Genomic DNA, 56,371 nt, shown 5'->3' on the forward strand with positions numbered 1-56,371 from the left:
GTCCATGCCGACCTTGGTGGCGAGAATGATGCGGTCGCGGTTGCCGCGCGTCTTCATCCACTTGCCGATGATTGTCTCGGACTCGCCGCCGTGATGGCCCGGCACCCAGCGCGAATAGACGTCGGCCGTATCCAGGAACGTCAGCCCCTGATCGAGCACGGTGTCGAGCAGGCGAAAGGATGAAGCCTCATCCACCGTCCAGCCGAACACGTTGCAGCCGAAGCAAAGAGGAGGGACGGTGAGGCCGGAGCGGCCGAGCGGACGATGCTTCATGAGTGTTCTTTCGCTTGTTCTTGGTGATAGGCCCAGGAGACTGAGGCAGTTCGGCCTTGTTTGCAAGGCGCTGTGCCGGTTGAACGACCTGAGGTGAAGTCAGCAGGGATCAGTTGGAAGACATCGGGCGTGCGTCAGGTCAACCTCGCTGCCCCTCAGTCCGCGTCATCGAATGATTTCGTCGCAGCACCTGAACGCGATTTCATTTGTCGTGCACTTGATGTAGATTGTGCGGCGAGCTGCCACCGGTTACGCCGAACTCCGGAGAATGCGCGGCAGCGCCCATGGCCATCGGCAGGCCCTTTCTTCTTCATTTCAGTACGAAATCCTCTTCTGCCTGGGCGACGCCCGAGTGAACGCCTTTTTCATTCCCAGCCAAATGGAGCAATTGCCATGCATTTCTGCTTCTCAGGGGAATACACGCCGCGTGCGATCAACAACATCATGGAGAACCCGGCGACCAATCGATACGAGGCCGCCAAGAAGCTGATCGAGGCGGGCGGAGGCAAGTTGATTTCGATGTACAGCACGTCGGTCGATGGTCCCGGCGTGATGGTGATCTTCGACGTGCCGGATCCGACCGTCGCGCCTGCCATCAGCGGCGTGGTGGTGGCGGCCGGCGCCATGCAGAACGTGAAGCTGGTCCGGCTGTTTACCCCGGACGAGATCAAGGTGGTGCGTCAGCACGCAAGCAAGCTCAAGGCAGTCTACTCGCCGCCGGGCAGCTGACGGCGACGACCGACCAAACGCGGCGCAGATCGATCTGATGGCCGATGTCACTCTCGCGCGGCGGCGCTTCACGGCGCCCCGCGCGGAGACGGGGGCCGTTGCGCGCCGCTGATCCGGGGCGCGTCAACGGATGGGCATTAGCTCAGGCGGACGTCGCGCGCGCATGCTGGCTCGCATAGCCCCGGCCGGTTGTGCCGTCGCATGACGTCCGCCTCCTCGCTCGCCGCGCGTCACCGATTCACGACGATGCCGTAGCGCACGCATCGGCTGCGGTGTATGTACAGAAATTACCGACGTGCGGTTGGCGCGGCGACGTCGGGCGGAATTGGGGTCTGAAGGTGCATCACTCGGTTTTGATTTCAGGCCGCACGGCATTGGCGGCGCGCGCGCAACTGCCTGCCCGCATGATCCGGCTGGCCTGCAGTATCGTGATCGGTTGTACGCTCACCGGCTTGGCGCCGCGCGAGGCCGCGGCGCAGGTGCCATTCTCCCTGTTTCAACCGGCGCGACAGATGGAGGCGGCGAAGCCGCTGGCCCGTGACGTCACCGCTCCGCCGACGGTCAGCCAGCGGCTCGACGGCACCGCGTTCTTTGTCGACGATCTCGGGCACATGCTGACCGCGCGTCATGCGGTCGCGGACTGCGCCCGCATCGTGGTCAGCAAGGAGGGCCGCGCGGTCGCGGCGCGCGTGGTGGCGCTGGCTACCACCGACATCGCGTTGATCAAGGTCCCGCGCACGCTGGGCCTTGCGGCGGTATTCCCGCGTGCAACTGCGTCGGTGGCCAACGATATGGTCTTTGCCGAAGCCTATGATCGCCTGAAGCCGATGCTTGCGCATGGCGGCGCGCTCGGCAATGCGTTCGTCGACAGCACCCAGCACGATCCCGCGCATCTCGTGCTGCGCTCCAATGTCACCTTCGGCACCAGCGGTGCGCCGGTGCTGGATTCCCGTGGCCTAGTGGAGGGTGTGGTCAGCCGGCGGACCACGATCGATCGTGTGCTGGCGGTCGATGCGGCGCACGCCAAATCCTTTCTTTCCGCGCATGGCATCCGCGTCCAGGAAGACGACCGGCCGCAGATGAGCGGCACCGCCTCGCGGGCGCATCGCGCCGCCAGCATCTCGGCGCGCGTCACATGCCTGCAACAATGACCGACTAGTTGCTCCCGGATCGATGCTTGCGCGTCGTCCTGTCAGCCTGCTGCCTGCGGTCAACCCTTGTCCAGAACCATGCTCATCTTGCGGGGCACGCTTGTGCTCTCGTTCGGCCTGCTGATCCTTTCCCCAGCGCCGAGCCGTGCCCAGAACCTCGACTTTCGCAATCCCGAACAGGCGCCGCCGTCCTGGGCGCAATTTGCCAAGCTGGTCAAATACCGGTTCGAAGAGTGGGTCGCGGCCGACGAGACGGTCGCCAATCGCTTCCGCAACTGGGTCATCGAGAATTCCGGCAAAGAGAACGGACCGCCGCCAACGCTCGTGGTCCGTGCCTGGCTCAACCCGGACGGCACCGTCGAGCGCGTCACCTTTCCCGCGTTCAATGACGCCGGCGCGACCGAGGACCTGCGTACCATCCTGAAGCGCGGCAATGTCGGCGAGGCACCACCGCCCGAAATGCTGCAGCCGCTCAACCTGCGCTTCTCGCTCAATCTGAAGAAACCCTGAGCGGCTTCGACCACGCGTCCATCCTCTCGTCATTCCGGGGCGTGCGAAGCACGAGCCCGGAATCCATTTACCCACAATCCCTTGGGGCTCGATGGATTCCGGGTTCTCGCTTCGCGAGCCCCGGAAATGACGGGAAGGGGTGAAACAAGTTGCGCCGACGGGCAACTCAGCAAGGCCTGTCAATCAATGCTGATGTGTGTCTCACCGACTGCGCGACAAATTCGGTGTCGTTCCGGCCTGGTGCGCAATTGCGCAGGGGACCCATAACCACCAATGCTACTTGTTGTGCGATGTTGGAATCACGAGTCTCGCCTACAATGTCAGTCACGGAGTATGGGTCCCGGCCTTCGCCGGAACGACGCATGGGGTGAACACCATGGCCAAACAGCAACGCGGACCTTCGCGCCGCACTTTCGTTCGCGCTGCCATCGCGGTACTTCCCGCCGCGCTCCTGCTGCGAACCGCTTCCGCCTCCGACAGGATGACAAAACTGCAGGCCGAATATCAGGACACGCCGAACGGCATCTACTCCTGTGGCTCGTGCACGCTGTTCGTCGCGCCCGACGGCTGTAAGGTGGTCGAGGGTGCGATCAGCAAGGACGGCTGGTGCAAGGCCTTTGCCGCAGTGGATTGAACCACCCTCCCTCTCCAGGGGAGGATAAGAAGGCGAGACTACAACTCCCGCGCATTCGAGAATGCGAACGACGACACCCGCCGCGTGGTCTCATCCAGGATCAGGGTGCGCGTGATCGGCGGTTCGGCGCGCTGGCTGCAATTCTCGCGTTCGCAGAGCCGGCAGTTGACGCCGATCGGGGTGCCCTCGATCTTTTCCAGATCCATGCCGGTCGCATAGACGAGCTTTGCCGCATGACGGATTTCGCAGCCGAGCCCGATCGCAAAGCGCGGCTGCGGCTGCGGATACGGCGCCACCGGCCGTCGCACCGTCTGCGCGATCGAGAAGTAGCGCGTGCCGTCGGGCAGTTCGATCACCTGGCTGAGCAGGCGGTCCGGCATGTCGAAGGTCGAGTGCACGTTCCACAGCGGGCAGGTGCCGCCGAATTTGGAGAACGGGAAGGTGCCCGAGGAAAACCGCTTCGACACGTTGCCGGCATTGTCGACGCGCAGCAGGAAGAACGGCACGCCGCGCGCGTTCGGCCGTTGCAGCGTGGTGAGGCGGTGGCAGACCTGTTCGAAGCCGGCGTTGAAGCGCTGCGCCAGTACGTGGACATCGTAGCTCAGGGCTTCGGCTGCGGAATGAAATGCCTGATAGGGCATCATCGCGGCGGCAGCGAAATAGTTGGCGAGCGTGATGCGATAGAGCCTGCGCGCGGTGTCGTCGAGCGCGCCGGCGCGGCTGACGATCGCATCGATCGCAGCGCCACATTCGACGAAGCCGATCTGCAGCGCGAGCTGGAAATTGCGGCCGGAACTGTCGACCAGTTCGGAGATCAGGAGTTGCCGGCGGTGGCGATCGAAGCGGCGCAGCGTCTCGCGCATCACATCGACCGGCATCACGCGGCAGACGATCGAATGCTTTTCGCGCAGGCGCGCAGCGAGGGCCGTGAACAGGCCTTCGGTCGGCACGTTGAGCTCGTCGCGCAGATTCTCCGCCGTGGTCTCGAGCTCCGGAAAATAGTTGCGGTTGGCCTCGATCAGGTCGCGCACCCGCTCGATCGGGTTGGCGTCGAACTGCGAGCCCTCGCGGTCGGCCATCTGCGCCGCCACCAGCGTCTCGCCGCGGCGTGCCTCGGTATAGGCGGCGTAGAGCCGTTGCAAGGCGTGGGTCACGCCCGGGCAGAGCTCGGCGAGGTCGCGCAGCTCCTGCTTCGGCAGGTCGATCTGGCGGAACAACGGATCGGAGAAGATCTCGTTGAGTTCCGCGAAGAAGCGGTCCTCGTCAGCGGTGGCGAGGTCGCGCAGATCGAGATCATAGGTCTCGGCGAGACGAAGCAGGATCTGCGCCGTCACCGGCCGCTGGTTGCGCTCGATCAGGTTGATGTAGGAGGGCGAGATGCCGAGACCCTCGGCGATCTGGGTCTGCGACAGCCCTAATTGCTGGCGGATCCGCCGGAACCGAGGCCCGACGAACAGCTTCTTTCCGGACTCGCCGGGCATGGCAGTCTTCCTGACCTAATTTTGTGACAGATTTTACAAATCAACATTTATTACAAGTTCATATGTTACATGACATCACCAATAGAAAACAAGGCATCTATACGAACTTCGCCTTTTCGCGTTTATCTCCTGACACGCGCTTCGCGATGCTCTGTCAAGAATGTCGGTACGACGGGCAGGTCGCGGGGATCAGACTTCAGGCGGCTGGGCAAGGCAGCAGGATTTTTTAGAGGAGACTGACGATGAGCAAAGGCAGCAATTTCTGGGTGATCGGCGGCGAGTTCGGGTCGATGAACTTCCACAAGCTCGTCGAAGGCTCCGCCCAGGTCCGTGGTCCGTTCAAGACCCGCAAGGAAGCCGAGGAGTGCTGGAAGGAAGTCTCGGAAGAGAGCCGCCACAAGGCCGGCGTTCGCTTCTCGATCGTCGAGGAGCCGTCGCGGGTTTCGGCTTAAGCGCCAGAATTATCAGAGCTAAGAAAACGTCCAAGGACGGCGGCCCCATCCGGTTTATCCGGGTGGGGTCGACCGCTTTTGGGACACCGCCTGGGTTTTTTCGATCTGGGGATAAGTGACGGCCTAAGTGCTTGGGAACCAACGTCCTTTGCGGACGTCATGGTTGCTGATAGGTTAACGGTAAGCAAACCCGTCACGACGAGACCGCAAGGCATGTCCGATCCGCAGAACACCGGCAGCGAGGCGCGCGAAATGCGGCCGACGTTGCGAGAAGCGCTGCGGCGGGCGCGGATCGAGGCGGCCGATCGCACCGGCGTCGTCGTCGAGTTGCGCGATGCCGAGGTGGCGCGGCTGGAGATCCTCAACGACGCGCTCGATCCGCTGTTCGCGCAGGTGCCCGAGAAGGTCGATCTGTTCGACCGCGGCATCAGCCAGGGCGAGACGCCGCGGCTGTGGATCGACGTCGTCGCCCATGTGCTGATGGGCCGCGACAAGCGCATCTACCGCTTCGTGCAGGACACGCGGTTCGGCCGCATTGTGCTCGCCGAATCGCACGACGTGGCGGTGATCGTCGATGCCGTCACCGATTATGTAGCGCGGCGCATGATCGAGCGCGAGCACGCGATGGTGGCAACGCCGCTACCGGTTGCCGAATCGCCGGCACCGCCACCTGTATCGGTGGTGGCGCCGAAGCGCCGCGGCGGGATCGGCATGTTCGTGCTCGGCTTCATCCTGGGCGCGCTGGCATTGTTCGGTCTCGCGCTGCTTGCGAGCGTGCAGAATCTCTAAAGCATGATCCGGAATGGTGTGAAACGGTCTTCCCTCGCGACAAACGCGGAACGCGTTTGCGCGGAGATCATGCGCAATTGACGCAAGGGGCGGGGGCATCGTGGTCATAACACCCGCCTCGGTATTCTTCGGCATCCTGGCGGCGGCCGCGGTGGTCGGCAGCGCCGTGCTGTTCGGCAAATGGCAGACGCTGCGGCGCGCCGAATATATCCGCACCTTCAAATGGCCGGCGGGGCTATTGGCCCGGCTCGAGAAGCATCACCCCGGATTCACCCGCAAGGACAGCGCGCTGGTCTCGCGCGGCCTGCGGCAGTTCTTCCTCGCCTATCTGATGAGCGGCAGGCGCTACGTCTCGATGCCATCGCAGGCCGCCGACGACCTCTGGCACGAATTCATCCTCTACACCCGCGAATACGACGCGTTCTGCCGCCGCGCTTTCGGCGGCTTCCTGCATCACAGGCCGGCCGTCGTGCTGGTGAAGGAGCAGCGCCGCAGCAATGAGGGGCTGCGGCGGGTCTGGTGGTACTGCTGCAAATACGAGAACATCGATCCGGTCAGGCCGACACGGCTGCCTTTGCTGTTCGCGCTCGATGCCAAGCTCAACATCGCGAACGGCTTCATCTATCACACCGACTGCGAGGCGCTGCGCCGCAGCGGCATTGCCGGCAGCAGTCCCTATTGCGGCGGCGATTTTGCCGACTCCTCGATCGACGGATCGTCAGCGGGTTTTGGCGATGCCGGCAGCGACGGAAGCCATGGCGGCGACGGGGGCAGCCATGGCGGCGGTGACGGAGGTGGCGGCGACGGGGGTGGTGGCGGCGACAGCGGGGGCGGCTGTGGTGGCGGTTGCGGCGGCGGCGGAGGAGACTAAAGCGCGATGATATTTGGTTGAATCGTCATCGCGCTTTAGCTCTTTGTTTGAGCATGATCTTTTCGGAAAACCGCTTCGCACTTTTCCGGACCATGCTTTAGGAGAGCCGCACCTGCTTGAGCTCGCGGATGCCGTCGTGATCGCCGAGGCCGCGCACGATCTGCTCGCAGCGCCAGGCATTGCCGTCACGTTCGATCGAGAACAGATTGTAGGCCGCCGCCGGATAGTGCTTGCGCGCCAGCGCCGATGCCGACGGCACGCCGATCGCCGGGATCTTCCGCTCGGGGCCGTCGAACCACATCGTGGAATGGATGTGGTCGTGGCCGTGCAGCACCAGCTCGACGCCGTGCCGCTTGAGCAGCGCGAGCAACTGATGCGAATCGGTCAGCCGCTTGGCGCGCCCGTCGGAGTGCAGCGGGTGATGCACCAAAAGGACGCGGAAGGCATCCTCCCGCGACAGCTGCCCGAGGATCGTATCCAGCGCGTTGAGCTGGGCATGGCCGAGCCAGCCGGTCGCCATCAGCGGCGGTGTCGGAACCGCAGAGGAGACGCCGATCAGCGCCACCGGCCCGCGCCGGCGCACGAACGGAAAGTGGCTCGCCGCGCCATCTGCGTCGCCGCGCAGATAGTCGCCGAAGTGACTGACGAAGCGATGCCGGGTGGCACGCACATAGGCGTCGTGATTGCCGGGGACCACCGTCACATCTGCGGGATCGCCGACGCCCTCCAGCCATTGCCGCGCCGGATTGAACTCGGCATCCAGCGCCAGGTTGACGAGGTCGCCCGTGACGGCGACATGGTCCGGCTGCTGCGCCTGCATGTCCGATACCAGCGCGTCGAGCACGTCGCGGCGGTGATATTTGTGACGGTTGCGCGTCCAGTTCAAATAGCCGAAGGCGCGCTTGCCGGCGAGATCGCGCAGCCGCGCCGCCGGCAGCGGCGGCAGATGCGGATCCGACAGATGTGCGAGGCGGAACGCCGCCATCACGCGATTCCCTCCGGATTGTCGGTGAAAACTGGCCGGTAGCCGGTCATGTCGTGCTATCCCGAACGTCCTGCCCTGTATTGGCAAGAGCTGTGCAGGCGCGCAAGGATCAAAGCACGGATCAAACACCATGATGTCGAGGGTTCAGTGACGATCCTTGAGGATTTACGCAAGCGCTTCGAGCCGCAGATCAGGTGGGTGTTCCATTTCTACTGGCGGTTGGCCCGCAGCATGACGCTCGGGGTCCGCGCGGTGGTGCTCGACGCCGACAACAGGGTGTTCCTGGTCAAGCACAGCTACGTCCATGGCTGGTATCTGCCCGGCGGCGGAGTCGAGGTCGGCGAAAGTTTTATCGAGTCGCTGCGGCGCGAATTGGAGGAGGAGGGCCGGATCGAGCTTACGAGCGAGCCGGTTCTGCACGGCATCTTCCACAACAGCCACGTCTCGCCGCGCGATCATGTCGCGGTCTACGTCGTCAGGAACTACCGGCAGGACCGGCTGCCGGAGCCGAATCGCGAGATCGTGGCCTGCGGCTTCTTCGATCCGGCCGCGCTGCCGGAGGAGACCACTCCCGGCACGCGGCTGCGGATATCAGAGGTGCTCGAGGGCAGGCCGCCGCCGGCGACATGGCGGTGATGGACCGCGCCCCCGCCAGATGCTATCCCGCGCCCCACAATGACCGAACTCTCTCTGACCATCCTGCCCGAGACCCCGAAAGACGCCCAGGCGATCGAGCGCCTGCACGAGCGCACCTTCGGGCCCGGCCGCTTCGCGCTCAGCGCCTACCGGCTGCGCGAGCATGTCGATCATCTGCTCGATGTCTCCTTCACCGCGCGGATCGGCACCTTGCTGGTCGGCTCGGTGCGCCAGCTTCCCGTCTGCATCGGCGAGACGCCGGCGCTGATGCTCGGGCCGTTGACGGTCGAGCCGCCGTTCCGCAGCCGCGGCGTCGGCCACGCGCTGCTCGAGCGCGCGATCAATGACGCCCGCGCCAAGGGGCACCGGCTGATCGTGCTGGTCGGTGACGAGCCGTATTATGCGCGGGTCGGCTTCAAGCCGGTGGCGAAGGGACGGATGACGATGCCCGGCCCGGTCGACTACAGTCGCCTGCTTGTCTTGGAACTGGTCGACGGCGCGTTCGAGGGCGTGTCCGGGCCGATCCAGCCGGACTGGAGCAAGGCGATCTGACATAAGCGCGAGCCATCGCGGGAACGGTTGCGCCCTCCGACAATCTGACGCACAGTTGAGGCAAGCGCCGGGACAAGACCGGCGCATGCCATATCAACAGGGAGAGTGCGCGCCATGATCAAGGTCAGTGTGATGTATCCGAACAATCCAGGCGCACGCTTTGATCACGACTATTATCGCGACAAGCACATGCCCCTGGTGAAGGCGCGGCTGGGCGACGCCTGCAAATACTACACCGTCGACAAGGGCCTCGCCGGCGGCGCCCCGGGGACTCCCGCAACCTATGTCGGCATGTGCCACATCTTCTGCGACTCGGTTGAAGCCTTCGGGGCCGCCATGGGCAAGCACGCCCAGGAGATCATGGGTGACATCCCGAACTATACTGATCTGCAGCCGGTGATTCAGATCAGCGAAGTCGTCGTCGGGCATTGAACGGCGCGGATGTTAGATTGTGATCCCCCTGCCGCAAGCGGCAGAGGGATCCGTTGTGTCAGAACTTCAGATTGGCGAACGCCCGCACGCCGAGGCCCGGCATCAGCACCTCATCCTTGGTGTAGGACACTGAGTTGCGGATGTTCTGGTTGAGCAGATTGTTGCCGACCAGACCAAGCGTCATCTCGCGCGCGCCGATCCATGACTGATTGAGCTTGGTGTTGTAGGTGATCTCCGCGTTCAGCAGATTGTAGCCCGCGGTCGGGGTCTCGCCGATCACTGCGATGTCGTTCTGCGCGAACGCGTGCACCAGATTGACGCGCGTGAACCAGTTGCTGTCGCGCCAGTAGACGCCGCCGCCGAGCCGCACCGGCGGAATCCGCGGCACGTTGCTGCCGTCGGTGAAGGTGGCGCGCACCACGTCGAACTGGTTCTCGATGCCCCAGATGCCGCCATTGAACGCGCCGATATCGAGCTGGCTCTGGAATTCGGCGCCGCGGAAGGTTGCATCGCGCTGCGAATACACCGCCTGACGTCCTTCGTTACCGGGATCGCCATTGCCGCAGGAATCGAAATCGCCGCCGCACATCACCCCGGTCAGACGGCGATAGATGAAATTGCTGAAGCGCGTGTAGTAGGCGGTGGCCTCGAACCGGAACGGCCCGGTCGCCTTGCGCAAGCCGATCTCGACCGATTTCGCGGTCTCGATCGTCAGGTTCGGATTGCCGATATCGAAGGTCGCGGTCGCATCATGTGCGCCGCGCGAGAACAGCTCCGCGGGCTTCGGCGCGCGCTCGACATATTGCGCCGTGATGCTGCCGACGAGGTCGCCGGGCAGGTTCTGGATCAACCCGACGCTGCCGCTGACCGGCGTGTAGGACGGATTGCGCGACACCGAGCTCTGCGGCGCGCCGTCGGGCAGGAAGTCCGCCGGGAAATCCGGCGTCGATCCGTGCAGCTCGACATGCTCGATGCGGCCTGCGATTTGCGCCTTGGTCTGGTCCGTGAACTTGAACTCGTTGAAGACGTAACCCGCGACGCGGTTGTTGTTGTTCGGGCTCCACAGGCCGTTGAACAGCGCGCCCGGATCGTCCGGGCTCGGCGCGGTCAACTCCTGATGCCCGCCCTGCAGGCCGAACGCGGTCGTCACGGTGGCGAAGCGCGCATCGAACGGCATCATCTGCACCTCGACGCGGGCCTCCTGCTCCTTGCTGGTGAAGGTCTGGCGCACGCCGTCGCTGGACAGGTTGGTTGGGTCGGCAAGGCCGAGCTCGTTGTGGCGATAGTCGGTCGCGCCGACCCAGAACCGCACGGCGTCGATCGCCGCAGCATCGGGCCGATACTCACCCTTGACCGCGATCTTGGTCTGGTGCGCATCGATCCGGGTCTTGTGGTCGGAGCCGTCAATGCCGGGGATGTGATAGAGCGAGTCGTTCTGGGTGATCGACGCGCCGATATAGCCGCCCTGGAAGAAATACGACGCGCCGACCGAAGCGCCGTCCGACTGCGTCGCGGAGTTCGGCTGGCGGCCGTTCACAGGGCGGGTTTGGTCGAACAGATATGGATAGCTCGGAATGCCGTAGTCGCTTGTGGTGCGGCCATAGACGTCGGCATGCACGGCGACATTGTTGCCGCCGGCGTCCAGCAGCATGCCGCCTTCGACGCCGCGATTGACCGAACTGACCGACGTGCGGGTCTCGACATTGAGGCAACCCGGGCCGCCGGCGTCGGCCAGCGGCGCCTTCACCGGCAGCCCATAGCTCTGGAACGGTGCCGCCGCGCAGGTCGGCATCGCGTCGGGAATGCGGTTATTGGACGCGCTCACCACGCCGCCGATCGCGGTCGAGCCGTAGCGCAGGGCGGCAGGCCCGCGCACCACTTCGACCTGATTGGTCGAGAACGGATCGATTGGCACGAAATGATCTTCGCCGAGATCGGAGACGCCGCCGCCGCCGAGACCATTCTCGACGATGCCGACGCGATTGACATCGAGGCCGCGGATGATGGGACGGCTCGATGCGCCGGGCGCGAAGCTCGAGCCGGTGATGCCGGGTTTGGAAAACAGGAGATCGCCAAGCGTGGCGCCGCCGGAGCGTCGCAGTTCCTCGCTCGGCACCACGGTGACGGTCGCGAACTGGTCGGTGACCACGGGCAACACACCCTGCTGCGGCGCCGGCGCCGTGGGTACCGGTTGCGCGGCCGCAACGCGTTCGCTGTTGCGGCTCGGTGCAGCCCGGACAGCGCGGGTCGGCGTGCGCGTCGGCACAGTCCGATGCCGCTGGATCGGGCTTGGCGCCGTTACGGTAACGTCAGGGAGTTGCGTCGGTGTGTCGTCGGCCAGCGCGCCGACATGCATTGCTCCAAGCAATAGCCAGCTCGCGCCTCCGATGTGGAGGGCTCGTTTCTTCTGAAATGTCATTGTCCTGATCCAGGTCCCGTCGAACTGACGGATCGATCCCGATTTGCCCTGCGGGAAGCCGCAACTGTGACGCGGCCGTCCGCTCAGGGCGTGCAGCAATCAGTCGATGTCAGGACAGAGGAGGTGCGCGGGAGCGGAAGGCCGCGGGCGCCGACTTCAGATGGAGGAATTCGGCATTGGTGGTGCGGAACAGTAGCTCGACGGCTTCCGGCAGCAACAGCACCGGCGGGGCCGTGAACAGCATGCTGCCCGCGAGCGAGACGACGGCGCAGATCGCGCAATTGTCGGCTGGATGCCGGTCGCGGTCCTGTTCGCTGGGCGGCTGCGTCCCGGTGACCTGGACCGCGAGGTCCGGCGTAGCCGAGGTCCCGATATAGGCGAGATCGGCTAGCGTGAGACCGTTTTGGATCGCGGGTGCGGCTTGCGCGGTCGCGATCGGATGGAAGTGCCCGAACGACAGCACAAACTGGACGGCGAGCGCGAACAGCGCCAGCCGCGAGCCAGTCTTGATGTGTCTCCGGAACCAGTCCATGCCGATTGAGCCCCACCCGTCAGGACAGCGCTCATTCCCCGGCTGCCTGATGTTATATTATAACATCGGAGGGCGACCGCGATGTCAACGGTGGTTCAGACCCACCATGTCGATCCGTTGCTGGTGTGTGATTGCAGCAACGCAGCGTGTTGGGACGCTAAGCGCCGGGTCTCAGCGTCCTTCGCGCAGCCAGGTTGCCGCGAACGCGCCGAGCAGCAGCAGCAGGCCGACCAGGCCGGCGAACATCGGCAGCACGCCGACGCCCTTGACCACGCTGGCGTCGCGCATCTTGACGCCGAGCCAGCCGTCGCCGCGGAAGATCGAGGATGCGCGCACCGGCACGATGCGCGGCATGTCGAGGCTCGATCCGTCGACGATGCGCCGTGCGTCGCCGCCGGTCGCCTGCGCCAGCGGCTTCAGCATGTCGGTGGTCGAGGTGACTTCCGAGAATTCCTTCGGGTTGGTCGGGCCGACATTGATCAGCGCCTTCAGCGTGCCGTCGGTGGCCTGCCACAGGCCGAGCTCGCTCGCGGGCAAGGTCGTGCGCCACTCGCCGGGATCGCCGGCCGTCAAGGTCAATTCGCGCGTGGCGCCGCCCGGCGACGTCACGGTGACCGGCGCTACGGTGTCGGCCATGGTCTGCCGCACCACCATCAGGTCCTTGCCCTGCACCTGCATCCGCAGCGCCTCTTCGTCGAGGTCGGGCTGCTTCATCAGCCAGTGCGACACCCGCCGCAGCAGATCGAGATGCGGGCCGCCGCCTTCATAGCCGCGCGCCCACAGCCAGATCTGGTCGGACAGCAGCAATGCGACGCGGCCTTCGCCGAACCGCGACAGCAGCAGCAGCGGCTTGCCGTCGGCGCCGGTCATGACCGGCGGGTTGATCGCGTTGCGGGTGTCGACGGTGCGGAAGAACCGGCTCCAATGCGGCGGCTCGGCGTTCGAGCCTTCCAGCCCGCGCGTCACCGGGTGGCGTTTCCCGGCGTCGCTCAAATGCGCATAGAACGGCTTCTCGGTCACGCCGACCGGTTCGGCCGGCAGCACCGAATCCAGTGGCGTGCGCCAGATGCTGGTGGTCGAGGCGTAATCGGGACCGGCCGACACCAGCACCGCGCCGCCGGAGCGGACATAGCGCGCGATGTTGTCGAAATAGGCGATCGGCAGTACGCCCTGACGGGCGTAGCGATCGAAGATGATCAGCTGGAATTCGTTGATCTTCTGCTGGAACAGCTCACGGGTCGGAAACGCGATCAGCGACAGCTCGTTGATCGGCGTGCCGTCCTGCTTCTCCGGCGGACGCAGGATGGTGAAGTGCACGAGATCGACGCTTGGGTCGGACTTCAACAGGTTGCGCCAGGTGCGCTCACCCGCATGGGGCTCACCGGAAACCAGCAGCACGCGCAGCTTGTCGCGCACGCCGTCGATCGCGACCACGGCGCGGTTGTTGACCGGGGTCAGCTCGTTCTCGAGCGGCGAGGCCTCGATCTCGACGATGTTGGGGCCGGCGTGCTTGATGTCGATGTCGACGCTCGAGGTCTGGCCTGAGGTCAGCGTGCGCTCGTTGATCACCTCGCCGTCGCGGCGGATCGTGACCTTGGCCCGTTCGCCGGTGACGCCCTGGTCGTCGAGCCGGAACGTGATGGTCTGGGTCTGGCCGACGATGCCGAAGCGCGGTGCGGCCGTGATCGCGATGCGGCGGTCGCGCTCGTCCTTGCGGCCGGTGATGAGGGCGTGCACCGGCGCCTGGAAGCCGAGGGCCTGGGCGTTGGCCGGAATATCGTGCACCCGGCCGTCGGTGATCATGAACGCGCCGGCGACGCGCTCGACCGGAACGTCCGACAGCGCCGACGTCAGCGTGCCGAACAATTTGGTACCGTCGGTTTCACCGTCGGCCTGGCCGGCCTCGACGACGCGGACCTCGAGGCCCTTGATCTGCTTCAGGCTGTCGATCAGCGCCTGCCGCGCCTTGTCGGTCTCCTGGTTGCGCGTGCCGAAATTCTGGCTCGGGCTCTTGTCGATCACCACGGCCGCGACCGAGGAGAGCGGCTCACGGTCCTCGCGGGTGAAGGACGGGTTGGCCAGCGCCAGCAGGATCAGCGCCAGCGCGGCGACACGCACCGCGGCGCCGCGGGCGCGCGACAACAGCAGCAGTGCCGCGATGACGACGATCGCGCCGAGCGCGATCCACAGCACGAGCGAGGGAACCAGCGGTGTGAACGCGATACCGTAGTTCATATTATTGTCCCAGCCGCTCGATCAGGGCGGGTGCATGCACCTGGTCGGCCTTGTAGTTACCCGTCAGCGTGTACATCACGATGTTGACGCCGGCGCGGAAGGCGAATTCGCGCTGGCGCGGCTCGCCCGGCGTCAACGGCAGCATCGGCTGGCCGTCGGGACGGATCGCCCAGGCGCCGGCGAGATCGTTGGAGGTGATGATGATCGGTGAGACGCCGTCGCCGCCGCGCGCCGGCCGCTGCGCGGCTTCTTCGTCGTCTTCGCGCGGCAGCGCCTCGACCCAGGTCTGTCCGGTGTTGAAGCGGCCGGGGAAGTCGCGCAGCAGATAGAACGTCTTGGTCAGCACGTGCTCGCGCGGCACCGGCTCGAGCTCGGGCACGTCGAGGGTCGACAGCAATTCGCGCAGCGTCTGCATGCCTGGCGTCTGCGACTCGCCGTTGTCGCCCGGCGGCGCCTCGACGGCATCGCGGGTGTCGAAGATCACAGTGCCGCCCTGCTTCATGTAGGCGTCGATCTTGTTGATGGCATCCTGCGGCGGCTTCGGCGCGCCCGGCACGATCGGCCAGTAGATCAGCGGGAAGAACGCCAGCTCGTCGCGCGCGGGATCGATGCCGACGGGATCGCCGGCTTCCAGCGCGGTGCGCTGGCCGAGGAACAGCGTCAGTCCGGACATCCCGGCCTTGACGATGGAATCGACGTCGGCGTTGCCGGTCACGACATAGGCGAGCCGCGTCTGCGAAACGGCCTTGATCGCAAAGTCGTCGCTGCTGCTGTTCTGCGCGCGCGTCTGCGATGGCACCATCATCGTCGCAAGGACGAAGGCGAGCGCAAGCACCGCCGGCGCGGCGCGCCTCCGGATCAGTGCGGCGAGGCCGCCGCCGAGCATCGCCACCACGATGGCATCGAGCAGGAACAGTGCCAGCGCGGTCGACAGCATGATGCCGCGCAGGTCTCGCGGCTCGGCGTTGGTATACGTCGCATGCTTGGCGCGCAGGCCGGAGGTGTCGAGCGGCGCGATGCGGTCGGCAGAGGCCAGCGTGTTGACCGCGATCGGGCTCTCGACGGTGCCGTAGAAGCCGGGCGGATGGTCCGCGGTGCCGCGGTCGCGATAGTCCGCCGACATCGGCTTGGCGGTCGAGGGTGGCGGGCCGAAGGCGCCGAAACCATCGAGCGTGCGCAGCGGCGCAACCGTTTCGGCATTGGGATCGCTGGCAACGCCCGGTCCGGGCTTCGAGGTGTAGCCGGACATATCGATCAGCCGGCGCAGCATCTCGACGAAGGTGCCGGACATCGGCAGGTCCGACCAGCGCATATCGGCGCCGACATGGAACAGGCTGACCACGCCCTTGCCGCGATGCTCGCCGGTGACGAGCGGCGTGCCGTCCTCCAGCGAGGCCCAGCTCTTGGTTGCGAGCACGGCGTCGGGCTCGGCCAGCACCTGGCGGTTGACGGTGATATCCTTCGGCACAATGAGACCCGCGAACGGACCATCGGCGGCGAACGAGGCCATGTGTTGCGGCTTCTCCCAGGTCAGGCTGCCGCCGAGCGTGCGTCCGCCGCGGCGCAGCTTGACGGGAACGAGGTCGTCATCGGCCTGCGCGAGCCGGGGCCCGGCGAAACGCACCAGCACGCCGCCTTGCTCGATCCAGGCGTTGAGCCGGTCGCGGATTTCCGGCGACAGCGTGCCGACATCGGCCATCACGATCATCGGCAGCCGCTGATCGAGGAACTGCCCGATCACCTGCTGCGGCGCGCCGCGATCGCCGAGCCTGACGTCGGCGAATGGCGACAGCGCGCGGGAGAGATAGAAGGTCGACGCCAGCAGCGGCTGCGCGGTGTCGCTGCTCGCGCCCGACACGACGCCGATGGCGCGGCGGCGCCAGCGCCGGTCGAGCAGCTGCACGGCGCCGGCCGAGTGCTCGCCGGCGATTTCGAGCCGCGCGATGTCGTTGCGCAACTCGACCGGAAGATCGAAGGCGGCTTCGGTCTCGCGCTCCTGCGGGCCGAATGCGTAGCGGGCCTCGCCGATCGGCGAACCCTTGGCGTCGACCGCGCGCACCGTCCCCGCAGCAATGCCGCTCTCGGTGCGCAGCACCTTCACCGTCATCTTGGCGGCGGCGTTCTCGGCTGCGACCAGTGCCTGCGCAGATTGTGCGCCGCCGGCGTAGATCGTCAGACTGCGGTTCTCGATCACCTTGCCGAGACCTTCGGTGAACTCGCTGCCGCGGCCGGTGTCGACGCCGTCGGACAGCCAGGCGATGTCGCAGTCGCCGGTGGATTTGAGGAAACGTTCCAGCGTCGCCAGGGTTTCAACGCGATCGATCGAGTAGGGCTTCGGCGCAAGCTGGCGCAACGCGACGCGTGCGGCGCCGGCCGGCATCAGCGTGATGTCGCGCGCAGGCTCGGACAGCGGCACCAGCGCAACGCCGCGGCGGTCGCTGTCGGCATTGGTGATGAGCTCGTCGGCAGCCTTGATCCGCGCATCCCAGCTCGAGGCCGCGCTCCAGCCGTCGTCGAGCAGGATCACCAGCGGCTGCTTGCCGGCGGCAACGCCGGTCTGCGGATTCCATATCGGCCCGGCGGCGGCGAGGATGACCAGTGCCGCCGCGGCGAGCCGCAGCAAGGTCAGCCACCACGGCGTGCGCGACGGCGTCTCTTCCTTCGGCGCGATGTCGAACAATAGCCGCGTGGGCGGGAATTCGACGCGGCGCGGCCGCGGCGGCATCACGCGCAGCAGCCACCACAGCACCGGCAGGCTGACCAGCCCCAGCAGCAGCAGCGGTTCGGCGAAGGAGAGGGGGAGGCCTGCGATCATGCGCTGCGTCCCGCCTTGACGGTTGAGCGGCCGCCGCCCTTGCTCACCATCATGCCGGCGTGCAGGAACAGCAGCAGCTCGGCCGCGGAGCGGCTGGTGGTGTGGGTCGAGAACAGCCAGTCGAGCCGGCCGGTCTCGGCACGGATCTGCTCGCGATGCAGCGCGACGCGCGCGACATAGTCGCTCGCCCAGCTCTCGGCCCGGCCCGCGGTGATGACACTGCCGGCCTCGGGCTCGACGAATTCGACACGGCCGGAATAGGGGAAGGTCTCTTCGGCGGGATCGACGACCTGGATCAGCGTGCCGTGCGCGCCGGAGGAGGAAAGCCCGGCAAGCATCGTCGTGATCTCAGCTATCGGCGACCAGAAATCCGACAGCACGACGACTTCGGCCAGCGACGACGGCACGAAGGACGGCGGCAGGCTCGCGCGCGTCGTCTCGTCGTGCAAGATCGCTTCCGCCATCTTGTCGATCACGTTGAGGCTTGCGGTCGGGGTCATCAGGCCGGGAATGCCGACGCGCTCTCCGCCGGCCACGAGCAACTCGGCCAGTGCGAAGGCGACGATCAGTCCGCGCTCCAGCTTGCTGTCGCGCGCATCGCGTGAGGCAAACGCCATCGAGGGCGACCGGTCAGCCCAGATCCACACAGTGTGCGCGGCCTCCCATTCCTGCTCGCGCACATAGAGATGGTCGTCGCGTGCCGAGCGGCGCCAATCGACGCGCTGCGACGGCTCGCCGGAGACGAAGCGGCGGTATTGCCAGAAATTCTCGCCCGAGCCGGCGCGGCGGCGGCCGTGCAGGCCATGGATGACGTTGGCCGCAACACGGCGGGCCTCAAGCACCAGGCGCGGCAGCGACGCGGCGAGCGATCGGCTTTCGCCATCTGCACGTCGGACCGCCAGGATCTCCTCGTTCTGGTGCCTGTTGTCAGCCGCCATCAACCGATCCGCGTCTTCAATTGCTTGATCACGTCCGGAATGGTGCGGCCCTCGGCGCGCGCCGAGAAGGTCAGCGCCATGCGGTGCTTGAGCACGGGCTCGGCGAGATCGAGCACGTCGTCGATCGACGGCGCGAGCCTGCCGTCGAGCAGCGCGCGGGCGCGAACCGCCAGCATCAACGCCTGGCTGGCGCGGGGACCGGGTCCCCACGCGATCAGCTTGCCGGCCTCGCCGCCCTCGGTGCCGGGGCGCGCGGCGCGCACCAGCGTCAGGATCGCTTCGACGACGGAATCGCCGACCGGCAGGCGCCGCACCAGTCGTTGTGCCGTGAGCAGCGTCTCCGCATCCATCGACGGCTTGGCATGCGCCTCTTCGGCGCCGGTGGTTTCGAACAGGATGCGCCGCTCGGCGTCGCGATCGGGATAGTCGACGTCGATTTCCATCAGGAAGCGGTCGAGCTGCGCTTCGGGCAGCGGATAGGTGCCTTCCTGCTCGAGCGGGTTCTGCGTCGCGAGTACGTGGAACGGCTTCGGCAGATCATGCCGCGCGCCGGCAATGGTGATGTGCTGCTCCTGCATGGCTTGCAGCAGCGCCGACTGGGTGCGCGGGCTAGCGCGGTTGATCTCGTCGGCCATCAAGAGCTGCGCGAACACCGGGCCGGAGATGAAGCGGAACGAACGCTTGCCGGTGGAGCTCTCGTCGAGCACCTCGGCGCCGAGGATGTCCGACGGCATCAGGTCGGGCGTGAACTGGATGCGCTTGGCGTCGAGCCCGAGCGTGACGCCGAGCGTCTCGACCAGCTTGGTCTTGGCGAGGCCGGGCACGCCGATCAGGAGCGCGTGGCCGCCGGACAAGATCGTCACCAGCGTGTTCTCGATCACCTGGTCCTGGCCGAAAATGACCGTGGATACCGCTTCCTTGGCGGCCTTGATCTGGCCTGCGACCTGCTCGGCCGAACGGACGATCACGTCCTCCAGTTTCTCGACGCTATCTGCACCAGCCATCCGATCCGCTCCTTCTCGGCGATGCGCGCATTGCCGCGCCGGCATCTGTCGTCATCTCTTGGTCGTCATCGCTTGGCCCGCATGCTAAACCTATGCGAAGGCCATGTATTCGTTGAATTAAACTATCCCCACCTTATCGGCATTTCAGGGTATGAACGGCATCACGATGTGGCGAGAATGACATCCCGACCACATCTCAGGATACGTGCACCAAATGTGCCAGATTGAGGGTAGGAAACTTTAAGGCAAACAATGGCGAAGCAAGGGCAGGGCGATTCCGGCAGTGAAACTACGGGCATCGGAGGCAAGGGCCTCGAAGGCCTCACCACTGCTGCCAACCGAGCTGCGACATCGGGGCCGGCCGGACGCAAGGGCCTGCCGCCGGTTCATCTGTGGAATCCGCCGTTCTGCGGCGATCTCGACATGCGAATCGCGCCTGACGGCACCTGGTTCTACATGGGAACGCCGATCGGGCGTCCCGCGCTGGTGCGGCTGTTCTCCACGATTCTGAAACGCGAGGACGGCAAGCACTTTCTCGTGACGCCGGTGGAGAAGGTCGGCATCCGCGTCGACGACGCACCGTTCCTCGCGGTGGAAATGCAGACCGAGCAAGACGCGCGCGGCCGGTTGCTCAGGTTCCGGACCAATGTCGATGACTGGGTCGATTGCGAGAAAGGCCACGGCCTCAGATTCGAAGCTGCCGAGGATGGCGGATTGACGCCCTATCTGCACGTCCGCGCCGACCTGTGGGCGAAGGTCACCCGCGCGCTCTACTACGATCTGGTTGACATGGGCGAGGAGCGGATGGTCGATGGTCAGGAGATGTTCGGCATCGAGTCCGGCGGCGAGTTTTTCGCGATGGCCGATGCCAGTCAGGTGAGGGGCGCACTTTGAACGAGCCGTTGCTGAAGGTGAAGCCGGCGACGATCAGCTCGACGGAATTCTTCGCGCGGGCCCGCAAGCGGCTCAGTTTCGAGGTGCCGCCGGGCCTGGTCGATCCGCATATCATTCCGCGCACCGGAGATTCCGGCACCGACCGGATGCTCGAGATCGTCGCCCAGGAGCAGCCGGTGCGGCCGGCCGCGGTGCTGATTCCGGTGGTCGATCATCCCGAGCCGACCGTGCTCCTGACGCAGCGTTCGCCGAATCTGTCGAGCCACGCCGGCCAGATCTCGTTTCCCGGCGGCAAGATCGACGCCACCGATGCCTCGCCGCTCGACGCCGCGCTGCGCGAAGCCTGCGAAGAAGTCGGCTTGAGGCGGGAATTCATCGACCCTGTCGGCTATCTCGACCTCTATGGCACCGCATTCGGCTTCCGCATCCTGCCGACGGTCGCCAAGGTGAAGCCGGGATTTACGCTTGAGATCAACGAGGCCGAAGTCGTCGACGCATTCGAGGTGCCGCTCGCTTTCCTGATGAACCCCGAGAATCATCAGATCCACACCAAGGAATTCCGCGGCATGGACCGCTCCTATTATGCGATGCCGTTCGCCGAGCGTTACATCTGGGGCGCGACCGCGGGCATTCTGCGCGTGCTATATGAGCGGATCTATCTGTCATGATCCGCACGGTGTTGACCGAGATCGGAATCTTTCTGGTCCCGTTCGCGGTCTATGCCATCTTCCTGATCGCGACGCGGTCCGGCGTGACGCTGCCGGCGTCCTGGCCGCTCCACATGATCGCGAAGCTGACTCTGGTGGCATTGGTGATGGTAATCGTGAGTTTCGTGGCGCTGGCCGAATTGACCGGCGCGCCACCGAACTCGACTTATGTTCCCGCTCACATCGAGAATGGCAGGCTGGTGCCCGGAGTTGAGCGATGAGCGAAGTGCGCTTGTTGTCCGACGCGCCATGGCTCGCTTCGGGGCCTGCGGCGCGCGTGCTCGGCCTGCTCAATGCCGACGGCGAAGAGGCGCGGGTGATCGGCGGCGCGGTGCGCAACGCGCTGATGCGGATTCCGCTTGCCGACATCGACATCGCCACCACCGCGCTACCGGACGAGGTCGTTCGCCGCGCCAAGCGGGCGGGCATCAAGAGCGTGCCGACCGGCATCGAGCACGGCACGGTTACACTGGTTATCGACGGCCACCCATTCGAAGTGACGACGCTGCGCGAGGACACCGAGACCTTCGGCCGCAAGGCCAAGGTGGCGTTCGGGCGCGACTGGGTGCGCGACGCCGAGCGGCGCGACTTCACCATCAACGGCCTGTCGGTCGATACCGCTGGCGTCGTGCATGACCACGTCGGCGGCCTTGCCGATATCGCGGCGCGGCGGGTGCGCTTCATCGGCCATCCCGCGCAGCGGATTGCCGAGGATTATTTGCGCATCCTGCGCTTCTTCCGCTTCCACGCCGCCTATGGTGTGGGCGAGGTCGATCGCGCCGGCTATCTCGCCTGCATCGGCGGGCGCGCCGGTTTGACCGGTCTGTCGGCCGAGCGCATCCGCATGGAGGTGCTCAAGCTCGTGGTCGCGAACGGCGCCGCCGGCGCGGTGGTCGCGATGGGCGATGGCGGATTGCTGCAGCCGCTGTTCGGTGGTGTCGCCTATACCGGCCCGTTCGCGGCAATGATCGAGATCGAGAAGTTGATGGAGCTCGCGCCGAGCGCCGTGCGCCGGCTCGCCGCGCTGACCGTTGCCGTGACCGAGGACGCGCGACGCATCGCAAGCCGGTTGCGGCTCTCCAACGCCGAGGCCAAGGCGCTGGATTCGATGGGCCATCGCTGGTGGCGCCTGCCCGGCATGGACGAGGCGCATGCCAAGCGCAGGCTCTACAGGCTGGACGAGGGGCCCTATCGTGACCGGCTGCTGCTCGCCTGGGCGCGAACCGGTGTGGGCCGCGATGTCGACCACTGGCGCGCGCTCGCCACGTTGCCGCAACGCTGGCGCGCGCCTCACTTTCCGTTGAGGGCGTCGGATTTCATCGCGCGCGGTATTGCCGAGGGGCCGGCGCTCGGGCATGTCCTGACGCTGGCCGAGGATGCCTGGCTTGCGGCGGACTTTCCGCTCGATCCGCAGGTGCTGTCCGGCATCGCCGACCAGACCGTCTCCCGTTTCACCCGCGATCACCGCCTCTGAATTTTCGTACCGCCGAGTTCATCGGCGGCACGGTAACGAACGTCGCATGGAGACGATGCCGCACGGGCGAGGCGGCATCGCGCCGACAGATCTCACGCCGCCTTGCGCTTCTTCTTGCGGTCGCCGTCGTCATCCTCGTCTTCGTCGTCCTCTTCTTCCTCGTCGTTGTCTTCGTCCTCGTCGTCTTCTTCCTCGTCATCTTCAGGATCGAGTTCGGTCGATTCGAGTGCGACGAGCGGCAGAGTTTCGCGAAACAGGTCGCCGTCCGTGCCCATCCAAAGACACTCGACCTTGTCCTCGTCGACTTCCACGACCGTGATCGGATGGCCGCCGGATTTCAGCATGACGACATCGCCTGGTTTCAGTTCCATGATCTTCCCTCCGCGCATGATGACGCGGACGGCACGCTAGCGGCCGGTGATGACAGTCAAATCACGGCCGGCGCCGGCTTCGATGGAATTGACGTGGAAAACGGCTATTTGTGTCTGGCCGGAACCAGCTCGGTCAGCGAGCGGACGATGCGGTCGGGCTTGATGGTCGATCCCGGCGGCAGCCCGACACCGTGCACATCCATCCAGACCGCGTAGATGCCGAGCCGCTGCGGCGCCACGACTTCCCACTCCAGATTGTCGCCGATCATCCAGGTATCAGACGCGGTGACGCCGAGCGCGTCCATCGCGTGCAGATAGGCGCGCTCCTCCGGCTTGCCGAAGCCGTGCTCGCCCTCGATCTGGATGTGATCGAAGCGATGGCCGAGCGCGAAACGCTCGACCTTGGCGCGCTGCATGTCGGCTGCGCCGTTGGTGACCAGCGCGAGCTTGATGCCGAGCGCCTTGAACGCATCGATCGCCTCATGCGCGCCGGGGAAGACGAACATCTCCTCTTCGCGATAGGCGGTGAAGCGATCGGCGATGCGGTCGGCGAGATCGTCCGGCAGCGTGCGGTGGCCGGCTGCGGCGAGCTGGGCGAAGCCGCCCTTCACGGTCAGCCGGCGCGCCTCGCCGAGCTTGATCCGCCAGATCGGCTCGGCGGTCGACCAGAATTGCCGTGCAGAGGCCAACAAGGCGGTTGCGACCATGTCCGGGGGCAGGGGCGCCAGCTCCGCCGCGAATTCAGCGGTGATCGCATTCCAGGCGATCTCGGGACGTCCATAGGCCGACAGGATGGTGTCGTCCATGTCGATCAGCATCGCGCGCGGCAGCTTGGTTACGGCCATTTCACCTCCGGCGGCAGCGAAGACAGGATCGAATCGACATTGCCGCCGGTCTTCAGGCCGAAGATGGTGCCGCGATCGTAGAGCAGGTTGAACTCGACATAGCGCCCCCGACGAACCAGCTGCTCGTCGCGGTCCTCCGCGGTCCAGCCGGCCGCGAAATTGCGCCGCACCAACTCGGGATAGATCTTCAGGAAGCTGCGCCCGACATCCTGGGTGAAGGCGAGATCGGCCTTCCAGTCGCCGCTGTCATGCCAGTCGTAGAAGATGCCGCCGACGCCGCGGGCTTCCTTGCGGTGCGGCAGATAGAAATAGTCGTCGCACCATTTCTTATACTTGTCGTAGTCAGCGACGCCGTTCGGTCCGGTGCATGCCGCTTTCATCGCGGCATGGAAGGCGACCGTGTCGGGATCTTCCTGGGTGCGCCGCCGGTTGAGCACCGGCGTCAGATCCGCGCCGCCGCCGAACCAGGCCTTGGTGGTGACCACGAAACGGGTGTTCATGTGCACGGCGGGCACGTTCGGATTGCGCAAGTGCGCGATCAGCGAAATGCCCGACGCCCAGAACCTCGGATCATCGGCGGCGCCGGGAATCTGGGCGCGAAATTCGGGAGCGAACTCGCCATGCACGGTCGAACAGTGCACGCCGACCTTCTCGAAGAGCCGCCCTTTCATGATCGACATCACGCCGCCGCCGCCGGGCTTGCCGGTATGGTCGGTGCGATCCCAGGGGGTGCGCACGAACCGGCCGGCGTCGCCGGGATAGAGCGCTGCGGGGGCATCGTCCTCGAGCTGCTCGAACGCCGTGCAGATCTCGTTGCGCAGCGCCTCGAACCAGCCGCGCGCACGCGCCTTGCGGTCTTCGATGATGGCGGGGTCTGTGGGCAGCATGACTAACCTTGCGGGCCGAAGTAAGTGCAGCTTTCGTTGCAGCTGTCGCGGTGGACGCTGACGCGGGTCAGCTTGCCCGCGTGCTGCAACCGCTCCCAGATGAAGCGCGAGAGGTTCTCCAGCGTGGGTACGCCGATCGCCTCGATCTTGTTGAGGAACTTGTGGTCGAGCGTCTTCTGCACCTCGGCCATGGCGCGTTCGAGCAGGCCGAGATCGATCACCATTCCGGTTTTCGGGTCCGGCGTGCCGCGTACGGTGACTTCGGCACGAAACGAGTGGCCGTGGATCTCCTCGCTGGCGGCACCAAAGGTCGTTCCGGACAGCGCATGCGCAGCCTCGAACCGAAACGCTTTCGTCAATTCCCACATCTCTCTCAACAATCCAGTTCTGTCTTGTCTCTAGTTTGGTTGCGTTTTCTTGATGCGAACCGGTTCCCACTTCGCTTGAAAACGCTCCGGTTCATCTGATCCCGAGCGTCTTGTGCGTCTGCACGCTGAGGCGCCATTGCGGGTGCTTCAGGCAGTAGGCGATCGCCCGCTCGGTATTCTCGATCACGTCGGGTCCGTCCATCGGCTGCAGCGAGAAGCGCTCGAACGAAAGCCCCGCAAAGTCCTCCGGCGCGTTCTCCGGCTGCGGATAGACCAGCTTGAGTTCGTGCCCACTGCGCACCACGAGCTCGGCTGCGGCCTTGGGGCTGACGCAGATCCAGTCGAGCCCGTCGGGCGGCGCGATGGTGCCGTTGGTCTCGATCGCGATCGCAAAGCCGTGGCCGTGCAGGGCCTCGATCAGGGCGCTGTCGACCTGTAGCAGCGGCTCGCCGCCGGTCAGCACCACGTAGCGGTCTGCCTCGCCCCCGGTCCATTGCGCGGCGATGGTGCCGGCGAGCTCGGCGGCGTCGGCATAGCGGCCGCCGAGCGTGCCGTCGGTGCCGACGAAATCGGTGTCGCAGAACCGGCAGACGGCGCCGGCGCGGTCCTGCTCGCGGCCGCTCCAGAGGTTGCAGCCGGCAAAGCGGCAGAACACGGAGGCCCGGCCCGCATGGGCGCCTTCGCCCTGCAGGGTAAGAAAGATCTCCTTGACCGCGTAGCTCACCAAAAATCCCTTAAGTTGCCGAACCGGCAGATAGCGAACGGGTCTGCCGGAGCGCCTCGCCGACGGCCATGGCCGCCGTGACGGCCACATTGAGTGAGCGCATGGACGGCCTGATCGGAATCACCAGCCGGGCATCCGCGGCGGCCACCACCGCGTCGGTCACCCCCGCCGTCTCGCGCCCGAACAGCAGGACATCGGAGGCCGCATAGTCGAAATCAAGGTAGGATTTCGCCGCCCTGGTCGTGAACAGCACCAGCCGGCATCCTGCCTCGGCCCGCCATTCCTCGAATTTCGACCATGAGTCGTGACGCTTCAACCGCACATGGTCGAGATAGTCCATACCCGCCCGGCGGAAATTCCGGTCCGAGGTGTCGAATCCCGCCGGTTCGATGATATGGGCTGCCACGTCCAGGCAGGCGCAAAGGCGCAGAATCGTCCCTGTATTCTGGGGAATGTCGGGCTGGAACAGCGCGATCTGCATGGTGCGGACGACCTGTGAAATCCGGATGAAATTGTCTCAATAAAACATCGCTCGGCGCGGATTTCGTGCATTGCACGTGTGCGAGCCGATAGCGGGCTTGCGCTCGTCCGGCAAGGGTGCCAATAGAACGATTCTGGACTGCTGTTCCGCCATTTGGGGTGGGGAATGGCAGTTTTCTGCCGCCGCGGGGGCCGCGGGCGCCGGCAGCCTTTCTTGAGGCGCTTCCCAGCGTCTCCGGGGCGGTTCCACCGGCTGCAGAAAAGAAAGGGCTAGGAATCGTGACGACAGCGTCTTCGGCGGACCATCCGACACGCCGTGATTTTCTCTTTGTTGCAACCGGAGCTGCCGCCGCGGTCGGCGCAGCCGCCACCGTCTGGCCGCTGGTTGCCCAGATGAACCCGGACGCCGCGACGATCGCGGCCGGCGCGCCGATCCAGGTCGACCTGGCGCCGATCGCCGAGGGCCAGGACATCAAGGTGTTCTGGCGCGGCAAGCCGATCTACATCAGCCATCGCACCAAGAAGCAGATCGAGGAGGCTCAGAAGGTGCCGCTCTCGAGCCTGCCCGATCCGCAGCCCGACTCGGCCCGCGTCAAGGCCGGCCACGACCAGTGGCTGGTGGTGATCGGCATCTGCACCCATCTCGGCTGTATCCCGATCGCCCATGAGGGCAATTACGACGGTTTCTTCTGCCCCTGCCACGGCTCCCAGTACGACTCCTCCGGTCGTATCCGCCAGGGGCCGGCGCCCGCCAATCTGGCGGTGCCGCCCTACGCCTTCCTTTCCGACACCAAAATCCAGATCGGCTAAGTCCCGGACCCTCCGGGACTTCGGCTTCCCCTTGGACCCATCGCGTCGTTTTTCTTCTTCAGGATCGCATCAATGAGCGGACCATCTGATTTCCAACCGAGCAACCCCGCCTTGAAGTGGATCGAACGGCGCCTTCCGATCTTCGGCCTGATCCACTCTTCATTCGTGGCCTATCCGACGCCGCGCAACCTGAACTACTGGTGGACCTTCGGCGCCATCCTTTCGCTGATGCTGGGTCTGCAGATCCTGACCGGCGTGATCCTGGCGATGCACTACACGCCGCACGCCGATCTCGCCTTCAAGTCGGTCGAGCTGATCGTCCGCGACGTCAATTACGGCTGGCTGCTGCGCAACATGCATGCCTGCGGCGCGTCGATGTTCTTCTTCGCCGTCTACATCCACATGTTCCGCGGCCTTTATTACGGGTCGTACAAGGAGCCGCGCGAGGTGCTGTGGATCCTCGGCGTCATCATCTACCTCTTGATGATGGCCACCGGCTTCATGGGCTACGTGCTGCCGTGGGGCCAGATGAGCTTCTGGGGCGCCACCGTCATCACCAACCTGTTCTCGGCCGTGCCGTATTTCGGCGAGAGCATCGTGACGCTGCTGTGGGGCGGTTATTCGGTCGGTAACCCGACGCTGAACCGCTTCTTCTCGCTGCACTATCTGCTACCGTTCGTGATCGCCGGCGTGGTCGTGCTGCACGTCTGGGCACTGCACGTCGCGGGTCAGAACAACCCGGCCGGCGTCGAGGCCAAGACCGAGAAGGACACCGTTCCGTTCACGCCCTATGCGACGATCAAGGACGCGTTCGGCGTGTCGTGCTTCCTGATCTTCTTCGCCTGGTTCATCTTCTACATGCCGAACTATCTCGGCGACGCCGACAACTACATCCCGGCGAACCCCGGCGTGACCCCGGCGCACATCGTGCCTGAATGGTACTACCTGCCGTTCTACGCGATCCTGCGCTCGATCCCGAACAAGCTCGCCGGCGTCGTGGCGATGTTCTCGGCGATCATCATCCTGTGCTTCCTGCCCTGGCTCGACAGCGCACGGACCCGGTCGTCGAAGTATCGTCCGCTGGCCAAGCAGTTTTTCTGGATCTTCGTGGTGGTCTGCATCCTGCTCGGCTATCTCGGCTCGCAACCGCCGGAAGGCATCTATGTGATCGCCGGCCGCATCCTGACGGTGTGCTACTTCGCCTACTTCCTGATCGTGCTGCCGCTGCTCGCCCGCATCGAGACGCCGCGCCCGGTGCCGAACTCGATCGCCGACGACGTGCTGGCGAAGAGCAAGGGCAGGGCCGCGACCGCAGCCTCGGTGATGCTCGCGATGGTGGTGGCCGGCGGCCTGTTCGTAGGCGGCACCCAGAACGCCAAGGCCGAGGAGGGCGGCAATGCGCCGCCGGCGCAGAGCTGGTCGTTCTCCGGCCCGTTCGGCAAGTATGACCGCGGCTCGCTGCAGCGTGGCCTGAAGGTCTACAAGGAAGTCTGCTCGGCCTGCCACGGCCTGTCCTATGTCGCGTTCCGCAACTTGGCGGATGCCGGCGGCCCCGGCTATTCGGTGGCGCAGGCGGCTGCGTTCGCGTCGGAATACAAGATCAAGGATGGTCCGAACGACCAGGGCGAGATGTTCGAGCGTCCGGGCCGTCCGGCGGACTACTTCCCGTCGCCGTTCCCGAACGAGCAGGCCGCGCGCGCAGCCAATGGCGGCGCGGCACCGCCCGATCTCTCGCTGATCACCAAGGCGCGGTCCTACAAGCGCGGCTTCCCGCAATTCGTGATCGACTTCTTCAGCCAGTACCAGGAGCAGGGCCCGGACTACGTCGACGCCATCCTGCAGGGCTTCGAGGACAAGGCCCCGGCTGGCGTCACGATCCCCGAGGGCTCGTACTACAACAAGTACTTCCCCGGCCACGCCATCAAGATGCCGAAGCCGCTGTCCGACGGTCAGGTGACCTTCGACGACGGCTCGCCGGCGACGGTCAAGCAGTACGCGCATGACGTCACCACCTTCCTGATGTGGGCCGCCGAGCCGCACATGGAAGAGCGCAAGCGGATCGGCATGCAGGTGTTCTTCTTCCTGGTGATCTTCGCCATCCTTATGTACTTCACCAAGCGCAAGGTTTGGGCCGACGCGCACTGACCTCGGCGATCGCGAATTTGAAAAAGCCCCTTTTCGGGGGCTTTTTTGTTTGTGTTCGCAATGACGGCAAATCGATTTGCGTCCGTCACCGAGTACGGACAAGATGCCGGCCAATCAGCCGGCAAACATCTGCGGAGGAACTCATGGGTACCAGCATCACCTTCAAGCGTCCGGACGGCAAGGAAGCGTCGGGCTATCTTGCCAATGCCGCACGCGGCAACGCGCCCGGAGTGGTCGTGATCCAGGAATGGTGGGGCCTCCAGGACCAGATCAAGGGCATGTGCGACCGCTTCGCGCGGGCAGGTTTCGATGCGCTGGCGCCCGATCTCTACAAGGGCAAGGTGGTGCCGTATCACGACACCGAAGCCGCCGGCAAAGAGATGAACTCGCTCGACTTCATGGACGCCACCACCCAAACGGTGCGCGGTGCCGCGCAGTACCTCGCCAAGAACGGCGCCAAGGTCGGCCTCACCGGCTTCTGCCTCGGCGGTGCGGTGACCATCATCGGCGCCACCAAGATCCCGGAATTGACGGCCGGCGTGGTGTTCTACGGCATTCCGCCGGAGCAGGCGGCCAAGCCGGCGGATGTTCGGATTCCGCTGCAGGGCCATTTTGCCACCAAGGACGACTGGTGCACGCCGGCGCTGGTCGATGGCTTCGAGAAGGCGATGAAGGCCGCCGGCAAATCGCTGGAGCTGTACCGCTATGACGCCGACCACGGTTTCGGCAACGAGCAGCGCCTGTCGGTGCACGACCGGCAGTGCGCGGAGTTGGCCTGGGACCGGGCGACGGAGTTCTTCAGGAAGCATCTGGGGTAAAGGCGCGCGATTATCCGCAATCTCGCTGTCGTCCCGGCGAAGGCCGGGACCCATACGCCGCGGCAGTCGGGACCAAAGCAAACTGGTCGACGGCTTTGCCAAACAACTACGCCCTGTGGTTATGGGTCCCGGCCTTCGCCGGGACGACGTGGGGAGTTTGCTATGCGTCCTTCACCCCATCCCACCACGGGCACGTTCCCGACATCAGCTTGAAATTGCCTTCCATCACCTGCACCGGTGCGCGCTTGCCCTCGGCGGCGGCGCGCATCCGCATCTCGCGCGCGACCGCGCGGTCCTCCGGCGACAGCCAGACCCGTTCGTGGCCCCACAGGCTCGGGCCGTCATGCATCTCGAACGGCGTCCAGTTCGCAGGATCGATCTCGCGGCCGCCCCAGCCGCACTCGACCATGAAGGCTGACGGTGACCTGGCGTAGAACGACGTCATCAAATCGTTGGTGTGTCGGCCGAGCGTGACGTTGACCCGGTCCTCCTGCTGCGCGATGTCGTAGGCTTGGCCGACATCGTCGAGCGAGAACAGCTCCACCATCAGATGATGCATGCCGTTGCTGCCGGTCTCGATCAGCGCCAGCGAGTGGTGGCGGGCATTGACGTGGAAGAAGTAGGCGCGGAACGGCTTTTCGATGTAGTCGCTGAGGCCGAAGCCGAGCACGTCGACATAGAAGCTCATGACAGGGACGAGATTCTCGACCGTCAGCACCGCGTGGCCGAGGCCGAGCGCGCCGGTGCGGAAGCCGGAGATCGAGCGGCCCGGCCTGAACGGCGCGTCGTCGATCTCGGCGCCGTGAAACGCCTCGAGCCGGTTGCCGGCGGGGTCGCTGAACGAGATCAGGCCCCGCACCCGCCGGCTATCGGCGAGCGCCTGCGGCTCTGATGTTACGGCGACGCCGGCGCGCTCCAGCCGCGCCGCCAGCGCATCGAGATCCGTGGCATCCGCCACCTCCCAGCCGAAGAACCTCGTGCCTTCGCCCTGCGCGCGGTCGATCACGATGCGTTGCTTGCGGTCGTCCATCCGGAACGCGAGCAGCGCGTTGCCGCGCTCGATCGCCTGCAGCCCGACCAGGCCGGTGCCGAATTGCCGCCAGTCGTCCAGCGCATCCGAGCCGAAGCCGGCATATCCGAGACCCAAAATCGCCATCCGCGCCTCCGCCATCTGTCTTTTTTTGGGCGGCCGATCAGCCGCCATTTCGGCAAATCCTACGCGGATTCCTGGCTCTTCAAACCCCGAATATGCCGCCCAAACGGCGTCCAGGATTGGGGCAGGGGTGTGAGGCCATCCCTTGACACGGCCCGCGCCGGGTGGTGTGTAGCGGCCATGAGCACCGTTGCCAGTCCATCCCGTCGTTGGTGGCCCACCTTCTCATAGGTGGCCGGTGCGTTTTCATTTTCTCAAAAACGTCGAAGGTCGCCATCGCAGTGCGACGGTCTCCTTCGTTTGTCCTGTGTGGCGCTCTCTTCCCAAGTTTCGTAAGAGGATCACATGAACAGGACAGTCTTCTCCCTGCCGGCCAAGAGCGAATACCTGACCAATGGCGGCCTTGCGGTCGCCCGCGTGGTCGAGCAGTTCACCGGCGGCGCCAATCGCCTCGATGATCTGATCGCGCTGCTCGACCGCCGCCGCGGCGTGGTGCTGTCCTCGGGCACCACGGTGCCGGGCCGCTACGAGAGCTTCGACCTCGGCTTTGCCGATCCGCCGCTGGTGCTGGAAACCTCGGGCACCGATTTCTCGTTGCAGGCGCTGAACCCGCGCGGCGAGGTGCTGATCGCCTTTCTCGGCGACGTGCTGCGCGAGCCCTGCGTCGTGATCTCGGAGCGCAGCGCGACAAGGCTTGCAGGCCATATCATCCGCGGCGAAGCGCCGGTCGAGGAAGACCAGCGCACCCGCCGCGCCAGCGTGATGTCGCTGGTGCGCGACATGGTGGCGGCGTTCACCTCCAATGCCGATCCGCTGCTCGGCCTGTTCGGCGCCTTCGCCTACGACCTCGTGTTCCAGATCGAGGACCTCGTGCAGAAGCGCGCCCGCGAGGCCGACCAGCGCGATATCGTGCTGTACGTGCCGGACCGGCTCTTGGCCTATGACCGCGCCACCGGTCGCGGCGTGGCGCTGAATTACGAGTTTGCGTGGAAGGGCAAATCCACCGCCGGCCAGTCGCACGAGACCGCGCCGAGCCTCTATGCCAAGACCGACCGGCAGGGCTTTGCCGATCACGCCGCGGGCGAATATCAGGCGACCGTCGAAGTGGCGCGCGCGGCGTTCGCCCGCGGCGACCTGTTTGAGGCGGTGCCGGGGCAGCTGTTCGCCGAGCCCTGCGAGCGCTCGCCGGCGGAAGTGTTCCAGCGGCTCTGCCGCATCAATCCGTCGCCCTACGGCGCGCTGATGAATCTCGGCGACGGCGAATTCCTGGTCTCCGCCTCGCCCGAGATGTTCGTGCGCTCCGACGGCCGCCGGGTCGAGACCTGCCCGATCTCGGGCACCATCGCGCGTGGCTCGGATTCGATCGGCGATGCCGAGCAGATCCGCAAGCTGCTGAACTCGGAGAAGGACGAGTTCGAGCTCAACATGTGCACCGACGTCGACCGCAACGACAAGGCGCGCGTCTGCGTGCCCGGCACCATCAAGGTGCTGGCGCGGCGCCAGATCGAGACCTACTCAAAGCTGTTCCACACCGTCGACCACGTCGAGGGCATGCTGCGGCCGGGCTTCGATTCGCTCGATGCGTTCCTGACCCATGCCTGGGCGGTCACCGTCACGGGTGCACCGAAGCTGTGGGCGATGCAGTTCGTCGAGGACCATGAGCGGTCGCCGCGGCGCTGGTACGCCGGCGCGATCGGCTGCGTCAATTTCGACGGCAGCATCAACACCGGCCTCACCATCCGCACCATCCGTATGAAGGATGGCCTCGCCGAGGTGCGCGTCGGCGCCACCTGCCTGTTCGACTCCGATCCCGCCGCAGAGGACCGCGAGTGCCAGGTCAAGGCCGCGGCGCTGTTCCAGGCCCTGCGCGGCGATCCGCCGAAGCCGCTGTCCGATTTCGCACCCGATGCCACCGGCTCCGGCAAGAACGTGCTCTTGATCGATCATGACGACAGTTTCGTCCACATGCTGGCGGATTACTTCCGCCAGGTCGGCGCCAACGTCACCGTGGTCCGGCACATCCATGCCCAGGACATGCTCAAGAAGAAGGGCTGGGATCTTCTGGTGCTGTCGCCCGGGCCGGGCCGTCCGGAGGATTTTGGCATCGCGAAGACCATCGATACCGCGCTGGAAAAGAAGCTGCCGATCTTCGGCGTCTGCCTCGGCGTGCAGGCGATCGGCGAATATTTCGGCGGTGAGCTCGGCCAGCTCGCCCAGCCCGCGCATGGCCGTCCCTCGCGCGTGCAGGTGCGCGGCGGCCGGCTGATGCATAATCTGCCGAACGAGATCGTGATCGGCCGCTACCACTCGCTCTATGTCGAGCGTGACAGCGTGCCCGAGGTGCTGGCGGTGACCGCGACCACCGAAGACGGCGTCGCGATGGTGATCGAGCACAAGACCCTGCCGGTCGGCGGCGTGCAATTCCATCCGGAATCGCTGATGTCGCTCGGCAACGAGGTCGGCCTGCGCATTGTCGAGAATGCATTCCGGCTGAATCCGCCGGCCAATTGAGGATTGCGAAACCAATGACCTTCGACCACGACATCAAGGCGACCGTTCGCACCATCCCGGACTACCCGAAGAAGGGCATCCTGTTTCGCGACATCACGACGTTGCTGGCGGATGCCCGCGCCTTCCGCCGCGCGGTCGATGAGCTGGTGCATCCCTGGGCCGGGGCCAAGGTCGACAAGGTCGCGGGCATCGAGGCGCGCGGCTTCATCCTCGGCGGCGCGGTGGCGCATCAGCTCTCCGCCGGCTTCGTGCCGATCCGCAAGAAGGGCAAGCTGCCGCACACCACGGTGCGGATCGCCTACTCGCTGGAATACGGCATCGACGAGATGGAGATGCACGCCGACGCGGTGCAGCCCGGCGAGCGCGTGATCCTGGTCGACGATCTGATCGCGACCGGCGGCACCGCGGAGGGCGCGGTGAAGCTGCTGCGCCAGATCGGCGCCAATGTGGTCGCCGCCTGCTTCATCGTCGACCTGCCCGATCTCGGCGGCGCGGCGAAGCTGCGCGCGATGGACGTGCCGGTGCGCACGCTGATGGCGTTCGAGGGGCACTAACCCTCCACGTCGTCCCGGCGAAGGCCGGAACGACAATCATCCCCGCTGCAGCAGCATGCTCAACTCGAGATCGCGGAACGTGGTGTAATTCCGCCGGATCCACTGATGCAGCTCGGTCGATGAATCCTTCTCCTGGCGCAGATAGCCGGTGAAGGAGAAGGTCAGCCGGTCGATATAGGTCTTCAGGAACACCGGCAGCGCGCGGAAGCGCAGCACCCGGCTGCTGGTCATGACCGGCGGCAACTCGCCGCGCACCACGAATTCATTGTCGATGACGATCAGCGCGTTCGGCGGGATCAGGCCTTGCAGCATCTGGTAGCCGCGCACCGAAGCGCGGTCGGTATCGGCGACGTACAGGATGACGGGCGCGACGCGGCGGCGCAGCGCCTCCTTCATCAGCCCGATCTGGTCGCACATTTTGAAGAATTCGTCGAAGGCGTGGTAGCCGAGGTCGACCACCTTGGCGATGCCGTCATTGACGATGACGCGGTCCATCAGCTGCATCTTGCCGTAGGTGTCGATCACGTCGGCGGTTTCCGTGATCCGCGGCAGGTAGTCGAGCAGCGACGGCTCCTTCAGGTTGATGTCGTAGCAGAGCACGTCGCCGTTCTTGAGCAGCAGGAATTCCGCAAGCAGCCGTGCGATCAGCGTCTTGCCGACCTGCGGGCGGGGCGAGCAGATGATGTAGACGGGCGTGGATGACATCGCCCGCTATATCAGGCCAAATTTTCGTCTAATCCAGCCCCGTCGTCGCCCCGCGCGCCACTTTTTTCGCTGCTCCCTGGCACGATTTTTCGCCGCCCAGGCCGCGGCTATTTTTCGCCCTTGGCTGACTTGGCGCCGACCAGGTCGGTCAGCTTGATCCGGTCGTACTCGCTCCACACATTGGCGAGCCAGTGCCGGACATAGCCGCGCAGCACGAACGAATAATTCGCGGCGTCGTCGTTGATGCCCTTGTTGGCGACGAATTTCAGGAACGGAACCGAGGACACCTCGACCTGCTCATAGGCCATTTCGTTGAGCTTGGGGATCGTGAGGTCGGTCGCGTCCTTGATGCGGTGGAAGTAGGAATTGTAGGTCGCCTGGTCCCACTGGAAGAACTGGGTGTCGTTGATGAAGTTCTTCACCAGGAAATATTTCGCGCCGCCCATGAAGCCGGCGGTCTCGGCGATCTCGTCCAGCGAGGCGATCGAGGGGCCGAGGATGTGGAACACGGCGAAGGTGATCTGACCGGAGCGCGCCGCATCGAGGAAGCCGATGTCGCGCAGCGAGGCCAGCGCGGGCGACAACAGGCCAGCGCGGACGTCGATCACGGTGACCGCGGGGCCCGAGTTCAGCGTATCGAAGATCTTCATCTGGTCCGCGGTCGTCGTCATGTCGACGATCTCGGTGATGTCGGGATGGAAGCGCTTCAGCGTGCCGCGCGGCGACTCGGTGTCGAACGCCCGGGTCTGCACATTGTTGGCACTGAAATAGTCCAGGAGCGTCCGCGAGACGGTGGTCTTGCCGACCCCGCCCTTGTCAGCGCCCACCACGATCACAACCGGCTTTGCCATGGAAATCCCTTGAAAGCGCGCTCCCGACCGCGATGGCGATCGGCAAGTCCCCACACCTGCTTTGGGCGCGAACATGGCAGAAACAAGGGAGAATTCAATTCCTTAAGGCGCCCACGAGCGGTTTGGTGGGGAATTCCTTAATGGACTGAGTAGGCTAGGGCATGATCCGGAAAACTGCGCAGCGGTTGTCCGGGAAGCTCATGCCCAAATCAAGGAGCTCGCGCGATCAGCGATGCCGTCCCCAAGGACCTTGGAGAGGGCCTTGGAGTGGGTCCAGCGGCCCCAGCGGTCCCTGCCTTGGGCCGGTGCCCGGCAGCGGCGGCGGATTGTTCGGCTGCGCGGGCGGCGTGTCGCCCCACGGGCCATGGGTGACCGGCGGAGGTTGATCGCCTGGCAGCGGCGGCTGGTCCTGCGGCGCCGTCGCGTCCGTCTCATCCGGCAGCGCCAGCGGGCCGGGGTCATGACCGCCGGCATATTTCACCAGGGCATCGACCCGGGATTTCACCGACGGGTGGGTGGCGAACAGGTCGGCGAAGCCCTCGCGCGGATTGTCGACGCAGAGTTCCATTACCGCCGAGGTGGCTCCCGGCAGCTCGCCGCGATTCTCGATCTTGCGCAGCGCCGAAATCATCGCATCGGGATTCTTGGTCAGCTCGACCGATCCGGCATCGGCGAGAAATTCGCGCGACCGCGACAGTGCGAGCTTGACCACCTGCGACAGCAGCCAGGCCAGCATGATCAATGCGACCGCGATGATGATGACGACGATCGCGCCGCCGCCCGAACCCTTGCTGTCGCGATCCGAGGAGGAGGACGATGATCGCGAGGATGACGAGGACGACCAGCCGCCTCCGCCGCCGCTCCACGACAGATTTGTGAACAGGCGGAAGAACAGTTCGCCGAAGAAGCCGACCACGCCGGCGATGATCACCGCGATCACCATCAGTTGCACGTCGCCGTTCTTGATGTGGGTGAGCTCGTGGCCGAGCACGGCCTCGATCTCCTGGTCGTTCAGCGCTCTCAGAAGACCCGTGGTGACCGTGACGGCGTATTGGCGCGGGTTGAGGCCGGTCGCGAACGCATTCAGCGCCGGGCTGTCCATCACCTTCAGCTTCGGCATCTGGATGCCGCGCGAGATGCAGAGGTTTTCCAGCAGATTGTAGAGCCGCGGCTGCTGCTGCCGCGTCACGCTTTCGCCGCCGGTGACGGCGTCGATCATCTTCTGGTGGAAGAAATAGGCGATTACGATCCAGGCCGCTGCCGCGATCGTCGCCCACGGGAAGGCCGAGACCAGATCCCGCGAGGCCCGCGTCAAATAATATTCGGCCGTGCGGCTGCTATCGATCATCACTTCCGCGACCAGCGCGCCGGCATAGACCAGCACGTAGATCAGCAGGAACAGGCCGGCGAGCAGCAGCATCGAACGAAACTTGTTCGATGCGATATGCGTGTAGAGACCATAGGCGGCCATGACGGAGCAGCCTCTCGCCGGAGCGCGTTGCGCCTCAGAACTTCACGCTCGGTGCCGCCTCGACTTCCGTACGGCTGGCGCCGAGGTCGAAGAAATCCTTGCGGGTGAAGCCGAACATGCCGGCGAACAACGCGGCCGGCATCTGCTGGATGCCGGTGTTGTATTCCTGGACCGCGTTGTTGAAGAAGCGGCGGCTGGCGGCGATCTTGTTCTCGAGGTCGGACAGCTCCGAGGCGAGCTGCTGGAAATTGGCGTTGGCCTTGAGGTCCGGATAGGCCTCCGACAGCGCGATCAGGCGGCCGAGCGCGCCGGAGAGTTGGTTCTCCGCCGCCGAGACCTGGGCCGGCCCCTGTGCCGAGATCGCCGAATTGCGCGCCTTGATGACGTCGTCGAGCGTGCCGCGCTCATGGGAGGCATAGCCCTTCACGGTCTCGACCAGATTCGGGATCAGGTCGTGGCGCTGCTTGAGTTGCACGTCGATGTCGGCAAAGGCCTGGCTGACCCGCTGGCCGAGCGCGACGAGCCGGTTGTAGGCGCCGAACGCAAACAGCACGAGAAGGACGATGACGCCGATAACGATCCAGCTGGTCGACATGACAGGGCAACTCCTGATGGACGAGACGGCGGCACCGTAGCCCAAGATCGGGGCGCAGGGCAGCCCGCCGCGAAAAGGTGGGCAAAGGGTTGGTCGGTGATGGTGTCCAATTAGTTCAAAGGCGTCGTCCCGGCGAAGGCCGGGACCCATACGCCGCGGCCCGTGGAAAGGGCACAAGCGGCGTCGGCTTTGCTTCACGACCGAGATCGGTGGTTATGGGTCCCGGCCTTCGCCGGGACGACGCAGGCTGTTGGTCTCGACCGCATCGCCCCAGCGCCAGCGCCGGGCGCGCGCGTAGTCGGCCTTGGCGCGTCGGGGGACCCTGGCGACGGCGACGCCCTCCGCCGTGCACAGCTTGGCCGCAATCTCGACCTTGCCGACATCCGGTTGCGCGAGCACGCGCGATGGTCGGTTCTCAACCCGCGCGCGGCTCAGCGCGACATAGGCGAAGCGCTCGTCCTCGAACGGTGCGTCGGCGCCCTTGACCTGCTTGTGCGCGCGCGAGCGCTGCAGCCGCTGCGAGAAATGGCACCAGTCGGGCGCGACCAGCGGACAGTCGCCGTCATGCGGGCAGGGGGCAATCACATGCGCGCCGGCGGCGATCAATCGCGCGCGCAGCGCGATGATCCGCGCGTAGCCCGCGGGGGTGCCGGGTTCGACGACCAGCAGGGTATCCTTCGTTTGCTCCCACATGACATCGGTGAGCGCGTTGCGTTCGGCATCACCGAGCTCGTTGATGATGTAGCTCGCGATCACGAGATCGGCGGCCTCGGCATGCGCTGCATAAACGCGGGCCTGGCCGAGCTCGTAGGTGATGCGGCGCAGGCGGTCACTCCGGCGCGTGAGGTCGAGCGCCAGCGTGCGCAGGGCCTCATTGGCATCGAGCAGAGTGAACTCGTGCAACGACGGGAAGGCTTCCGCAGCCGCCCAGCTCGCCGTCCCCGGCCCGGCTCCGACATCGAGCAGGCTGGTGGGCGCGAAATCCGGCCGGATCTCCGTCAGTGCATTAAGGCTCGCCACCACGGCGGCATAGGTCGCGGGCATCCGCGCCACGGCGTAGGCCAGCGCATCGGTCTCGGTCCTGATCGTTCCGGAGCCGCCGCCTTCGCGATAGGTCTGCGAGATAATGGCTGCACGGCCGGCGGCGTCGCTGCGCGACAGGCCTTCGAGCCGGGCGTTGAGGGCCGCGCGGAGTTCAGCAGGTAGGTCCGGTGAGGTCATGTGCCGTCATTTCTACGTCATTCCGGGGCGGCGCAGCCGAACCCGGAATCTCGAGATTCCGGGTTCGGTGCTGCGCACCGCCCCGGAATGACGACATCGTATCCTACGCCACGTTCTGGTCGAGGATGTCGACCGCGCCCTGCAGGTCGACCGAGACCAGCTGCGAGACGCCGCGTTCGGCCATGGTGACGCCGAACAGCCGGTTCATCCGCGCCATGGTGATCGGATTGTGCGTGATGATGATGAAGCGCGTGTCGGTCGAACCGGTCATTTCGTGCAGCAGGCTGCAGAACCGTTCGACGTTGTGGTCGTCGAGCGGCGCGTCGACTTCGTCCAGCACGCAGATCGGCGACGGGTTGGTGAGGAACACCGCGAAGATCAGCGAGAGCGCGGTCAGCGCCTGCTCGCCGCCCGACAGCAGCGACAGCGTCTGCGGCTTCTTGCCAGGTGGCTTGGCGATGATCTCGAGGCCGGCTTCCAGAGGATCGTCGCTTTCGATCAGGTGCAGCGCCGCTTCGCCGCCGCCGAACAGCTCGGTGAACAGCCGCTTGAAGTGGTTGTTGACGGTCTCGAACGAGGTCAGCAGACGCTCGCGCGCTTCGCGGTTGAGGCTCTGGATGCCCTGGCGCAGCCGCTTGATCGCCTCGACCAGGTCGTCGCGCTCGGTGGTCAGCGCGGTGTGCTGGGTCTCGACTTCCTTCAGCTCTTCCTCGGCGCGCAGGTTGACGGCGCCGAGCCGCTCGCGGTCGCGCCGCAGCTTCTCGAGTTCTTCCTCGACCTGCGTGACCGGCGGCAGCTCCGCGCCGGGCTCGATCTCGGCCATGCCGACCACCGCGCTGGGCTCGACCTCGAGCATGTCGTGGATCTCGCGCTCGATGTCGGCGAGGCGGCGGCGGGTGCCTTCCATGCGCTCTTCGGCGCGGGCGGTGGCTTCGCGGGACGACGACAGCGCTTCGAGCGTGGCCTTGGCGACGCGATCGGTTTCCGCCATCGCGGCTTCGGCGGTTGCGAGCGCGTCGGCGGCGATGCGGCGATCGCCCTCGGCGTGCTCGATCTCGGTGATCAGCGCGCTGCGCTTCTCGGCGAACACTTCGGGCGCATTGGCAAGTTCTTCACGCTCGGCCGACACTTCGGCGATGCGGGCCTCGACGGTCTCAACCTGCGAGGCGGCGCTGGTCTTGCGGGTCTGCCACTCATTGCGCTCGGCGACGATCGCCTGCACGCGGCGGTCGGCGAGTTCGGCTTCGCGGGCGAGCGCCTGCGCCTCGGCGCGGACCTGCGCCGCGGCCCGGCGCTGGTTGTCGATCTCCGCGCGAACCGCGGCGAGCTGGGCTTCGGTCTCGACACCCGGCGGCAATTCGGCAAGCGCGGCAGCGGCGCTCTCATGGGCGGCTTCGGCCTCGGCGCGGTCGGCGGCGACACGGCTGTGCGCCTCGGTCAGCGCCGATTTGCGCGCGGCGTGGCGGTTGATCTCGCGCTCGGTCGCGGCATGGCGCTCGCGCGCGGCATCGGTCTCGCGGCGGGCGGCACGCACGGCTTCGCGCGAGGCACCCTCGGCGGCGGACGCCGAGCGCAGCTCTTCTTCGGCGGTCTCCAGCGCCTCGCGCTTGGCGGCGGCATCGATACGGGCCTGTTCCAGCTCGTGCTCAATGTCGACCAGGCGGGCGCGTTCGGCGAGGCGGCGCGCAGCGCCGGTCGGCGCATGCGCGTCGGCGACAAAGCCGTCCCAGCGCCAGACGTCGCCTTCGAGCGACACCAGCCGCTGGCCGGTCTTCAGCTGCGATACCAGCGCCGCGCCGCGTTCCTTGGCAACGACACCGATCTGGGCGAGACGGCGCGCCAGCTCCGGCGGTGCCTGGACGTGATCGGCCAGCCGCTCGACACCATCGGGCAGAGAAGGATCGCCCGCGGCCTCGCCGACATTGGTCCAGCGCATCGGCGCGGAGGAATCCACGGGGGCGTCGAGGTCGTCGCCGAGCACGGCGCCGATCGCCTTCTCATAGCCCTTGGCGACCGTGATGCCGTCGATGATCGGCGGCCACAGGTTCTTGGTTTCGCTGGTGACGAGCTTGGAGATGGTGCGGGCTTCGGTCTCGAGCCGCTGCACGCGCTTCTCCGCCTCGGCGAGCGGATTGCGGGAGGCTTCCAGCGTCTGCCGTGCGGCGGCGTGGTGGGCCTCGCTGGATTGCACGGCGGCCTCGGATTCGGCGAGCGCCTGCTGCGCCATCTCCATGGCGGCGGCGAGCGCGTCGATGTCGCCGAGATTACCGGTCTCCTGCGCGAGCTTGGCTTCCTCGGCCTGGACGTTGGCGATCTCCTGATCGAGCCGCGCCAGCCGGTCGCGATGCGTGCGCACGCCGGCTTCGAGCTGGTTGCGCTTGGCAGTGAGATCGGCGAGCTGCGTGGTCAGCTCGGAGAACTGGCGCTCGGTCGCGGCCAGGATCTCCTCGGCCTCGGCCACGCGCTCGTCGACGCCGGAGCGCTTCTCGACCCGCGACTTGATCTCTTCCTTCAGCTCGGCGTCTTCGGTGTCGAGCCGCTGCAGCGCGATGTCGGCATCCGAGGTCTGCTGCTGCTCGCGCGCGATGTCCTGGGCGAACTGGGTGAGGCGGCGGTCGAGCTCGCCGACGCGCTCCTTGGCGCGCTGCTCCTCGCGGTCGAGCATCTCGCGCGCATTGGTCAGGCGCTGCAGGCCGGCGGCGGCGCGCGCCTCGGCATCGCGCAGCGCCGGCAGTTCGGTGGCGCGGATCGCCTGGATGCGCGCGGCTTCCGCCTGATGCTGGGTGCGCTCCGCCATCTCGCGCACGGCGAGATCATGGGTCCGCGCGGCGTCGTTGACGTCGGCATTGGCCCCGATCCAGCGCAGGTGGAACAGCATGGCTTCGGACTTGCGCACCTTGGCCGCGACCTCGCGGTAGCGGATCGCCTGGCGCGCCTGCTTCTTCAGGCCTTCCATCTGGCCGGTGAGCTGGCCGATCACGTCCTCGACGCGGGTGAGGTTGGTTTCGGCCGCCTTCAGCCGCAGTTCCGCCTCGTGACGGCGGGCGTGCAGGCCGGCGACGCCGGCGGCGTCTTCCAGCACGCGGCGCCGCTGCTCCGGCTTGGCCTGGATGATCTCGCCGATCTTGCCCTGGTGGACGAGGGCCGGCGAACGCGCGCCGGTGGCGGCGTCGGCGAACAGGATCTGCACGTCGCGGGCGCGCACGTCGCGGCCGTTGATGCGGTAGACCGAGCCGGCTTCGCGCTCGATGCGGCGGGAGATTTCAAGCAACTGGCTGTCGTTGACGGCGGCCGGTGCCGAGCGATCGGAATTGTCGATCGTCATCACGACTTCGGCGTGGTTGCGCGCCGGACGGTTGCCGGAACCGGCGAAGATCACCGCATCCATGTCGGCGGCGCGCAGCGACTTGTGCGACGTCTCGCCCATCGCCCAGCGCAGCGCTTCGACGAGATTGGATTTGCCGCAGCCATTCGGTCCGACGACGCCGGTCAGGCCCGGCTCGATCATGAAATCGGTGGGTTCAACGAACGACTTGAAACCGTGCAGGCGGAGGCGCGTGAGCTTCATGTACACAAATCTCGTTTGGCCGGGCGCGAATCTCCCTGCCGTGACAATACCATGGATGGCAATGTCGGTGTCTGGGGTGAATAGCTGCGTGCAGCTCTCATGAGCGGCGACAATGGCGATGCCTGCGCGTCAGGGCAACCGCTTGACCCAGCTTTTCCCAAGGGATTTGCGAGGGATTTGCAGGGGTTTTATGAACTCTGCATGCCCTCGGAGATTCGCATCGGGCGAATCAGGTTTTCAACAACGAAATAATGCGATCGCCGCATGTGGGGATCGCAAGTCATCCACAATTATCGTGCCCGACTCAAATCGGGCACGATGGTGTCAGGCTCGATAGGGCGCAATCAGCTCTTCAGCAGCGGATCGATATGCTTGCTGAATTCCTCGAACGAGGTCTCGCCCTTCAGCATCTCGCCGTTGATGAAGAAGGTCGGCGTCGAGTTCACCTTCAGCACGTCGTTGGCGTATTTCTGGTCGGCGGCGATCTTGTCGAGCAGCTTCTGATCCTTCAGGCAGTCCTCGACCTGCTGCTGGCTGAGACCAGCCTGCTTGCCGATCCGCGTCAGCGTCTCGGTGGTGTTCTTCACCACCCAGTCGTTCTGCTGGCGGAACAAGAGGTCGATCACGGCGAAGAATTTCGGCGCGTCGTCTTTGGCGATGCAGCGCGCCAGCATCGAGCCCGCGGCGGCCTTGATGTCGAGCGGGAATTCGCGGAACACGTAACGCACCTTGCCGGAGTCGACGTAGGTCGACTTGATCTTCGGGAACACGGTCTCGTTGAAATTGGCGCAGTGCGGGCAGGTCATCGAGGCGTATTCGACGATCGTCACCTTGGCGTCCTGCGGGCCGAGGCCCATGTCCGGCAGCGACTGCGGCTTGGCGACTTCGGCGGCGGTCTGCGCGAATGCATCGGTGATCAGGCGCAGCGGCGACAGGCCGGCGAGGGCGGCAAGGCCGGTCAGCGAGAGAGCGGTGGTGAAGGCGCGGCGCGTGATGATCAAGGTCAGCTCCCGGATTGGCGCATTCACGCCACAATGAAGGGGGTCCCAAAAAAGAAGCCTTCGCTAGCTTGAAACGGCCATTGTGGCAATGCCGGGGACTCGCGGCAAAGCCATCGAAAAGCGTCAATTTCGCTTGATCGAGGCGCCCAACCGGGCCAGCGCCGCGCGCAGGTCGTCGTCCTCGACGGCGGCAAGATCGGCCGCCTCCCGAGCCACGGATTTAGCGTCGGGCGGGCGCGGCCGCGCCGGGCGGCTGCGGCGCGACAGCGGGGCCTGCCGGATCGTCAGGCGGCCGACCGCGTGCCAGCCGAAGAAGCGGTTCACCCGTTCCAGAATGACATCGGAGGAATGCTGGATCTCCAGCGCCATCGGTCCCTCGACCCGCAGCACCAGCGTTGCCGGCTCCTGCGGCTGCCCCTCCACCGGCCGCGGCCACTGCATCTTCATCGGCTCGCAAAAGGTGGCGATCCGCTCGCCCGCGATCTCGGTCCAGCGCAGCACCAGTTCGCGCGCGGCAAAGCCCTGCTTTGCGTACGCATCGGTGAAGACGTCGCTGAGCAGGATCGACAGGGGCTTTGCGCTGATCGGGCCGGGTTTGGACATGGGACGGGTTATAGCACGATGCCCGGCCGCCATCAGGCCGCCGCACGTGGACGGATGGCCTTGAGATCCCGGTCGATCTCGCGGCGCCGTTGCATCAGGTCATAGTCCATCTGCAGCCCAAGGAAAAACCCCTCCGATAGGCCAAAATAGCGTGCCAGCCGCAGGTCGGTATCGGCGGTGATGTCGCGCTTGCCCAGCACAATCTCATTGATGCGGCGCGGGGCCACATGAACGGCGCGCGCCAGCCCATTCTGACTGAGGCCCATCGGCTTGAGGAACTCCTCAAGCAGGATTTCGCCGGGATGGGGGTTGTGGAGCAATCCGCCCTTAGTCGTGGTAGTCGACGATTTCGACATGTGCCGGTCCTCCCTCATCCCATACAAAGCAGATACGCCATTGATCGTTGATCCGAATCGAGTGCTGACCCAGCCGGTCCGCCCTCAGTGCTTCGAGGCGGTTACCGGGTGGCACGCGCAGGTCGCTCAAAGCGCGGGCTTGATTCAGAAGGCGGAGTTTCCTGAGCGCAACGTTCTGGATATCTGGCGGCAAATCTCTTGCTGCGCCGGCCCGACCAGATCAATGCTGTCTCGGGATCGGCGAAACCCTGGATCATTGCGCACTATAACGCGTCGCGTCATAGTGCGCAATGATTAGCCGGTGGCCGGGCCTGAACCCAGAGGAAGAAGCGTGTCCCCGTCACGAGCGACCAAGCAAAGACCGCAACAGGATGCGCCTGACCGCCCGGCACGGCTGCTCGCCTGGTATGACCGGCATCGCCGAACCCTGCCGTGGCGCGCGAAGGCCGGGGAGCGGTCTGATCCGTACCGGGTGTGGCTGTCCGAGATCATGCTGCAGCAGACCACGGTGCGGGCGGTCGGACCTTACTTCGAGAAATTCGTGGCGCGCTGGCCTGACGTCACCGCACTCGGCCGCGCCGCGCTCGACGACGTCCTGAGGATGTGGGCCGGGCTCGGCTATTATTCGCGGGCGCGCAACCTGCACGCCTGCGCGGTCGCGGTGATGGGCGATCATGGCGGGGCATTTCCGGACACCGAGGAGGGCCTGCGTGCGCTGCCCGGGATCGGGCCCTACACTGCCGCGGCGATCGCCGCGATCGCGTTCGACCGGCGCACCATGCCGGTCGACGGCAATATCGAGCGCGTGGTCACCCGGCTCTACGCCATCGAGGAGGCGCTGCCGCAGGCCAAGCCGCTGATCAAGGAGATGGCCACGACGTTGCTCGGGCCGTCGCGCGCCGGCGACAGTGCGCAGGCGCTGATGGATCTGGGCGCCACCATCTGCACGCCGAAGAAGCCGGCTTGCGCATTGTGTCCGCTGAATGACGATTGCGCAGGCCGCATCCGCGGTGATCAGGAAACATTCCCGCGCAAGGCGCCGAAGAAAAGCGGCGCGCTGCGCCGCGGCGCCGCCTTCGTGGTGACGCGTGGCGGCGAGCTGCTGGTGCGCTCGCGCCCGGAAAAGGGTCTGCTCGGCGGCATGACCGAGGTGCCGGGCTCGCAATGGCTCGCCGGGCAGGAGGATGCCGCCGCGCTGGCGCAGGCGCCGGAACTCAAGGGCGTCACCCGCTGGCATCGCAAGGCTGGAATCGTCAGCCATGTGTTCACGCACTTCCCGCTCGAGCTCGTCGTCTACACCGCCAGCGTTACGTCGCGGACCCGCGCGCCGGAGGGCATGCGCTGGGTGCCGGTGGCGACGCTCGACGGCGAGGCATTTCCGAACGTGATGCGTAAGGTCATCGCGCACGGGCTCGACCTCTAGAAGATGACGGCCTGCTGACACCATGCTGGCAGCAGCGCCCGGCTATCACCTCCGTCACAACGGAGGTCGCCATGATCGCAACTGCGCTCGATAAAATTCCGATGCCGCCGGTCGCAAAACTGCTCGGCTGGCGCCTGGCCGACGCACGTCCGCAGGACGGCTGGATCAGGATGACCTTCGACGGCAAGCAGGATTTCTGCAATCCGGCCGGCTTTATCCAGGGCGGCATGCTCAGCGCGATGCTCGACGACACCATGGGGCCGGCGGTGTTCGTGATGACCGAGGGCAGGCTCTTCACCACGACGATCACGATGACCGTGAATTTCCTGGCGCCGGCGAAGCCCGGGTTGGTCACCGGCGAGGCGACGGTGACTCAGCTCGGCAAGACCATCGCCTTCGTCGAAGGCCGGCTGACCTCGGCCGACGGCGCATTGCTCGCGACGGCGAGCAGCAGCATCCGCCTGGTGGAGGCGGTGCGGGCGCTGCGGTGACGCCGCGTGCGCAACAAGCAGTCCGTCGCCCCTGAAGCGGTTCATCCGTCATTGCGAGGAGCGATAGCGACGAAGCAATCCATGCCTCCGCGAATGCCGCGCGATAGATTGCTTCGCTTCGCTCGCAATGACGGGGATCCGGCCTTGTTAGCCCAAATCAGCCCGGTCGCTGAACGATTGGCGGCTTGGCGTTCAGCCCCTCGACCTGGAAGCCGGCGACGCGCTTGTAGTTGGCGGCGATGTCTTCCAGTTCCTGCTGCGACAGCACGTCGGTGACCACCTTGAAGCCGTCAGGCGCGCGCTCCTCGACCAGCTGCATCACCTGCTCGGGACCGTTGCGGCGGTTCAGCATCACGAGGTCTGATGTCGCGGGCCGCCGCTCGGCCTCATAAGCGGCAAGCGCGGCCTGCGTCGGGCCATGCGCCAGGATCTCGCGGGTCAGCGTGCGTGCATCCAGAATCGCCTGCGAGGCGCCGTTGGAGCCGATCGGGTACATCGGATGCGCGGCGTCGCCCATCAGCGTGACGCGGCCGAAGGTCCATTGCGGGATCGGGTCGCGATCGACCAGCGGATATTCATAGGCGTGCGGACAGTTGCGGATCAGGCCGGGCACGTCGAGCCAGTCGAAATTCCAGTTCTCGAACCACGGCAGGAACTCGTCGAGTTTTGCTTTGCGGTTGTAGTCCTCGCGGCGCCACTGATAGGTCGGCGGCATGTGCCGCTCGGCGACCCAGTTGATATCGAACTTGCCGTCGGCGCCGGCCTCCTTCGAGATCGGATAGCAGACGAATTTCAGGGTCTCGTGCCCGGCCATGATCATGGTGCGGCCGGTGAGGAAGGAGTTCGCCCGGGTGATGCCGCGCCACAGGATGCGGCCGTTCCAGATCGGCGGCCCTTCCTGCGGATAGAGCTTCTCGCGCACCGCCGAATGGATGCCGTCGGCGGCGATCAGCACCGCGCCGTCATGGCTGCCCGCCGGCTTGCCGGTGGCGCGGTCGATGAAGTCGGCGCGGACGCCGTCTGCCGTTTCGGTCCAGCCGGTGAGGTGATGGCTGGTCAGGATGTTGGCGGCTCCCAGTCGCTCGGTCGCGGCATCGAGCAGCAGCTGCTGCAGGCGGCCGCGATGGATCGAGAATTGCGGCCATTTATAGCCGGCCTCGAGCCCGCGCGGCTCGCTCCAGATCGGCTTGCCGTGCTTGGAGAAATAGGCGAGCTCGCTTGTGCGCACGGCGGTCGTATCGAGCACGTCGTGCAGGCCGAGCTCGATCAATTCGCGCACCGCATGCGGCAACACGTTGATGCCGACTCCGAGCGGCCTTAGCTCGGGCACGCTCTCGAACACGCGGCAGGGCACCCCGATCTGATGCAGGCTGAGCGCCAGCGTCAGCCCGCCAATTCCGCCACCTGCAATGAGCACCGTCATGAAAAGCCCTCTCGATTGGCCATGGTCATCGCACGGCGGCCCCGCCGCGGGCAAGGTCCGCGGCCCCCCACGGGGTGGACGGCAAGGGACGTCGTCGCTAACCTCGGCCGCATTCCATAAAAAGCCAAGGGCCGGGTTCGCAACGAGCCGACAAGGCCCGTAGAGGACATCGACATGCTCAAGCTCTATACCGCTCCCGGCACCTGCGCGCTCGCCACCCACATCGCGCTGGCCGAAGCCGGCGCGCCCTATACGGTCGAGCGGCTCGACTTCAAGAACAACCAGCAGAACAGCCCGGAATATCTCAAGATCAACCCCAAGGGCCGCGTTCCGACGCTGGTGACCGAGCACGGCGTGCTGACCGAGACGCCGGCGATGCTGGCCTACGTCGCGCAGACCTATCCGCAGGCGAAGCTCGCGCCGCTCGACGACGCCTTCGCATTCGCCAGGCTGCAGTCGTTCAACTCCTATCTCTGCTCGACGGTGCATGTCTGCCACGCCCACAAGATGCGCGGCGCGCGCTGGGCGACCCAGGAGAGCTCGTTTGCCGACATGAAGTCGATGGTCCCGAAGACCATGGGCGCCTGCTTCAACCTGATCGAGCGCGACATGCTCAAGGGGCCGTGGGTGATGGGCGAGGGCTACACGGTGGGCGATGCGTACCTTTACGCGCTCACGCTCTGGCTCGACGGCGACGGCGTCGACATCGCGACCTTGCCCAAGGTGAAGGCGCACCGTGCGGCGATGGAGGGCCGTCCGGCGGTGCAGAAGGTGCTGGCGGAGCAGAGGGCGTAGGGCAGAGCGGCCAATACCTCGGTGTCGTCCCGGCGAAGGCCGGGACCCATAACCCCAAATCTGAATTGTGGTGCGACGCTGGGGCCGCAGTCGTTCATCCCGTTTAACTGCTGTGATTATGGGTCCCGGCCTTTGCCGGGACGATATCGGGGATGGATCATGGGCCTCACACCTTCCCCATCTCCAGCTCCCGTCCGGTCTCCAGCATCAGCTTGCGCAGCCAGATCGAGCCCGGATCCATCTGCGCCCGCGTCGGATAGAACATGTGCTGCTCGTCGATCCCGGGATCGAGCGGCGGCGTCACCGTCATCAGCGACAGCTGCTTCGACAGCGCCGCAATCAGCCGGCGCGGCACGAAGGCGACGAGGTCGGTGCGCGCGGTGACGTGCAGCGCTTCGATATAGCCCGGCACCACCAGCGCGATCCGCCGCTCGATGCCCTTGGTGCGCAGCCAGGTGTCGATCAGATCCTCGTTGTGGCCGCGGATGATCACGGCGACATGCCGCGCCGCCAGGAACGCCTCGCGCTTCCTGAGCTTCGCGCCGGCCGGGTGGCCGCGCCGCACCGCGAGTGCATCGAGGTCGGTGTAGAGCCGCTGGCGGTGAAATCCCTTGAAGGAATTGCCGATCGAGATCACGAGATCGATGGTGCGGGCGAAGTCGGGCGTGAAGATCGTCGAGCTCCGCCACGGCACCACGTCGATGGTGACGTTCGGCGCCAGCCGCGTCACCTTCTCCATCAGCGGCGGCATCAACAGCTCGACCGCGAGATCGGGCATCATCAGGCGGAAATGCCGCTCGCTGCGCGCGGCGTCGAACTCGTCGGAGACGAACAGCGTACGCACCTGGTCGAGCGCCTGCGCCAGCGGCGAGCGCAGCGCCTGCGCCCGCGGCGTCAGCTCCATCCGCGCGCCGTTGCGCACCAGCAAGGGATCGCCGATCAGGTCGCGCAGCCGTTGCAGCGCGTGGCTCGTCGCCGGCTGCGACAGATTGAGCCGCATCGCGGCGCGGCTGACGCTGGCGTCGCGCAGCAAGGCGTCGAGCGCGACCAGCAGGTTGAGGTCAAGCGAATTCAAATTCATCAGGTGAATATATATCATACCACCTATCGATTGGAAGAATGCGCGTCGGCGCCGCAGGATCGGCAGGCAAGGCGTTCTCACGCGAACCAGTGAGCGGTTCGCACAAGGAGATGCCTGAGACCAAGGCAACCAATCACAGGAGACGCGCCATGAGCGCAGCCGACAACAAGAAACTGGTGCAGGAGATGTTCGTGATCGCGGGCAGTCCCGATCCCGCGGTACGCGAGAAATCGCTGTTCATGGCGACGCTCGCCGACGACGCGATCTGGACCGTGACCGGGCAGTATTCCTGGTCGCGCACCTTCACCGGCAAGCAATCGATCATGGCCGATCTGCACGGCCATGTCCGCTCCAGGCTGGTCGAGCGCGGCCGCACCGTCGCGCATCGCATCATCGCCGACGGCGACATCGTTGTAGTCGAGGCCAAGGGCAACAACCTCACCAAGGAAGGTCAGCGCTACGACAACGATTATTGTCTGGTGTTCCGCTTCGACGGCGGCAGGATCAAGGAGGTGAGGGAATATTGCGACTCGGTTTTGACCGAGAGGGCCCTCGGTCCGTTTCCGGCCGCCGAGATTCGCGCGGCGGGTTGAACGGCTGATCGCCGCATGCGCGGCGGTGCTGGTCCGGTTCAGACAATGGCGTGAGGACCGCCGCGCGTGGCGGCAACTCGCCATCATGAGCGAACGTGAAATGCAGGATATCGGCGTCTGCCGCGCCGACATTTCTCACGGCCGGTGCGACAGGGGAAGGCTGTATTGGCCGCCGTAACTTGCAAAAATGCAGGGTGGGCAACGCGTCAGCGCGCCCACCCCGCGTAGCGTTCAAAGGCGGCTCACGCCACCTTGTTCTTGAGATGGCCGAACATGATGTCGCGGGCCGCGTCGTCCATCTCCGCCTTGAAGGTGTGCTTGTCCTTCAGCGCGATCGCGCGCGCCGCCGCCGGCCGCGCCGAGATCTCGTCGACCAGCCGCTTCACGTTCGGATATTTTGCGTAGCCTTCCTCGCCGAGGACGAACGGCGCCATCCGCGCCCAACCCCAGAACGCCATGTCGACGATGGTGTAGCTGTCGCCGACCATGTAGCGCTGTTTCGCCAGGTGATCGTCGAGGATCTTGTAGTGGCGGTGCGCCTCGTACTGATAGCGGTTGTTGGCGTAGTCGAGGTCCTTCGGCGCGAAATGCTTGAAATGCACGGCCTGGCCGGAATACGGGCCGAGGCCGGTCGCGATGAACATCAGCCAGGACAGCGTCGCGGCGCGGTTCGCCGGCGTGTTGGCGGGCAGGAACTTGCCGTGCTCCTCGGCGAGGTAGAGCAGGATGGCGTTGGAGTCGAACACGAAGATGCCGTCGTCGTCGATCGCCGGCACCTTGCCGTTCGGATTGACCTTCAGGAAATCAGGCGCGAACTGCTCGCCCTTGCGGGTGTCGACCGGGATCGCCTCGAACGGCAGGCCGGACTCTTCGAGGAACAGCGCGACCTTGTTCGGGTTCGGCGCGCCATTGAAATAGAATTTGATCATGAAGGGACTCCCTTGGTTCTTGTGACCGGCGAGATCGGGGCGCGGCGGGGGATGGCCGCAGGGCCACTCATGCGCAAAATTCGCCGCAACGCGCAAGCGACGAGTTTGTGAATCAGGGGCGCGTGCCGCGCGGGTCAGCCGGCGTTCAAGACGGCGTCAGCTTTCTCCGATCGTCATTCCCCGATGCGCAATTGCGCATCTGAGGGCGCCGCAACACGGCGAGCCCGGAATCCATTGCGCCACGGCGTATGTGACTCGATGGATTCCGGGTTCTCGCTTCGCGAGCCCCGGAATGACGAAGGAATGAGGATGAGCGGACCGTGTCTCGCAGCCGCGGGATGGGAGGACGAAAGGCCTGCTCAGCCCACCGCCATCCCGGAGCGGATCTCGGCGCGCAGCTCGTCGATCAGCCGCAGCCCGGTCTTGGTCTCGACGTGCCAGAAGGTCCAGCCGTTGCAGGCGCCCGAGCCTTGCGCGACGGCACCGATGCGGTGGATCGAGCCGACCTTGTCGCCGAGCATGATGGCGCCGTCGGCGCGCACCAGGGCGCCATGGCGCTTCTTGGCGTCGACCAGCTTTGCGCCGGGCACGATCATGCCGCGCTCGATCAGTTCGGAGAACGCGACGCGCGGCGCCTCGCGGGCGGTCATGAACGGTGCCAGAGTTGCTTCCGGCAGCGGTTCGATCGCGGCGATACGGGCTTCGGCCGCGGCGGCATAGGTCCGGTCGCGCTCGAAGCCGATATAGTTGCGGCCGAGGCGCTTGGCGACGGCGCCGGTGGTGCCGGTGCCGTTGAACGGATCGATCACGAGATCGCCGGGCTTCGACGACGACAGCAGCACGCGGGCGAGCAGCTGCTCGGGCTTCTGGGTCGGATGAACCTTCTTGCCGTCGTCGCCCTTCAGGCGCTCCTCGCCGGTGCACAGCGGGATCAGCCAGTCGGAGCGCGCCTGCACGTCCTCGTTGGAAGCTTTCAGCGCTTCGTAGTTGAAGGTGTAGCCCTTGGCCTTCTCGTCGCGCGCGGCCCAGATCATGGTCTCGTGCGCGTTGGTGAAGCGGCGGCCGCGGAAGTTCGGCATCGGATTGGACTTGCGCCACACGATGTCGTTCAGGAGCCAGAAGCCGAGGTCCTGCATGATGGCGCCGACGCGGAAGATATTGTGATAGGAGCCGATCACCCACAGCGTCGCCGACGGCTTCATCACGCGGCGGCAGGCCAGCAGCCAGGCGCGGGTAAAATCGTCATAGGCGGCGAACGACGAGAACTTGTCCCAGTCGTCGTTGACGGCATCGACATGCGACTCATCGGGGCGCTTGAGATCGCCCTTGAGCTGCAGATTGTAGGGAGGATCCGCAAAGACCAGGTCGACCGAGCCGGCCTGAAGCTTCGACAACTCGGCCACGCAATCGCCAATGACGATGTGGCTCGACGGGGCACTCTCAAATTTAGTGCGGGGCGCCCTTGCAGACGCCCCGCGACGCGACACTACCATGACTCAAGAACTCTGACTCAGGCGACGCTGTCGGCGACGCGGGACTAAACAACCGACTGGCGTCACATTGACCGGGCAAAGTAAAAATCGACTTAATTGGAAATGTTCATGCAAAAGATTGCAGCAGTTTTTGAACGACGTGGCGCATTGTCGTGTGCGTTGTGCTGCAACATCAGCGCGTTCCGCGAAAATTTTTGCGGATCATCAAACCGGCACGATTCAGCCAGTAAATTCGCCGCCGTTTGCAGAGTTCGCGGTACAAACGATGCGCGTGCAACGGGCTAGGCAATTTTTGCCGGGCAGGATATTGATTAACAGAATGGAAATTTTAGGTTGGTGTGTCCCGCAATGGGGCGCCGACTGGAATGAAGGGAAACCGCCATGCGCTATGATGATTTCCGCCGCAGCGACGACATCGAAGACCGTCGCGACGACAGCGGAGGCGGCGGTGGTGGCGGCTTCGGGATTCCGATGGGCGGCGGTGGCGGGCTCGGCATCGGCACGGTCATCGTGCTCGGCCTGCTCGGCTATGCCTTCGGCATCGATCCGCGCATCCTGATCGGCGGCGCCGAGATTCTCACCGGCGGCGGCCAGGCGCCGACCTATCAGACCGACCGGCAGTCCTCCGGCGGCCAGGCCAAGCGCGGCGCGCCGACCGACGAGATGGGAAGCATGATCGCCGGCATCCTCGGCGAGATCGACGATCGCTGGAGCGAGATCTTCCAGGCCTCGGGCCAGAGCTACACCGGTCCGAAGATCGTGCTGTTCCGCAACGCCACCAATGGCGGCCGCTGCGGCATGGCGCAGTCGGCGATGGGGCCGTTCTACTGCCCGCCGGACAAGACCATCTTCCTCGACACCGGCTTCTTCCGCGAGGTCGAGACGCGCTTCCGCGGCTGTTCGGGCAACGCCTGCAAGTTCACCGCAGCCTATATCATCGCGCACGAGGCCGGCCATCACATCCAGAACCTGCTCGGTATCATCCCGCGCGTGAACCGGCTGCAGCAGCAGGCCGGCAGCAAGGCCGAGGCCAACGCGCTGCAGGTCAAGGTCGAGTTGCAGGCCGACTGTCTCTCCGGCGTCTGGGTCAATCGCGAGGAGAAGAAGCGGCCGGGCTTCCTCGAGGCCGGCGACATCGACGCCGCGCTGACCACCGCGAATGCGATCGGCGACGACACGCTGCAGCGGCAGGCGACGGGCAGGGTGGTGCCGGATTCCTTCACCCACGGCTCCGCCGCGCAGCGCAAGCAATGGTTCATGACCGGCTACCAGCAGGGCACCGTGCAGGCCTGCAACACGTTCGGCGGCGGGTAGAAAGCCGGTTCAACGGGGGCAAGGCCGCGAGTCAGGTCACCTCTCCCGCTTGCGGGGGAGGTCGCATCGCATCGTTAGATGCGATGCGGGTGGGGGCTCCTTCCACTATATGACTCGCGGTGACACCCCCACCCCGACCTCGAGAGCGAGCTTCGCTCGCCTCGGACGCCCACAAGCGGGAGAGGGAGCGAGAGAGCAGGCCATGTCTTCAATCGACGAAACCAAGCAATTCATCCCGCTCAACATCGCGGTGCTGACGATTTCCGACACCCGCACGCTGGCGGATGACAAGTCGGGCACCACGCTCGCCGATCGCCTCACCGCGGCCGGCCACAAGCTCGCGGCCCGCGAAATCGTCACCGACGATGTCGAGGCGATCCGCGCGGTGATCCGGCGCTGGATCGCGGACCCCGGCGTCGATGCCGTCATCACCACCGGCGGCACCGGCTTCACCGGCCGTGACGTGACGCCGGAGGCGGTCGAGCCGCTGTTCGAGAAGCGGATGGACGGCTTTTCGATCGCCTTCCACATGCTGAGCCATGCCAAGATCGGCGCCTCGACGATCCAGAGCCGCGCCACCGCCGGCGTCGCCGGCGCGACCTTCATCTTCTGCCTGCCCGGTTCGCCCGGCGCCTGCCGCGACGGCTGGGACGGAATCCTGGCTGCGCAGCTCGATTACCGCACGAAGCCCTGCAATTTCGTCGAGATCATGCCGCGGCTCGACGAGCATCTACGCCGCCCGAAGGCGAAGGGGTCGAGTGTGTAACCTCGATCGTCATTCCGGGGCATCGCGCAGCGATGAGCCCGGAATCCATCGCCCCACATAACCTGCGGCCTAGTGGATTCCGGGCTCGCGCTTCGCGCGCCCCGGAATGACGAAGAAATCAACCGCCGCCGATGAGTCTCAACAGCGCCTGCCACAATCCCCGCACACCGTTGCGCCAGGCCTCGGCCCACAGCGCGTGCGCCATGTGGGTATAGAATGTGATCAGCTCAGCCGTGACGCGCCGCCCGGTTTCACAACTCGAGCTCCCAGGTCTCGCCGATCAGGTCGGCGCCGAAGCTGTGATGCTTCTCTTCCTTGACGCGCTGGAAGCCGGCGCGGGCGTAGATGGCGCGCGCGGCGAGCAGGACGCTCTGGGTCCACAGCGTCATCTTCTTGTAGCCCTTCTCGCGCGCGGCGCGGATGCACTGCTCGACCAGAGCGCGGCCGACGCCGAGCCCGCGCGCCTTCTCCTCGACCAGCAACAGCCGCAGCTTGGCGACCCCGTCGCCGCCGTTGACCAGGAAGATCGAGCCGACCGGTTCGCCATTGGCTTCCGCGATCCAGCAATGCTCGCGTGCGGGATCAAAGTTCCTGATGAATTGCGCGCAGATCTCGGCGACCAGCGCCTCGTAGCTGATGTCCCAGCCATATTCCTCGGCATAGGCCCTTGCCTGGCTCGAAATCACCCAGCCGATGTCGCCGGGCCTGTGGCTGCGCAGCAGAAAAGCGGCGGGTTTCTCCGCAGGCTGCTCCAGCGTTCGCTCGATCGTCGCCATCGCGCGCACCACGGCGCCGCGCTGACTGTCGTCGAGCGAGACGAGCAGGTTTCCGACTTCCTCGCTCGACCGACGCTCGAGCTCGGCCTGGGCGGTGCGGCCTTTGGCGGTCAGCGATAGTTCGTTGATCCGGCCGTCGTGCTTTGCGGGCTTGCGCGTCACGATCTGGCGCCGCTGCAGCGCCTGCAGGGTGCGGCTCACGAAGCCGGGATCAAGGCCAAGATCGCGCGTGAGGTCGGTGGCAGTGCAGGCGGGGCGATGCCGGATCTCGTAGAGGATGCGGGCTTCCTGCAGGGTGAACGGGCTGTGCACGAGCTTGGGCTCGATGAGGCCGAGCTTGCGCGTGTAAAAGCGGTTGAAGCCGCGGATCGCGGCGATCTCGCCGGCGATATCATTATTTGATTTCATCAAATGATTATTTGACGGAATCAAACAAATTGCAAGCCCCACCAAACCCGTTCTGCTTTGCATGGGGTTGTTTTCGCGATTCTGTGTTCAGGCCTGCGAACTGGCCCCGTCCCGGTCTCAGGCCACCATGATCCGGCTGCGCAGCATGGTGCGGGAGGAGCGGCCGAGCCGGCGCAGCAGCCGCGCCTCGGAGCGGCGGGCGTCCGGCCGGTAACCGCCGATCCGCTCGTAATGTTCGCGCGCGATCAGAAGGCCCTGTTCGGCCGATGGCCCGGTGATCATCCGGGCGACGAATTTGAGGCCGTCGCGCAGGCCGGGGTCGGAGTAGG

General features: G+C 65.6%; 58 protein-coding genes (2 of these 58 running past the window's edge). 26 read left to right on the forward strand and 32 right to left on the reverse strand.

The window, feature by feature from the left end; all coding sequences use genetic code 11:
• A protein-coding gene (locus JQ507_06195; GenBank protein ID QRI71094.1) for an aldo/keto reductase crosses the window boundary here: on the reverse strand, positions 1-273 show its beginning. It extends 678 nt beyond the left edge of the window; the window shows 273 of its 951 coding nt (coding positions 1-273); its start codon is at positions 271-273; the stop codon falls past the left edge of the window.
• A 393-nt stretch (positions 274-666) separates the two neighbouring features.
• Between JQ507_06195 and JQ507_06200 the strand changes: the two genes are divergently transcribed.
• The 4 genes from JQ507_06200 to JQ507_06215 all read left to right on the forward strand — a co-directional run bounded on the left by JQ507_06200 (position 667) and on the right by JQ507_06215 (position 3,297).
• Positions 667-1,002: a GYD domain-containing protein gene (locus tag JQ507_06200; GenBank protein ID QRI71095.1), complete on the forward strand. Its 336-nt coding sequence runs from the start codon at positions 667-669 to the stop codon at positions 1,000-1,002.
• 404 nt (positions 1,003-1,406) lie between these two features.
• Entirely contained in the window at positions 1,407-2,153 is a 747-nt protein-coding gene (locus JQ507_06205; GenBank protein QRI73211.1) for a trypsin-like peptidase domain-containing protein, read from the forward strand.
• 117 nt (positions 2,154-2,270) lie between these two features.
• Complete coding sequence (locus tag JQ507_06210; protein QRI73212.1) at positions 2,271-2,663, forward strand: hypothetical protein; 393 nt, start codon at positions 2,271-2,273, stop codon at positions 2,661-2,663.
• Between the two features lie 376 nt (positions 2,664-3,039).
• Positions 3,040-3,297, forward strand: coding sequence for a hypothetical protein (locus JQ507_06215; protein QRI71096.1), 258 nt, complete (start codon positions 3,040-3,042; stop codon positions 3,295-3,297).
• A gap of 38 nt (positions 3,298-3,335) precedes the next feature.
• On the opposite strand, the gene JQ507_06220 is transcribed toward JQ507_06215, so the two are convergent.
• Entirely contained in the window at positions 3,336-4,778 is a 1,443-nt protein-coding gene (locus tag JQ507_06220) for a DUF2083 domain-containing protein (protein ID QRI71097.1), read from the reverse strand.
• A gap of 242 nt (positions 4,779-5,020) precedes the next feature.
• On the opposite strand from JQ507_06220, the gene JQ507_06225 reads away from it, so the two are divergent.
• The 3 genes from JQ507_06225 to JQ507_06235 all read left to right on the forward strand — a co-directional run bounded on the left by JQ507_06225 (position 5,021) and on the right by JQ507_06235 (position 6,890).
• Positions 5,021-5,230, forward strand: a complete 210-nt coding sequence (locus JQ507_06225; GenBank protein QRI71098.1) for a hypothetical protein — start codon at positions 5,021-5,023, stop codon at positions 5,228-5,230.
• 213 nt (positions 5,231-5,443) lie between these two features.
• The gene (locus JQ507_06230) at positions 5,444-6,019 is read left to right on the forward strand and encodes a hypothetical protein (GenBank protein QRI71099.1); all 576 of its coding nucleotides are present in this window, start codon (positions 5,444-5,446) and stop codon (positions 6,017-6,019) included.
• Between the two features lie 100 nt (positions 6,020-6,119).
• A complete protein-coding gene (locus tag JQ507_06235; GenBank protein QRI71100.1) occupies positions 6,120-6,890 on the forward strand; it encodes a hypothetical protein in 771 nt (256 codons plus the stop codon).
• 97 nt (positions 6,891-6,987) lie between these two features.
• Here the strand turns inward: JQ507_06235 and JQ507_06240 are convergent, their stop codons facing one another.
• The gene (locus JQ507_06240) at positions 6,988-7,875 is read right to left on the reverse strand and encodes a metallophosphoesterase (GenBank protein QRI71101.1); all 888 of its coding nucleotides are present in this window, start codon (positions 7,873-7,875) and stop codon (positions 6,988-6,990) included.
• Positions 7,876-8,022: 147 nt separating this feature from the next.
• Between JQ507_06240 and JQ507_06245 the strand changes: the two genes are divergently transcribed.
• From JQ507_06245 to JQ507_06255, 3 genes are all read left to right on the forward strand, one after another.
• A complete protein-coding gene (locus JQ507_06245) occupies positions 8,023-8,511 on the forward strand; it encodes an NUDIX domain-containing protein (protein QRI71102.1) in 489 nt (162 codons plus the stop codon).
• 39 nt (positions 8,512-8,550) lie between these two features.
• Positions 8,551-9,063 (forward strand): N-acetyltransferase, encoded by a 513-nt coding sequence (locus tag JQ507_06250; protein QRI71103.1) that lies wholly within the window; start codon positions 8,551-8,553, stop codon positions 9,061-9,063.
• A gap of 114 nt (positions 9,064-9,177) precedes the next feature.
• Positions 9,178-9,495, forward strand: a complete 318-nt coding sequence (locus JQ507_06255; GenBank protein ID QRI71104.1) for an EthD family reductase — start codon at positions 9,178-9,180, stop codon at positions 9,493-9,495.
• A 58-nt stretch (positions 9,496-9,553) separates the two neighbouring features.
• On the opposite strand, the gene JQ507_06260 is transcribed toward JQ507_06255, so the two are convergent.
• The 6 genes from JQ507_06260 to JQ507_06285 all read right to left on the reverse strand — a co-directional run bounded on the left by JQ507_06260 (position 9,554) and on the right by JQ507_06285 (position 19,438).
• Positions 9,554-11,914 (reverse strand): TonB-dependent receptor, encoded by a 2,361-nt coding sequence (locus tag JQ507_06260; protein QRI71105.1) that lies wholly within the window; start codon positions 11,912-11,914, stop codon positions 9,554-9,556.
• Between the two features lie 109 nt (positions 11,915-12,023).
• Positions 12,024-12,446, reverse strand: coding sequence for a DUF2946 family protein (locus JQ507_06265; protein QRI71106.1), 423 nt, complete (start codon positions 12,444-12,446; stop codon positions 12,024-12,026).
• A gap of 171 nt (positions 12,447-12,617) precedes the next feature.
• Entirely contained in the window at positions 12,618-14,681 is a 2,064-nt protein-coding gene (locus tag JQ507_06270) for a hypothetical protein (protein ID QRI71107.1), read from the reverse strand.
• 1 nt (position 14,682) lies between these two features.
• Positions 14,683-17,493, reverse strand: coding sequence for a DUF4159 domain-containing protein (locus JQ507_06275; GenBank protein ID QRI73213.1), 2,811 nt, complete (start codon positions 17,491-17,493; stop codon positions 14,683-14,685).
• The gene (locus JQ507_06280) at positions 17,493-18,434 is read right to left on the reverse strand and encodes a DUF58 domain-containing protein (protein QRI71108.1); all 942 of its coding nucleotides are present in this window, start codon (positions 18,432-18,434) and stop codon (positions 17,493-17,495) included. Before JQ507_06280 ends, JQ507_06275 begins: the two co-directional genes overlap by 1 nt.
• Positions 18,434-19,438 carry a MoxR family ATPase gene (locus tag JQ507_06285; protein ID QRI71109.1) on the reverse strand — a complete coding sequence of 335 codons (1,005 nt, stop codon included), beginning with the start codon at positions 19,436-19,438 and terminating at the stop codon, positions 18,434-18,436. Before JQ507_06285 ends, JQ507_06280 begins: the two co-directional genes overlap by 1 nt.
• Positions 19,439-19,690: 252 nt before the next feature.
• Here JQ507_06285 and JQ507_06290 point away from each other — a divergent pair, with 252 nt between their 5' ends.
• The 4 genes from JQ507_06290 to JQ507_06305 are packed head-to-tail and all read left to right on the forward strand — an operon-like array spanning position 19,691 to position 22,513.
• The gene (locus tag JQ507_06290; protein QRI71110.1) at positions 19,691-20,332 is read left to right on the forward strand and encodes a DUF1285 domain-containing protein; all 642 of its coding nucleotides are present in this window, start codon (positions 19,691-19,693) and stop codon (positions 20,330-20,332) included.
• On the forward strand, positions 20,329-21,000 hold the full coding sequence (locus JQ507_06295; GenBank protein ID QRI71111.1) for a CoA pyrophosphatase: 672 nt from the start codon (positions 20,329-20,331) through the stop codon (positions 20,998-21,000). Before JQ507_06290 ends, JQ507_06295 begins: the two co-directional genes overlap by 4 nt.
• Complete coding sequence (locus JQ507_06300; GenBank protein QRI71112.1) at positions 20,997-21,260, forward strand: hypothetical protein; 264 nt, start codon at positions 20,997-20,999, stop codon at positions 21,258-21,260. The genes JQ507_06295 and JQ507_06300 overlap by 4 nt, the downstream gene beginning before the upstream one ends.
• Entirely contained in the window at positions 21,257-22,513 is a 1,257-nt protein-coding gene (locus JQ507_06305; protein QRI71113.1) for a CCA tRNA nucleotidyltransferase, read from the forward strand. The genes JQ507_06300 and JQ507_06305 overlap by 4 nt, the downstream gene beginning before the upstream one ends.
• A 92-nt stretch (positions 22,514-22,605) precedes the next feature.
• Here the strand turns inward: JQ507_06305 and JQ507_06310 are convergent, their stop codons facing one another.
• The 6 genes from JQ507_06310 to JQ507_06335 form a co-directional block, all read right to left on the reverse strand.
• A complete protein-coding gene (locus JQ507_06310; protein QRI71114.1) occupies positions 22,606-22,884 on the reverse strand; it encodes a DUF2158 domain-containing protein in 279 nt (92 codons plus the stop codon).
• A gap of 104 nt (positions 22,885-22,988) precedes the next feature.
• Positions 22,989-23,729 carry an HAD family hydrolase gene (locus JQ507_06315; protein ID QRI71115.1) on the reverse strand — a complete coding sequence of 247 codons (741 nt, stop codon included), beginning with the start codon at positions 23,727-23,729 and terminating at the stop codon, positions 22,989-22,991.
• Positions 23,720-24,616, reverse strand: coding sequence for an oxygen-dependent coproporphyrinogen oxidase (hemF, locus tag JQ507_06320; protein ID QRI71116.1), 897 nt, complete (start codon positions 24,614-24,616; stop codon positions 23,720-23,722). The genes JQ507_06315 and hemF overlap by 10 nt, the downstream gene beginning before the upstream one ends.
• Before the next feature lie 2 nt (positions 24,617-24,618).
• The gene (locus tag JQ507_06325) at positions 24,619-24,984 is read right to left on the reverse strand and encodes a 6-carboxytetrahydropterin synthase (protein ID QRI71117.1); all 366 of its coding nucleotides are present in this window, start codon (positions 24,982-24,984) and stop codon (positions 24,619-24,621) included.
• 91 nt (positions 24,985-25,075) lie between these two features.
• Positions 25,076-25,708, reverse strand: coding sequence for a 7-carboxy-7-deazaguanine synthase (gene queE / locus JQ507_06330; GenBank protein QRI71118.1), 633 nt, complete (start codon positions 25,706-25,708; stop codon positions 25,076-25,078).
• Positions 25,709-25,718: 10 nt separating this feature from the next.
• Positions 25,719-26,189 carry a tRNA (cytidine(34)-2'-O)-methyltransferase gene (locus JQ507_06335; protein QRI71119.1) on the reverse strand — a complete coding sequence of 157 codons (471 nt, stop codon included), beginning with the start codon at positions 26,187-26,189 and terminating at the stop codon, positions 25,719-25,721.
• A 278-nt stretch (positions 26,190-26,467) separates the two neighbouring features.
• On the opposite strand from JQ507_06335, the gene petA reads away from it, so the two are divergent.
• The 3 genes from petA to JQ507_06350 all read left to right on the forward strand — a co-directional run bounded on the left by petA (position 26,468) and on the right by JQ507_06350 (position 29,961).
• A complete protein-coding gene (gene petA / locus JQ507_06340; GenBank protein ID QRI71120.1) occupies positions 26,468-26,998 on the forward strand; it encodes a ubiquinol-cytochrome c reductase iron-sulfur subunit in 531 nt (176 codons plus the stop codon).
• 72 nt (positions 26,999-27,070) lie between these two features.
• Entirely contained in the window at positions 27,071-29,143 is a 2,073-nt protein-coding gene (locus JQ507_06345; GenBank protein QRI71121.1) for a cytochrome b N-terminal domain-containing protein, read from the forward strand.
• A 143-nt stretch (positions 29,144-29,286) separates the two neighbouring features.
• The gene (locus JQ507_06350) at positions 29,287-29,961 is read left to right on the forward strand and encodes a dienelactone hydrolase family protein (protein ID QRI71122.1); all 675 of its coding nucleotides are present in this window, start codon (positions 29,287-29,289) and stop codon (positions 29,959-29,961) included.
• Positions 29,962-30,121: 160 nt separating this feature from the next.
• Here the strand turns inward: JQ507_06350 and JQ507_06355 are convergent, their stop codons facing one another.
• Positions 30,122-31,132 (reverse strand): VOC family protein, encoded by a 1,011-nt coding sequence (locus JQ507_06355; GenBank protein ID QRI71123.1) that lies wholly within the window; start codon positions 31,130-31,132, stop codon positions 30,122-30,124.
• Positions 31,133-31,459: 327 nt separating this feature from the next.
• Between JQ507_06355 and JQ507_06360 the strand changes: the two genes are divergently transcribed.
• Positions 31,460-33,625, forward strand: coding sequence for an anthranilate synthase component I (locus tag JQ507_06360; protein ID QRI71124.1), 2,166 nt, complete (start codon positions 31,460-31,462; stop codon positions 33,623-33,625).
• A 14-nt stretch (positions 33,626-33,639) separates the two neighbouring features.
• Positions 33,640-34,179 carry an adenine phosphoribosyltransferase gene (locus JQ507_06365; protein QRI71125.1) on the forward strand — a complete coding sequence of 180 codons (540 nt, stop codon included), beginning with the start codon at positions 33,640-33,642 and terminating at the stop codon, positions 34,177-34,179.
• A 36-nt stretch (positions 34,180-34,215) separates the two neighbouring features.
• On the opposite strand, the gene JQ507_06370 is transcribed toward JQ507_06365, so the two are convergent.
• The 10 genes from JQ507_06370 to JQ507_06415 all read right to left on the reverse strand — a co-directional run bounded on the left by JQ507_06370 (position 34,216) and on the right by JQ507_06415 (position 44,731).
• Positions 34,216-34,884, reverse strand: a complete 669-nt coding sequence (locus tag JQ507_06370; protein ID QRI71126.1) for a hypothetical protein — start codon at positions 34,882-34,884, stop codon at positions 34,216-34,218.
• A gap of 107 nt (positions 34,885-34,991) precedes the next feature.
• Positions 34,992-35,735: a hypothetical protein gene (locus JQ507_06375; GenBank protein QRI71127.1), complete on the reverse strand. Its 744-nt coding sequence runs from the start codon at positions 35,733-35,735 to the stop codon at positions 34,992-34,994.
• A gap of 226 nt (positions 35,736-35,961) precedes the next feature.
• Positions 35,962-37,206, reverse strand: coding sequence for a M48 family metallopeptidase (locus JQ507_06380; GenBank protein ID QRI71128.1), 1,245 nt, complete (start codon positions 37,204-37,206; stop codon positions 35,962-35,964).
• A 34-nt stretch (positions 37,207-37,240) separates the two neighbouring features.
• The gene (locus tag JQ507_06385; protein ID QRI71129.1) at positions 37,241-37,801 is read right to left on the reverse strand and encodes a LemA family protein; all 561 of its coding nucleotides are present in this window, start codon (positions 37,799-37,801) and stop codon (positions 37,241-37,243) included.
• A 213-nt stretch (positions 37,802-38,014) separates the two neighbouring features.
• The gene (locus JQ507_06390) at positions 38,015-39,022 is read right to left on the reverse strand and encodes an SAM-dependent methyltransferase (protein ID QRI71130.1); all 1,008 of its coding nucleotides are present in this window, start codon (positions 39,020-39,022) and stop codon (positions 38,015-38,017) included.
• 103 nt (positions 39,023-39,125) lie between these two features.
• Entirely contained in the window at positions 39,126-42,590 is a 3,465-nt protein-coding gene (gene smc / locus JQ507_06395; protein QRI71131.1) for a chromosome segregation protein SMC, read from the reverse strand.
• Positions 42,591-42,934: 344 nt separating this feature from the next.
• Positions 42,935-43,591 (reverse strand): DsbA family protein, encoded by a 657-nt coding sequence (locus tag JQ507_06400; protein ID QRI71132.1) that lies wholly within the window; start codon positions 43,589-43,591, stop codon positions 42,935-42,937.
• 123 nt (positions 43,592-43,714) lie between these two features.
• Positions 43,715-44,194 carry a DUF721 domain-containing protein gene (locus tag JQ507_06405; protein QRI71133.1) on the reverse strand — a complete coding sequence of 160 codons (480 nt, stop codon included), beginning with the start codon at positions 44,192-44,194 and terminating at the stop codon, positions 43,715-43,717.
• A 32-nt stretch (positions 44,195-44,226) separates the two neighbouring features.
• On the reverse strand, positions 44,227-44,550 hold the full coding sequence (locus JQ507_06410) for a HigA family addiction module antidote protein (GenBank protein ID QRI71134.1): 324 nt from the start codon (positions 44,548-44,550) through the stop codon (positions 44,227-44,229).
• A complete protein-coding gene (locus JQ507_06415; protein QRI73214.1) occupies positions 44,522-44,731 on the reverse strand; it encodes a type II toxin-antitoxin system RelE/ParE family toxin in 210 nt (69 codons plus the stop codon). Before JQ507_06415 ends, JQ507_06410 begins: the two co-directional genes overlap by 29 nt.
• A gap of 150 nt (positions 44,732-44,881) precedes the next feature.
• On the opposite strand from JQ507_06415, the gene mutY reads away from it, so the two are divergent.
• Positions 44,882-45,973, forward strand: a complete 1,092-nt coding sequence (gene mutY, locus JQ507_06420; GenBank protein ID QRI71135.1) for an A/G-specific adenine glycosylase — start codon at positions 44,882-44,884, stop codon at positions 45,971-45,973.
• 71 nt (positions 45,974-46,044) lie between these two features.
• Positions 46,045-46,464 carry a PaaI family thioesterase gene (locus tag JQ507_06425; protein ID QRI71136.1) on the forward strand — a complete coding sequence of 140 codons (420 nt, stop codon included), beginning with the start codon at positions 46,045-46,047 and terminating at the stop codon, positions 46,462-46,464.
• A gap of 157 nt (positions 46,465-46,621) precedes the next feature.
• Here the strand turns inward: JQ507_06425 and JQ507_06430 are convergent, their stop codons facing one another.
• On the reverse strand, positions 46,622-47,887 hold the full coding sequence (locus JQ507_06430; GenBank protein ID QRI71137.1) for a flavin-dependent oxidoreductase: 1,266 nt from the start codon (positions 47,885-47,887) through the stop codon (positions 46,622-46,624).
• Between the two features lie 174 nt (positions 47,888-48,061).
• Between JQ507_06430 and JQ507_06435 the strand changes: the two genes are divergently transcribed.
• The gene (locus JQ507_06435; protein ID QRI71138.1) at positions 48,062-48,682 is read left to right on the forward strand and encodes a glutathione S-transferase family protein; all 621 of its coding nucleotides are present in this window, start codon (positions 48,062-48,064) and stop codon (positions 48,680-48,682) included.
• Between the two features lie 166 nt (positions 48,683-48,848).
• Here JQ507_06435 and JQ507_06440 read toward each other — a convergent pair whose 3' ends face one another.
• Positions 48,849-49,763 carry a LysR family transcriptional regulator gene (locus tag JQ507_06440; protein QRI73215.1) on the reverse strand — a complete coding sequence of 305 codons (915 nt, stop codon included), beginning with the start codon at positions 49,761-49,763 and terminating at the stop codon, positions 48,849-48,851.
• A 149-nt stretch (positions 49,764-49,912) separates the two neighbouring features.
• On the opposite strand from JQ507_06440, the gene JQ507_06445 reads away from it, so the two are divergent.
• Entirely contained in the window at positions 49,913-50,356 is a 444-nt protein-coding gene (locus tag JQ507_06445; GenBank protein QRI71139.1) for a nuclear transport factor 2 family protein, read from the forward strand.
• A gap of 25 nt (positions 50,357-50,381) precedes the next feature.
• Positions 50,382-50,534: a DUF1127 domain-containing protein gene (locus tag JQ507_06450; protein ID QRI71140.1), complete on the forward strand. Its 153-nt coding sequence runs from the start codon at positions 50,382-50,384 to the stop codon at positions 50,532-50,534.
• A gap of 64 nt (positions 50,535-50,598) precedes the next feature.
• On the opposite strand, the gene JQ507_06455 is transcribed toward JQ507_06450, so the two are convergent.
• Together JQ507_06455 and JQ507_06460 are read right to left on the reverse strand one after the other, a co-directional pair.
• A complete protein-coding gene (locus JQ507_06455; GenBank protein QRI71141.1) occupies positions 50,599-51,285 on the reverse strand; it encodes a glutathione S-transferase family protein in 687 nt (228 codons plus the stop codon).
• A 359-nt stretch (positions 51,286-51,644) separates the two neighbouring features.
• Positions 51,645-52,778, reverse strand: coding sequence for a site-specific DNA-methyltransferase (locus JQ507_06460; protein QRI71142.1), 1,134 nt, complete (start codon positions 52,776-52,778; stop codon positions 51,645-51,647).
• Between the two features lie 381 nt (positions 52,779-53,159).
• Between JQ507_06460 and JQ507_06465 the strand changes: the two genes are divergently transcribed.
• Positions 53,160-54,092 carry a neutral zinc metallopeptidase gene (locus JQ507_06465; GenBank protein ID QRI71143.1) on the forward strand — a complete coding sequence of 311 codons (933 nt, stop codon included), beginning with the start codon at positions 53,160-53,162 and terminating at the stop codon, positions 54,090-54,092.
• Positions 54,093-54,294: 202 nt separating this feature from the next.
• Complete coding sequence (gene moaB / locus JQ507_06470) at positions 54,295-54,858, forward strand: molybdenum cofactor biosynthesis protein B (GenBank protein ID QRI71144.1); 564 nt, start codon at positions 54,295-54,297, stop codon at positions 54,856-54,858.
• 251 nt (positions 54,859-55,109) lie between these two features.
• Here moaB and JQ507_06475 read toward each other — a convergent pair whose 3' ends face one another.
• Both JQ507_06475 and JQ507_06480 read right to left on the reverse strand, forming a co-directional pair.
• Positions 55,110-56,042: a MarR family transcriptional regulator gene (locus JQ507_06475; GenBank protein ID QRI71145.1), complete on the reverse strand. Its 933-nt coding sequence runs from the start codon at positions 56,040-56,042 to the stop codon at positions 55,110-55,112.
• Between the two features lie 117 nt (positions 56,043-56,159).
• Positions 56,160-56,371, reverse strand: the final stretch of a protein-coding gene (locus tag JQ507_06480; protein ID QRI71146.1) for a glycosyl transferase. It continues 358 nt past the right edge of the window; the window shows 212 of its 570 coding nt (coding positions 359-570); its start codon lies off the right edge, out of view; the stop codon is at positions 56,160-56,162.

This window comes from Bradyrhizobium sp. PSBB068 (assembly GCA_016839165.1).
Lineage (GTDB): Bacteria > Pseudomonadota > Alphaproteobacteria > Rhizobiales > Xanthobacteraceae > Bradyrhizobium.

Coding starts and splice junctions, on each gene's coding strand:
- JQ507_06200 (QRI71095.1), top strand. CDS start 667: ATGCATTTCTGCTTCTCAGGGGAATACACGCCGCGTGCGATCAACAAC.
- JQ507_06205 (QRI73211.1), top strand. CDS start 1,407: ATGATCCGGCTGGCCTGCAGTATCGTGATCGGTTGTACGCTCACCGGC.
- JQ507_06215 (QRI71096.1), top strand. CDS start 3,040: ATGGCCAAACAGCAACGCGGACCTTCGCGCCGCACTTTCGTTCGCGCT.
- JQ507_06220 (QRI71097.1), bottom strand. CDS start 4,778: ATGCCCGGCGAGTCCGGAAAGAAGCTGTTCGTCGGGCCTCGGTTCCGG.
- JQ507_06225 (QRI71098.1), top strand. CDS start 5,021: ATGAGCAAAGGCAGCAATTTCTGGGTGATCGGCGGCGAGTTCGGGTCG.
- JQ507_06230 (QRI71099.1), top strand. CDS start 5,444: ATGTCCGATCCGCAGAACACCGGCAGCGAGGCGCGCGAAATGCGGCCG.
- JQ507_06240 (QRI71101.1), bottom strand. CDS start 7,875: ATGGCGGCGTTCCGCCTCGCACATCTGTCGGATCCGCATCTGCCGCCG.
- JQ507_06250 (QRI71103.1), top strand. CDS start 8,551: ATGACCGAACTCTCTCTGACCATCCTGCCCGAGACCCCGAAAGACGCC.
- JQ507_06255 (QRI71104.1), top strand. CDS start 9,178: ATGATCAAGGTCAGTGTGATGTATCCGAACAATCCAGGCGCACGCTTT.
- JQ507_06260 (QRI71105.1), bottom strand. CDS start 11,914: ATGACATTTCAGAAGAAACGAGCCCTCCACATCGGAGGCGCGAGCTGG.
- JQ507_06265 (QRI71106.1), bottom strand. CDS start 12,446: ATGGACTGGTTCCGGAGACACATCAAGACTGGCTCGCGGCTGGCGCTG.
- JQ507_06270 (QRI71107.1), bottom strand. CDS start 14,681: ATGAACTACGGTATCGCGTTCACACCGCTGGTTCCCTCGCTCGTGCTG.
- JQ507_06280 (QRI71108.1), bottom strand. CDS start 18,434: ATGGCGGCTGACAACAGGCACCAGAACGAGGAGATCCTGGCGGTCCGA.
- JQ507_06285 (QRI71109.1), bottom strand. CDS start 19,438: ATGGCTGGTGCAGATAGCGTCGAGAAACTGGAGGACGTGATCGTCCGT.
- JQ507_06290 (QRI71110.1), top strand. CDS start 19,691: ATGGCGAAGCAAGGGCAGGGCGATTCCGGCAGTGAAACTACGGGCATC.
- JQ507_06300 (QRI71112.1), top strand. CDS start 20,997: ATGATCCGCACGGTGTTGACCGAGATCGGAATCTTTCTGGTCCCGTTC.
- JQ507_06305 (QRI71113.1), top strand. CDS start 21,257: ATGAGCGAAGTGCGCTTGTTGTCCGACGCGCCATGGCTCGCTTCGGGG.
- JQ507_06310 (QRI71114.1), bottom strand. CDS start 22,884: ATGGAACTGAAACCAGGCGATGTCGTCATGCTGAAATCCGGCGGCCAT.
- JQ507_06315 (QRI71115.1), bottom strand. CDS start 23,729: ATGGCCGTAACCAAGCTGCCGCGCGCGATGCTGATCGACATGGACGAC.
- hemF (QRI71116.1), bottom strand. CDS start 24,616: ATGCTGCCCACAGACCCCGCCATCATCGAAGACCGCAAGGCGCGTGCG.
- JQ507_06325 (QRI71117.1), bottom strand. CDS start 24,984: ATGTGGGAATTGACGAAAGCGTTTCGGTTCGAGGCTGCGCATGCGCTG.
- JQ507_06335 (QRI71119.1), bottom strand. CDS start 26,189: ATGCAGATCGCGCTGTTCCAGCCCGACATTCCCCAGAATACAGGGACG.
- JQ507_06345 (QRI71121.1), top strand. CDS start 27,071: ATGAGCGGACCATCTGATTTCCAACCGAGCAACCCCGCCTTGAAGTGG.
- JQ507_06350 (QRI71122.1), top strand. CDS start 29,287: ATGGGTACCAGCATCACCTTCAAGCGTCCGGACGGCAAGGAAGCGTCG.
- JQ507_06355 (QRI71123.1), bottom strand. CDS start 31,132: ATGGCGGAGGCGCGGATGGCGATTTTGGGTCTCGGATATGCCGGCTTC.
- JQ507_06360 (QRI71124.1), top strand. CDS start 31,460: ATGAACAGGACAGTCTTCTCCCTGCCGGCCAAGAGCGAATACCTGACC.
- JQ507_06365 (QRI71125.1), top strand. CDS start 33,640: ATGACCTTCGACCACGACATCAAGGCGACCGTTCGCACCATCCCGGAC.
- JQ507_06370 (QRI71126.1), bottom strand. CDS start 34,884: ATGTCATCCACGCCCGTCTACATCATCTGCTCGCCCCGCCCGCAGGTC.
- JQ507_06375 (QRI71127.1), bottom strand. CDS start 35,735: ATGGCAAAGCCGGTTGTGATCGTGGTGGGCGCTGACAAGGGCGGGGTC.
- JQ507_06380 (QRI71128.1), bottom strand. CDS start 37,206: ATGGCCGCCTATGGTCTCTACACGCATATCGCATCGAACAAGTTTCGT.
- JQ507_06385 (QRI71129.1), bottom strand. CDS start 37,801: ATGTCGACCAGCTGGATCGTTATCGGCGTCATCGTCCTTCTCGTGCTG.
- JQ507_06390 (QRI71130.1), bottom strand. CDS start 39,022: ATGACCTCACCGGACCTACCTGCTGAACTCCGCGCGGCCCTCAACGCC.
- smc (QRI71131.1), bottom strand. CDS start 42,590: ATGAAGCTCACGCGCCTCCGCCTGCACGGTTTCAAGTCGTTCGTTGAA.
- JQ507_06405 (QRI71133.1), bottom strand. CDS start 44,194: ATGTCCAAACCCGGCCCGATCAGCGCAAAGCCCCTGTCGATCCTGCTC.
- JQ507_06410 (QRI71134.1), bottom strand. CDS start 44,550: ATGTCGAAATCGTCGACTACCACGACTAAGGGCGGATTGCTCCACAAC.
- JQ507_06425 (QRI71136.1), top strand. CDS start 46,045: ATGATCGCAACTGCGCTCGATAAAATTCCGATGCCGCCGGTCGCAAAA.
- JQ507_06430 (QRI71137.1), bottom strand. CDS start 47,887: ATGACGGTGCTCATTGCAGGTGGCGGAATTGGCGGGCTGACGCTGGCG.
- JQ507_06435 (QRI71138.1), top strand. CDS start 48,062: ATGCTCAAGCTCTATACCGCTCCCGGCACCTGCGCGCTCGCCACCCAC.
- JQ507_06440 (QRI73215.1), bottom strand. CDS start 49,763: ATGAATTTGAATTCGCTTGACCTCAACCTGCTGGTCGCGCTCGACGCC.
- JQ507_06445 (QRI71139.1), top strand. CDS start 49,913: ATGAGCGCAGCCGACAACAAGAAACTGGTGCAGGAGATGTTCGTGATC.
- JQ507_06455 (QRI71141.1), bottom strand. CDS start 51,285: ATGATCAAATTCTATTTCAATGGCGCGCCGAACCCGAACAAGGTCGCG.
- JQ507_06460 (QRI71142.1), bottom strand. CDS start 52,778: ATGGTAGTGTCGCGTCGCGGGGCGTCTGCAAGGGCGCCCCGCACTAAA.
- JQ507_06465 (QRI71143.1), top strand. CDS start 53,160: ATGCGCTATGATGATTTCCGCCGCAGCGACGACATCGAAGACCGTCGC.
- moaB (QRI71144.1), top strand. CDS start 54,295: ATGTCTTCAATCGACGAAACCAAGCAATTCATCCCGCTCAACATCGCG.
- JQ507_06475 (QRI71145.1), bottom strand. CDS start 56,042: ATGAAATCAAATAATGATATCGCCGGCGAGATCGCCGCGATCCGCGGC.